The sequence below is a fragment of the Campylobacter troglodytis genome (assembly GCF_006864425.1).
Lineage (GTDB): Bacteria > Campylobacterota > Campylobacteria > Campylobacterales > Campylobacteraceae > Campylobacter_D > Campylobacter_D troglodytis.
The window spans coordinates 1-50,431 of sequence record NZ_QHLI01000015.1 but is presented as its reverse complement, the minus strand read 5'-3'; the positions used below and the strand labels follow the sequence as shown (position 1 = coordinate 50,431).

The 50,431-nt window shown below is 35.8% G+C and carries 36 protein-coding genes and 1 pseudogene; 22 read left to right on the top strand and 15 right to left on the bottom strand.

Annotated features, from left to right (window positions below; translation table 11 throughout):
• Positions 1–713: 713 nt before the first annotated feature.
• From DMC01_RS04710 to DMC01_RS04700, 3 genes are all read right to left on the bottom strand, one after another.
• Complete coding sequence (locus DMC01_RS04710; RefSeq protein WP_142693142.1) at positions 714–986, bottom strand: hypothetical protein; 273 nt, start codon at positions 984–986, stop codon at positions 714–716.
• A gap of 274 nt (positions 987–1,260) precedes the next feature.
• The gene (locus tag DMC01_RS04705; protein WP_142693141.1) at positions 1,261–2,970 is read right to left on the bottom strand and encodes a flagellin; all 1,710 of its coding nucleotides are present in this window, start codon (positions 2,968–2,970) and stop codon (positions 1,261–1,263) included.
• A gap of 632 nt (positions 2,971–3,602) precedes the next feature.
• Positions 3,603–5,387 carry a flagellin gene (locus DMC01_RS04700; protein WP_142693140.1) on the bottom strand — a complete coding sequence of 595 codons (1,785 nt, stop codon included), beginning with the start codon at positions 5,385–5,387 and terminating at the stop codon, positions 3,603–3,605.
• Positions 5,388–7,341: 1,954 nt separating this feature from the next.
• Here DMC01_RS04700 and DMC01_RS15835 point away from each other — a divergent pair.
• Positions 7,342–9,408, top strand: coding sequence for a methyl-accepting chemotaxis protein (locus DMC01_RS15835; protein WP_142693139.1), 2,067 nt, complete (start codon positions 7,342–7,344; stop codon positions 9,406–9,408).
• A gap of 692 nt (positions 9,409–10,100) precedes the next feature.
• On the opposite strand, the gene DMC01_RS15830 is transcribed toward DMC01_RS15835, so the two are convergent.
• Both DMC01_RS15830 and DMC01_RS04690 read right to left on the bottom strand, forming a co-directional pair.
• Entirely contained in the window at positions 10,101–10,235 is a 135-nt protein-coding gene (locus tag DMC01_RS15830; protein WP_282432252.1) for a hypothetical protein, read from the bottom strand.
• A 103-nt stretch (positions 10,236–10,338) separates the two neighbouring features.
• Positions 10,339–11,145 carry a metal ABC transporter permease gene (locus DMC01_RS04690; RefSeq protein ID WP_142693138.1) on the bottom strand — a complete coding sequence of 269 codons (807 nt, stop codon included), beginning with the start codon at positions 11,143–11,145 and terminating at the stop codon, positions 10,339–10,341.
• A 766-nt stretch (positions 11,146–11,911) separates the two neighbouring features.
• Here DMC01_RS04690 and DMC01_RS13245 point away from each other — a divergent pair.
• A complete protein-coding gene (locus DMC01_RS13245; protein WP_185908702.1) occupies positions 11,912–12,076 on the top strand; it encodes a hypothetical protein in 165 nt (54 codons plus the stop codon).
• Positions 12,077–12,504: 428 nt separating this feature from the next.
• A complete protein-coding gene (locus DMC01_RS04685; protein ID WP_142693137.1) occupies positions 12,505–13,041 on the top strand; it encodes an isochorismatase family protein in 537 nt (178 codons plus the stop codon).
• On the opposite strand, the gene DMC01_RS04680 is transcribed toward DMC01_RS04685, so the two are convergent.
• The 5 genes from DMC01_RS04680 to DMC01_RS04660 form a co-directional block, all read right to left on the bottom strand.
• Complete coding sequence (locus DMC01_RS04680) at positions 13,024–13,800, bottom strand: metal ABC transporter ATP-binding protein (RefSeq protein ID WP_427846092.1); 777 nt, start codon at positions 13,798–13,800, stop codon at positions 13,024–13,026. The two genes, DMC01_RS04685 and DMC01_RS04680, sit on opposite strands and share 18 nt — an antisense overlap.
• Positions 13,761–15,170, bottom strand: coding sequence for a nickel/cobalt transporter (locus tag DMC01_RS04675; RefSeq protein ID WP_142693136.1), 1,410 nt, complete (start codon positions 15,168–15,170; stop codon positions 13,761–13,763). The genes DMC01_RS04680 and DMC01_RS04675 overlap by 40 nt, the downstream gene beginning before the upstream one ends.
• Positions 15,167–16,534: a metal ABC transporter solute-binding protein, Zn/Mn family gene (locus DMC01_RS04670; RefSeq protein ID WP_142693135.1), complete on the bottom strand. Its 1,368-nt coding sequence runs from the start codon at positions 16,532–16,534 to the stop codon at positions 15,167–15,169. The genes DMC01_RS04675 and DMC01_RS04670 overlap by 4 nt, the downstream gene beginning before the upstream one ends.
• 696 nt (positions 16,535–17,230) lie before the next feature.
• Positions 17,231–18,091, bottom strand: coding sequence for a metal ABC transporter solute-binding protein, Zn/Mn family (locus DMC01_RS04665; protein WP_142693134.1), 861 nt, complete (start codon positions 18,089–18,091; stop codon positions 17,231–17,233).
• 192 nt (positions 18,092–18,283) lie between these two features.
• Positions 18,284–18,868: a bacteriohemerythrin gene (locus DMC01_RS04660; RefSeq protein ID WP_142693133.1), complete on the bottom strand. Its 585-nt coding sequence runs from the start codon at positions 18,866–18,868 to the stop codon at positions 18,284–18,286.
• Between the two features lie 266 nt (positions 18,869–19,134).
• Between DMC01_RS04660 and dccR the strand changes: the two genes are divergently transcribed.
• From dccR to DMC01_RS04615, 9 genes and pseudogenes are all read left to right on the top strand, one after another.
• Entirely contained in the window at positions 19,135–19,806 is a 672-nt protein-coding gene (dccR, locus tag DMC01_RS04655) for a two-component system response regulator DccR (RefSeq protein ID WP_142693132.1), read from the top strand.
• The gene (locus DMC01_RS04650) at positions 19,793–20,986 is read left to right on the top strand and encodes a sensor histidine kinase (protein ID WP_142693131.1); all 1,194 of its coding nucleotides are present in this window, start codon (positions 19,793–19,795) and stop codon (positions 20,984–20,986) included. Before dccR ends, DMC01_RS04650 begins: the two co-directional genes overlap by 14 nt.
• A 674-nt stretch (positions 20,987–21,660) precedes the next feature.
• A complete protein-coding gene (locus tag DMC01_RS04645) occupies positions 21,661–23,088 on the top strand; it encodes a DUF3373 family protein (RefSeq protein WP_142693130.1) in 1,428 nt (475 codons plus the stop codon).
• A gap of 11 nt (positions 23,089–23,099) precedes the next feature.
• Positions 23,100–23,333 carry a hypothetical protein gene (locus DMC01_RS04640; RefSeq protein WP_142693129.1) on the top strand — a complete coding sequence of 78 codons (234 nt, stop codon included), beginning with the start codon at positions 23,100–23,102 and terminating at the stop codon, positions 23,331–23,333.
• Between the two features lie 1,176 nt (positions 23,334–24,509).
• Positions 24,510–24,995: pseudogene (locus DMC01_RS16470) on the top strand (methyl-accepting chemotaxis protein); the annotation flags it as partial.
• Positions 24,996–24,999: 4 nt separating this feature from the next.
• On the top strand, positions 25,000–25,596 hold the full coding sequence (locus tag DMC01_RS04630) for a DedA family protein (RefSeq protein WP_142693127.1): 597 nt from the start codon (positions 25,000–25,002) through the stop codon (positions 25,594–25,596).
• 369 nt (positions 25,597–25,965) lie between these two features.
• Positions 25,966–27,807, top strand: a complete 1,842-nt coding sequence (gene htpG / locus DMC01_RS04625; protein WP_142693126.1) for a molecular chaperone HtpG — start codon at positions 25,966–25,968, stop codon at positions 27,805–27,807.
• A 2-nt stretch (positions 27,808–27,809) separates the two neighbouring features.
• Positions 27,810–28,148: a rhodanese-like domain-containing protein gene (locus DMC01_RS04620; RefSeq protein ID WP_142693125.1), complete on the top strand. Its 339-nt coding sequence runs from the start codon at positions 27,810–27,812 to the stop codon at positions 28,146–28,148.
• Positions 28,145–28,582 carry a hypothetical protein gene (locus DMC01_RS04615; RefSeq protein ID WP_142693124.1) on the top strand — a complete coding sequence of 146 codons (438 nt, stop codon included), beginning with the start codon at positions 28,145–28,147 and terminating at the stop codon, positions 28,580–28,582. Before DMC01_RS04620 ends, DMC01_RS04615 begins: the two co-directional genes overlap by 4 nt.
• 317 nt (positions 28,583–28,899) lie before the next feature.
• Here the strand turns inward: DMC01_RS04615 and ruvC are convergent, their stop codons facing one another.
• Both ruvC and DMC01_RS04605 read right to left on the bottom strand, forming a co-directional pair.
• The gene (ruvC, locus tag DMC01_RS04610) at positions 28,900–29,382 is read right to left on the bottom strand and encodes a crossover junction endodeoxyribonuclease RuvC (protein ID WP_142693123.1); all 483 of its coding nucleotides are present in this window, start codon (positions 29,380–29,382) and stop codon (positions 28,900–28,902) included.
• Between the two features lie 17 nt (positions 29,383–29,399).
• Positions 29,400–29,768, bottom strand: coding sequence for a diacylglycerol kinase (locus DMC01_RS04605; protein WP_142693122.1), 369 nt, complete (start codon positions 29,766–29,768; stop codon positions 29,400–29,402).
• Between the two features lie 232 nt (positions 29,769–30,000).
• Between DMC01_RS04605 and DMC01_RS04600 the strand changes: the two genes are divergently transcribed.
• Both DMC01_RS04600 and pbpC read left to right on the top strand, forming a co-directional pair.
• Entirely contained in the window at positions 30,001–35,370 is a 5,370-nt protein-coding gene (locus DMC01_RS04600; RefSeq protein WP_142693121.1) for an alpha-2-macroglobulin family protein, read from the top strand.
• 268 nt (positions 35,371–35,638) lie between these two features.
• Positions 35,639–38,377, top strand: coding sequence for a penicillin-binding protein 1C (gene pbpC / locus DMC01_RS04595; protein ID WP_221887129.1), 2,739 nt, complete (start codon positions 35,639–35,641; stop codon positions 38,375–38,377).
• A gap of 28 nt (positions 38,378–38,405) precedes the next feature.
• Here the strand turns inward: pbpC and DMC01_RS15825 are convergent, their stop codons facing one another.
• Together DMC01_RS15825 and cutA are read right to left on the bottom strand one after the other, a co-directional pair.
• Entirely contained in the window at positions 38,406–38,537 is a 132-nt protein-coding gene (locus DMC01_RS15825) for a hypothetical protein (protein ID WP_282432251.1), read from the bottom strand.
• A 405-nt stretch (positions 38,538–38,942) separates the two neighbouring features.
• Positions 38,943–39,257 carry a divalent-cation tolerance protein CutA gene (gene cutA, locus DMC01_RS04590; RefSeq protein ID WP_185908700.1) on the bottom strand — a complete coding sequence of 105 codons (315 nt, stop codon included), beginning with the start codon at positions 39,255–39,257 and terminating at the stop codon, positions 38,943–38,945.
• Between the two features lie 233 nt (positions 39,258–39,490).
• Between cutA and DMC01_RS04585 the strand changes: the two genes are divergently transcribed.
• From DMC01_RS04585 to DMC01_RS04575, 3 genes are all read left to right on the top strand, one after another.
• The gene (locus DMC01_RS04585; protein WP_142693118.1) at positions 39,491–40,843 is read left to right on the top strand and encodes a DUF945 family protein; all 1,353 of its coding nucleotides are present in this window, start codon (positions 39,491–39,493) and stop codon (positions 40,841–40,843) included.
• Positions 40,843–42,027: a replication-associated recombination protein A gene (locus tag DMC01_RS04580; protein WP_142693117.1), complete on the top strand. Its 1,185-nt coding sequence runs from the start codon at positions 40,843–40,845 to the stop codon at positions 42,025–42,027. Before DMC01_RS04585 ends, DMC01_RS04580 begins: the two co-directional genes overlap by 1 nt.
• A gap of 609 nt (positions 42,028–42,636) precedes the next feature.
• Entirely contained in the window at positions 42,637–43,995 is a 1,359-nt protein-coding gene (locus DMC01_RS04575; RefSeq protein WP_142693116.1) for a major outer membrane protein, read from the top strand.
• A 1,207-nt stretch (positions 43,996–45,202) separates the two neighbouring features.
• On the opposite strand, the gene efp is transcribed toward DMC01_RS04575, so the two are convergent.
• Positions 45,203–45,772 carry an elongation factor P gene (gene efp, locus DMC01_RS04570; protein ID WP_142693115.1) on the bottom strand — a complete coding sequence of 190 codons (570 nt, stop codon included), beginning with the start codon at positions 45,770–45,772 and terminating at the stop codon, positions 45,203–45,205.
• 445 nt (positions 45,773–46,217) lie between these two features.
• Between efp and trmD the strand changes: the two genes are divergently transcribed.
• The 5 genes from trmD to DMC01_RS04545 form a co-directional block, all read left to right on the top strand.
• Entirely contained in the window at positions 46,218–46,925 is a 708-nt protein-coding gene (gene trmD / locus DMC01_RS04565) for a tRNA (guanosine(37)-N1)-methyltransferase TrmD (protein ID WP_142693114.1), read from the top strand.
• Entirely contained in the window at positions 46,925–47,281 is a 357-nt protein-coding gene (gene rplS, locus DMC01_RS04560; RefSeq protein WP_142693113.1) for a 50S ribosomal protein L19, read from the top strand. Before trmD ends, rplS begins: the two co-directional genes overlap by 1 nt.
• Positions 47,282–47,301: 20 nt before the next feature.
• Complete coding sequence (locus DMC01_RS04555) at positions 47,302–48,648, top strand: class II 3-deoxy-7-phosphoheptulonate synthase (protein WP_142693112.1); 1,347 nt, start codon at positions 47,302–47,304, stop codon at positions 48,646–48,648.
• A gap of 367 nt (positions 48,649–49,015) precedes the next feature.
• Positions 49,016–49,363 (top strand): ArsC/Spx/MgsR family protein, encoded by a 348-nt coding sequence (locus DMC01_RS04550; protein WP_142693111.1) that lies wholly within the window; start codon positions 49,016–49,018, stop codon positions 49,361–49,363.
• 513 nt (positions 49,364–49,876) lie between these two features.
• Positions 49,877–50,431, top strand: a 555-nt coding sequence (locus DMC01_RS04545) for a DNA-methyltransferase (RefSeq protein ID WP_142693110.1), incomplete at its 3' end; no start/stop codon positions are given.

Below are 50,431 nucleotides of genomic sequence, written 5' to 3'. Positions count from 1 at the left end.
TTTCATTTTTGTAAAAAGTATTTAGCTTAGATAAAATGTAAGCCTTGCAATAGCAAGGCGAAGAATCCATTAAATTCAAGGTATTTCTTAATAACTTCGTTCATTCTTGGTTTCTTTTAGCGTGAATTTTTTACTTCTCTTAGAATGACAAAAGTATGGTTGTTGTATTCAGATGTAGCCAAAATATATCACAGTCCTTTGTCATATTAAGCTTTGCGAAATAGCTCTTTTTGAATTTTTGTTATATTGAGTTTTCTTAGCAAGTAATTTGTCATTCTAAGCGTAGCGACTCAGCAGGACTTTTAGACATAGCATAAGCAAAAAATATCTCTTTTTGAATTACAAGTTACTTCGCTTTTTGCAAAAGCTCAGTATGACAAAAAAGGGTTTGAGCTTTTTCGCTTAGTATGGCAAGGATTTTGTCATTCTAAGCGTAGCAACTCAGCAGAGCTTTTAGACGTAGCCCAAGCAAAAAATATCTCTTTTTGAATTACGAGTTTCTTCGCTTTCTGCAAAAACTCAGTATGACAATGTGAGACTTGAGATACTTATCACACGCTTGGTATGACAAAAAAGGGTTTGAGCTTTTTCGCTCAGTATGGCAAGGATTTTGTCATTCTAAGCGAAGCGACTCAGCAGGGCTTTTAGGCGTAGCCCAAGCAAAAAAATCTCTTTGCTTGTCATTTTGAGCTTTCGTAGAAAGCGAAAAATCTCTACTTATATTTTGAGCGAAGCGACTCAGCAGGGCTTTTAGACGTAGCCCAAGCAAAAAAATCTCTTTGCTTGTCATTTTGAGCTTTCGTAGAAAGCGAAAAATCTCTACTTATATTTTGAGCGTAGCAACTCTGCGAGTTGCAAGTCGTAGCCCAAGCAAAAAATATCTCTTTTTGAATTACGAGTTTCTTCGCTTTTTGCAAAAGCTCAGTATGACAAAAAAGGGCTTGAGATACTTTGCTACGCTCAGAAATAACAAATATTTTATCCAAAATCAATGCTTGTTTAAAATAAAGCCATTAAAAATTCAATTTAAGCTATAAGGGCTAAATTCAAGCCACTCTATAAAGGGAAAAGGGCTAAATTTAAGTCCCACTTATAAAAAGCTACAATTAAATTCAAGCCTCACTTATAAAGAGAACAAGGGCTAAATTCAAGCCTCACTTACAAAGAGAAAAAGGGCTAAATTCAAGCCCCCCTTATAAAAGGGGGAAGCTGTGGGTTTAAAGGGTTTAAAGGAGTTAAAAAAAGTAAAGCTTCAAGCGACTATTGAAGCAGTCTTAAAACATACTGCTGGGCTGTGTTTGCTTGGGCTAGTGCGTAAGAGCCACTTTGAGCTAGTATGTTGTATTTAGAAAAAGTCGCACTCTCAGCTGCAAAGTCAGCATCGCGTATGGTGCTTTCAGCTGCTTTTACATTTACCTGAGTAACTGTTATGTTGTTTATGGTGGCTTGAATTTGCTGCTGGGCTGAGCCTATGTCAGCACGGGTCTGATCTAGATTTAAAATAGCCGTTTCAACCACATCCATAACCGCCATAGCACCTTTAAGAGTAGTTACACCTGAGGTGCGATCAGCTACAAAAAGATTTGCACTCCCCACCTTCAAAGCAGCAAACTGAGATCTACCTGAATTTGTCGAAAAGCCAGATCCTGCTGAGATAGTATAGGCATTTGAGTAGCCAAAGACGAATTTATCTTGTAGGTAGGTGGAGTAATTATTCCCACTTCCTATGGAGTAGCCAGATCCTGCTGAAAAGCCAGATCCTGCTGCTGACATATATGCCGTTAGATTTGCGTGGGTTAGTATATACTTAGACCCACCCGGATAGGCAAAAAATCCCAAAGCATCGGCTTTGTTTCCTTCGATCTTAGACTTAGTATCCCTTAAGGATATGCTTTGCTGGGTTATGAATTTGCCTGTTTGAAAGCCTGTTATGCCTGTGCCTGAGATGGCTATGTCTTGACCTGAGTTTTTAACGAGATTTAATCTTCCAAAATTTGATCTTTGAGCTCCTATTATGCCTGAGCCTGGTCCTATGTCTCCTTCTATGAAGATGCCCCTTCCGTCTCTACTTGTAAGCACCAATTTACCGTTTTCATCCTTTGCAGCTTCAACCCCTGTGGTGTCTTTTACTGAGTTGATCGCTTGGACAAGTTGGCCGTTCATATCGGCATTTTGATACTCTATTTGCCCTATGGTAACCCCATTTATAGTAAAGTCAGGTCCTGTGGTGCTAGCTCTAATCTCATAAACCCCGTAAGTTTGCACTGTATAGGTCGCACGAACCCCTGTTTTATCGCTAACCCTGTTTATCTCCTCTGCTAATGCTCCAATTCCAGTATTTACGCTGTAAGAGATGGGAATTTCAGCAAATTCAAAGTCCTCAATGCCGTTGTAGTTTTTAATCACCATCTTAACAGCAGATGCAGCTGTGATGTTTGATCCTGTTTCAAAGCGTGTTACACCTATTTTTGAGCTTTGAGTTGGTCCTATGCTTGTTTTCACAGTGGTGTTTGAGGATGAGCCTATTTGAAACTCTTGATTTATAAATCCCCCACTTAGAAGCTGCTTGCCGTTAAAGATAGTGGTGTTTGCTATGTTGTCAAGCTCCTCCATAAGACGGGTAATATCAGCTTGAAGCATATTTCTTGTTTTAAGACTTTGGCCGTCTTGGGCTGCGGCTGTGGCTTTTACCTTAATCTGATCAAGTATTTTAACTTGCTCATCCATAGCCTTGTCAGCAACTCCTAGTATGCTAAGTCCGTCATTGCCGTTGTTGATGGCTTGTCCTAAGGTAGTGGCCTGGCTTCTTAACTGATCTGCTATTGCAAGACCAGAAGCGTCATCTTTTGCTGAGTTGATTCTCATACCTGAGGAAAGCCTTTCTAGTGAAGCATCAAGCTCCCTACTTGTAGTTAGGCTGTTGTTGTGAGCCGTTAAGGCACCTATGTTTGTGTTAATCCTTAAACCCATAGTAAATCCTTTCAAAATAATTGCTTAAAGCCATTTAAGCAAAAGCCGTTCCAAGTTTTATGATCTAGCTAAAATAGGCATTTTAAGAGGATTTGTGCTTGAAAGACTGTAAATTCAAAACAAATTTAAAAGTGAATAAGGGCTGTTTTTGATAAAAAATTAAGCTTAGTGAGAGCCAAGAAGCTTTAAGACACAGTTTGCAAAAGTTTTAAATTTAAGATATAAAAAAATATGGCTTTGAATTTAAGATAGATAAAAATGCTTTAAAGATACAAGAAGGCTTTGAATTTAAGAGAGATAAAAATGATTTGAATTTAAATTTAAGAAAGCTTTGAATTTAATAGAGATAAAAATGCTTTAATTTTAGATACAACATACAAGTGATTTTAAGATACAAGAAAACACAAGAAGGCTTTGAATATACAAGCAAACTTTGAATTTAAGATAGATACAATTTAAACTTATATGCAACACACAAGTGCTTTGAATTTTAAGATAGATAAAAAACTTTTAAGATACAAGAAAGCTTTAAATTTAAGATAGATAAAAATGCTTTGAATTTAAATTTAAGAAAGCTTTGAATTTAAGATAGAGAGTCCTTGCCAAGAGGCAAGGACAAAGTGGTAAAAAGACTACTGTAAAAGTCTTAAAACATACTGGGTTGAGGCATTTGACTGTGCTAGTGCATAAGCACCACTTTGGGCAAGTATGCTTGCCTTTGAGTAGTTTGCACTCTCAGCTGCAAAGTCAACATCCCTAATAACACTCTCAGCAGCCTTTAAATTCACCTGGGTTGTGCTGATGTTGTTTATGGTCTTTTCTATTTGCTGTTGCACAGAACCTATATCAGCACGGATCTGATCTAGATTAAGTATGGCTGTTTCAGCCACATCCATAACCGCCATAGCACCTTTGAGGGTGGTAACGCCTGCTGTATTATTTACAAGTTGGATTGTAGTGCTAGCTGCACCAACGCTGTTATACACATAGCTTCCTACCACTACGCTATTAGCAAAGGCTACATAGGCATTGTTTTGAAAGATACCTCCTGCTGTGGCAACGCCAAGGTTTCTTGTGGAGACAAATTGATTGTCAAAAAGTTGTCCAAAGGAATTGTAAAAGCCAGGAGTGGAATTAACTCCGTCATACTTAGCAAAGCCTACCAAGGCCGATACGCCTGCTGCTCCAAAGATCACTGAAAATCCTTGAGTAGAGCCAGCAAAATGCTTTCCAAATCTATCTCCATTCATACCTAAGGCATCAGAAATATAGGCATTAAATAAGCTCTTTGTCTCTCTTAAAGACATGGAGTATTGAGACACTCTCGAAGCACCGCCAAAGCCTACCATACCAGCACCACTTACGCCAAAGCCTCTACCAGCACCACCTGATAAGAGTATGTCTGTTCCGTTATTTTTCACCAAGGAAAGTCGTCCAAAGTTAGAATAATGAGCAGAGGCTATACCAGAACCAGCACCAATGTGCCCTGAGATATAAACGGCCCTTCCTGAGGTAGAGGTTAAGGACAAGCGACCAAAGCTATCTATGCTAGCTTCAACCCCTGTGGTGTCTTTGATCGCATTTATGGCAGATACCAAGGCACCGTTGGAATCATTATCTTGATAATCCACCCTACCTATACTTACCCCATTGATAGCAAAGCTATCGTTTGTATTTCCAGCCTTGATGGCCCATACACCTGTGGTGGTTACATTGTAAGAGGCACGAACCCCTGTTTTATCAGCAGATCTATTAATCTCCTCGGCTAAGGCTCCAAGTCCTGTATTTACGCTGTAAGAGATCTTTACCTCGTTGAATTTAAAATCAGAAATACCATTATAGTTTTTAATGGTAAGCTGGACCACATTAGCAGCTGTGATCTTTGATCCTGTTTCAAAGCGAGAAACTCCTATCTTTGAGCTTTGGGTTGAGCCGATGGTAGCTTTAACGGTTTGATTTGAGGAGCCACCGATTTGAAACTCTTGGTTTGAAAACCCACCACTTAAAAGCTGTTTGCCGTTGAAGGAGGTGGTGTTGGCTATGTTGTCAAGCTCCTCCATAAGACGGTTAATATCAGCTTGAAGCATATTTCTTGTCTTTAAGCTTTGGCCGTCTTGGGCTGCGGCTGTGGCCTTGGTTTTAATCGAATCAAGGATCTTGATTTGCTCATCCATAGCCTTGTCAGCTGTAAGCATAAGGGAGTTGGCTATGTTACCATTGTTAATAGCCTCGCCAAGAGTTGATGCTTGAGTTTTAAGCTGATCTGAGATGGCTAGACCTGAGGGGTCATCCTTTGCTGAGTTGATCCTCATACCTGAGGAAAGCCTTTCTAATGACGCGTTCAAATTTGTGGAGTTCAAATTTGTTGTAACTATACCGTTTAACGCGGCAACGTTTGTGTTAATACGAAATGACATCGTGCATCCTTTCAAATGAAATTCAACGACAATCCTTGCCGTTGTTAAAGACTAAATCGTTAGCTTTTTTAAAAACTTTATAGTCTTTTGTGAATTTTTTTGAAAAAATTAAAATTCAAGGCTGGGCTTAACTGTGAATTTTTTAAAATTAAGTTTCAAGCTTGAATTTAAAAGATATTTTTAAGGGTATTAAGCTTGTCATTTATTTTAAAACGCTTTTGTGGGTGTTAAGCTTGTCATTTTTTTAAAACAGTTTTGTGGGTGTTAAGCCTGTCGTTTTGTGAAAAACGCTTTTGTGGATAAATAATGGATAAATAATGACTAAATAAATCTAAGATTTGAAACTTTCTCATAGTCTTTTGTGAATTTTTTTGAAAAAATTAAAATTCAAGGCTGGGCTTAACTGTGAATTTTTAAAATTAAGTTTTAAGCTTGAATTTTAAAAGATATTTTTAAGGGCATTAAGTTTGTATTTTTTTTAAAAATGCTTTTGTGGAGAAATAAAGGGTTTTTGTGAATTTTAAATTCAAGGAGCTTTGAATTTTAAAAGATATTTTTAAGGGCATTAAGTTTGTATTTTTTTTAAAAATGCTTTTGTGGAGAAATAAAGGGTTTTTGTGAATTTTAAATTCAAGGAGCTTTGAATTTTAAAAGATATTTTTAAGGGCATTAAGTTTGTATTTTTTTTAAAAATGCTTTTGTGGAGAAATAAAGGGTTTTTGTGAATTTTAAATTCAAGGAGCTTTGAATTTTAAAAGATATTTTTAAGGGCATTAAGTTTGTATTTTTTTTAAAAATGCTTTTGTGGATAAATAATGGATAAATAATGACTAAATAAATATAAGAATTTAAACCTCTAATGCTAAAAATCCTACTCGCAACGAGAACTTAAATTTAAATACTTACAAGGCTTAGTGAGGAAAGAATTTAAAATGTTTTTTGAATAATTTAAACTGTGTTGTGAATTTATTTTGTGAATTTTACTTTGTAATGTGAGTCTTGCAAGAAGAAAGTGCAAAAACAAAGCGAAGAAGCTTTTTATATCCTAGCACAAGAGCTAAAGCACTACATTGCAAACACAAGGCAAAACTTCCTTGCTTTTAGATCCTAGCACTTATTTACAGCCAAAGGCCTTGTTTGCGATGAGATTTTAAAACACTTTTTTGATGTGGTTTTTTAATGTAATCTTTTAATGTGGTTTTTTAGTGTAGTTTTTTAAAATTTGGAATTTATTTAAAATTCATAAAGGCTTTAAAAAAAATGTTGATTTGTTATTTGGCGAGTTTATGGGCGAAGAAGGCATTAAATTCAAGGTATTTCTTTATAACTTCGTTCATTCTTGGTTTCAATCAATATGAAAAGCAGTATTGTCATTTTGCGCGAGGTGCTTAGCACGAAGCGAAGAATCTCTTTTTTGAGATTTTTCGCAATGTTTAAAATGATCGAAATGAATTCTCTATGTTAAGACATCATATATCAAGACTTATATATATTAAGACAAACAAAGCTTTTAACAAAGTTTTTTTAGTATATCAAAGCTCATTCAGAACCTTGTCATATTGAGGGAGTGAAACGACCGAAATATCTCTTTTTAAATTTAAAGATACTTCACAACGCTTAGTATCACAAGCAGTATTGTCATATTGAGTTTTCGCAGAAAACGAAATATCTCTTTGAATTTTTGAGATTTTTCGCAACGCCTGATATGACAAACAGTATTGTCATTCTGAGCGAGGTGCGTAGCACGAGGCGAAGAATCTTTTTTTTGAGATTTTTCGCCTCGCTTAAAATGACTTTGATACTTTTTGAGGAAAGAGAGATGAATGAGTAAAAAGTGATGAAAAGACAAGATCAAAAGAGAAACTATTTTATACAAGTGCTTAGAAATTTATAAAGATTTTTTTTTTTTTGACGATTTCTAAGGTATAATTTGATAAAGATTAAAGGAGAAGCTATGTTGAAAAATCTAAGTTTAGGGACAAAGATCGCTCTTATCATAGGCTCGGTCTTTGTGATAGGCTTTGTTATTTTGGTGGTGGTTTTGGTGAATGTCTCACGCGACATTCAAATGACAGAGGCTCATAAATTACTTGATAATTCCTCATCAAGAATGGCAGCTACCGCTCAGGTCTATGTACAAGAGGTGATCACCTCTATGGATATATTATCATCCAACATTGATCATTACATACAACGCAAAGGACAAAACGAACAACTCATAGTAGATGAGCTATCCACCACGCTTTTGGCTAATGAATATGGCATTTATGGCTATGTGTATATGAAAGATGCTAGCTTAATCGCTGAAAACTCAAAGTATAAGCTGCCAAGTGGGGAGTACTTTGTGCATTTTTTACAAAAGGATGGCAGGGGTGTTGAGATGGAGCTTAAAGAGGAGTTTTTGCCAAAAACTGGCTATGAAAAGGTCCTTGCTGCAAAAAGAGCGATTGTAGGGGATCCTGTAAAAAGAGTATTAGATGGCAAGGAAAGCTTTGGCTTTTTCATAGTCTATCCTATCTATGATACAAATAAAAACATAGCCGGCATCACAGGAACCTTTGTGGATATGGTAGGGCTTGGGGAGTTTATCTTATCAGATCAATACTCTGTCTTTGAGGATGACTACCGCATAATGCTATCAAACGATGGGCTTTTAATGGTACATCCTAATAAAACTGTCATAGGCAAAAGCTTTAAAGAAGTAAATACTGATCCCACTGTGGATGTAATACTAAGTAATATCTACAACAAAAAAGATGGAAATTTCGACTATGTAACCCTCACAGGTAAAAAAGCCTTCTTTGGAGTAACGAATTTCAACATAGGCTCTATGGGCTACTTTGCCATAGGCATAGCCGCTCCTTATAACTCCATCATCGCACCTGTGGCAAAGCAAACAACTGTTATCATAACTTGTGCTGTTATCTTTGCCATAGTCATAGTGCTTTTTGTGTTTTTCTACATAAAATTACAAGTGGTTATAAGGATGCAAAATATCTCAAATCACCTCAATAAATTCTTTGATTTCATATCTTATAAGACAAAGACCCCTCCACCTGTGCTAACTCCAAGGGCAAATGATGAGATAGGACACATAGCAGCTGCTACAAATTCTAGCATCAAGATGATAGAAGCAAATGTAGAAAAAGACACAAGACTTGTCCAAGAGGCAATGGACGCTATAAATTTCGCCAAAGACGGACACGCTACAAAGAGGATCACAACAGTAGGCTCAAATCCTCGTCTTAATTCTTTAAAAGAATCAATCAACGAGCTTTTAGAATTACTTTGCACCGCTGTAGGACATGATCTACCTGAGCTAAACCGTGTATTTGATAGCTTCACAAGGCTTGATTTTAGCACCAAAGTAGCCAATGCAAAGGGTAGGGTGGAGCAAGTTACAAATACCTTAGGCGAGGAAATAGTAAAGATGCTTAAAACCTCGGCTGAGTTTGCTGACGCATTAAATACTGAAAGCTCAAAGCTTCAAGAAGCAGTGGCAAATTTAAAAGAAAGCTCAAATTCTCAAGCACACTCCCTTGAAGACACAGCAGCAGCCCTTGAAGAAATCACCTCCTCTATGCAAAATGTCTCCACAAAGACAACAGAAGTTATAGCTCAAAGTGAGGAGATAAAAAATGTAACAGGTATAATTGGCGACATAGCCGATCAAATAAATCTTTTAGCTTTAAATGCAGCCATAGAAGCAGCAAGGGCAGGTGAGCATGGACGTGGCTTTGCTGTGGTAGCAGATGAGGTTAGAAAGCTAGCTGAAAGAACACAAAAATCTTTAAGCGAGATAGAAGCAAATACCAACTTGCTCGTTCAAAGTATAAATGATATGGCAGAAAGCATTAAAGAGCAAACCGAAGGAATAACCAACATAAATGATAGCGTTGCAAAGATAGAATCCATCACTCAAGGCAATGTAGAAATAGCTGATAATTCCTTCGTGGTATCTCAAAGCGTAGCCTCAATAGCTAAGAATATCTATGATGATGTGAAGAAGAAGAAATTTTAAGGTGTTTTGAGTGTTTAAGCTTTAAATTTATCTTTTGTGGCTTGAAGCTTGATTTTAAGCTGGGCTTGAAATTTGGCTACTTGTGAAGTTAGTCTGGCTTGAAGTCTAGCTTAGTTGTTTGGGCTTGGCTTAAAATTTGGCTTACTTGCCCAGCTTTTTTTGAAGGGGGCTTTTTGGGGCTGGGCTTAAGTATAGCTTGAATTTGGCTTGAGTTTTAAGCTGGGCTTGAAATTTGGCTACTTGTGAAGTTAGTCTGGCTTGAAACTAGATGGGATTTTTTGAATTTTTTAAATTTTAAAGGCTTGAAAGCTTGAATTTTTTGAAGTGGGCTTGAAATTTGGCTTACTTACTTAGAGTTGAAATTCGGTAGGCTTTTTTGAAGGGACTTTTTGGAGCAAAGCTTGAATTTGGCTTGAGTTTTAAGCTTGGCTTTTTTTGAGTTAGGCTTGAAACTAGCTTTAAGGATGGTTTTTGGGGCTTTTTTGAGTTTTTATCTTAGCTAGTTTTTGTTGAGTTGGCTTGAATTTAAGGACTTTATGAATTTAAATGGCTTGCTGAGTTTGAGTTTTGGCTTGAATGTTTATATGTTTTTAATCTTTATTTTGGATATGGTGGTTTGAATTTAACTTGCTTAGATTTTAGTTATTTAAATTTAACTTGCTTGAATTTTACTTCTTTGAATTTAAGTGGCTTTAATTCAACTGCTTGAATTTTGGCTTTTTGAATTTAGTTAGCTTGAATTTAAAGGATGAGTTTAAAAGGCAGTGTCTATTTATGAGAAAATGCCTTGAAGTTGTGAGCTTTACTTCGTGTCTTTTTAAATGCAAAAAGTTACCTTTTTGATCTCCTAGCTTTAAGCTTAGATAATTAACACTTTTTTAAATAGATACCTTTTAAAAAGAATTCAAGAGTTTAAACTAGCAAGTTAAATCAGCTCTCAAAGAGCTTTTTTCCAAGCACGGTTAGAAAAAATCCAAGACAAGCTACTATGATGATGCTAGCTGAGCCGCTTAAATTTAAAACATAGCTTAAAAAAAGCCCCGAAATGCAAAAGATAGCACTCAACACACAAGCTATGATCATCATAGCCCAAAGCCTTTTGGTGCAAGCTTCTGCTATGAAGCAAGGCACGGATAAAAGGGCTATGATCAAGATAAGCCCCACAGCTCTGATGCAAACAACTATACAAAAAGCCATCATAATAATCAGCAAATAATAAAAAAAGCCAACAGCCACCCCTCTTAAACTTGCAAATTCTTTATCAAAGCTAATGGCTACAAACTGTTTATAAAAACAAGCAACAAGCAAGATAAAAACGAGATCGGCTATTATTAAAAGCCAAAGATCAGCACTTGAAACAGCTAGGATTGAGCCAAACAAATAAGCCATAATGTCGCTTTGATATCCAGCACTAAGATCAACTAATATAAGCCCAAAAGCCATCCCAAATGCCCAGATCACAGCAATAATGCTATCGCTTCTATGTGGATAATTTTGACTAAGCCAGGCTACTAACAAGGCTACAAGTAGGGTAAAAGAACTAACACTAGCTAGTATGGGAAGTGAAAAATAAAAGGCTATGCCAATGCCCCCAAAAGCAGCGTGCGTGATGCCCCCAGCCATTGAAAAAAGGCGGTTTATCATAATCAATGAGCCCATTATCCCACAAGCAATGCTTACTAAGAAGGCACCTAAGAGGGCATTTTGAAAGAAAGAATAAGATAAAATGTCTAACATCTTTTGCCTTGAATTTAGTTTTTAAATGATTCTTTTTTAAAGATATTAATCTTTGTCAAAACCAAAGTGTTTATTTTAAATAATTTTTAAAGCGCCTTTAAAGCACTTGTCTAAGTTATATTTAGGCTTTATTAGCTTAGATAGCTGTTAAAACAAGTTTGATATTAACTTAGTTTGCTTAAAGCTTGTTTTTATCATATCAAAAGAGGATAAAAAAGCCCTATGCTTTGAATTTTCTTTGTTTTCAAGGCGAAATTATATCAAAGATCTTTAAATGAGGGCATTTTGTCTTTTACAAGCAAGGCTTTTTAGAATTTTATTTAAAGTCTTGTTTAAATTCAAAGGCACTATTTTAAAAATGCCAGATTAAGCTTAAATCAAAGGATTTTTAAGTTAGGTCCTATGAAAAACAAAAATACATTTGCAAATTTCGCCAAAGGCAAGGTAAAATTTGAGATCTTTTCTACTTAACTTCCGCTCCTTACTTTGCAAAAGCCCTCGATTTAAGGGCGAAAAATTGTTGAATTTTGTAAAATAACTCGTGCTTGTGTTAATAGAATTTTGTAAGAACTTTGAATTTTAATTGCAAAAGAGAGTGAAAAATCAGCAAAACGAAGTTTCTTTAGAAAATGAGCACTTGAAATTAATGAGAGCTATTTTTTGTTTCTTTCGTAACTGCGTAGTAGAAGCAGCTTACAGAGGTCGTGGAAAAAGGGGACGTGGAAAAAGGGGACATTGAAAAAAGGAGGCGTGAAAAAAAGGGGACGTGGGGCTGGTAGCAGAAGTTTTTACTTTGTTAAGCCTCTTGTTTCTTTGCAAGGCAAAGGCACAAGATTTTGTAAAATATAATGCAAATGAGTTTGCAAACTCGCAAAATCATATCAACGAGTTTGTGAATATTTTTACTTCGTGTTATTATAACTGTAAATAGAAGTTTGCAAAGTTTTGTTTAGCTAAATTTCGTGGAATTCAAAAAATATCCTTCATTTAAAAGAAATAGAATTTAAACATAATACAAAAATTTTAGAACAAAATTCTCATCAAAATTTATTAAAGTTGATAAGCCAAAATCCGTTTAAGTTGTCTTGAGCCTTAAATTTAATTGAGCCAAATTCAAAGGCTCTGTTTTAAAAATGCTAAGCTTAAAGACCCTTGTATATTTTGGCTTGATTTTTTATCTTAAAAGCACTTGATATTAAATGTGAAGTTTTGAAACAATTTTGACTAAGCTAGTTTTAAAGATATTTAAATTAGGCTTAAAATGCTTTTAAAAAGTGCTTAACTGTGATAAAAGAGTGAATTTTTAAGCTAAAATTGACAAAAATTTGTGTAAAATTCAAGGCAAAAAAGGAGGCTACAATGTTTAAGGTTGATGATAGTTTGTTTGTGTGCATAGACATTCAAGAAAAGCTCTTGCCACTTATTTCTAACAAGGACGAGGTGGTAAAAAATTCTAACATCTTGCTTGGTGGTGCTGAAATTCTAGGTGCTAAAATACTAATAAGTGAGCAATACACAAGGGGCTTGGGAGTAACTCACAGTGAGATCAAAGCACCCACAAATGCAAAGGTGCTTGAAAAAACAAGCTTTGGTATCTTTGGAAACTCAGAGATGAAAAAATTCATCAAAAAAACATCTTGCAAGCACTTGGTGCTTTTTGGCATAGAAACTCATGTTTGTGTGCTTCAAACCGTGCTTCAAGCAGTTAAACTAGGCTATAAATGCATAGTAGCAGGAGATGCTGTGGGATCAAGAAATGAAAAAAACTATCTTTTGGCCTTAGACTTTTTCCGCTCCTTGAAGGTGGCTGTTTTGCCAACAGAAAGCGTTTTGTTTAATCTCTTGCAAGATAAGCAGCACGAGAAATTCAAAGAAATTTCAAGTCTGGTGAAGTAGGCATCCGCAGCTTTGCTTGCCCATCTCAACAGCACAAAAATGCTTGTGGCTTTCGTTTAGATGGGCTATGAGGCTTGATTTTTCCTTGTCATTATCATGCAAGATCAATTCTTTGTTTACATAGGCTATCTTGTCTGCATAGGCTAGGATTAAGTTTATATCATGGCAAACTGTTATGATTCCTGTTCCTTCTTTGTGTAAGCTCGTTAAAAGCTCAAAAACAGCCACAGAATTTTTTGAATCCAAACTCGCAGTTGGCTCATCTAGGATCAAAAGCTTACAGTTAGAAACTAAGGCTCTTGCTATGAAGGCTTTTTGCCTTTGTCCTCCACTTAGCTCGCTGATTTTTTGCTTTGCAAATTCACTCAAACCTACTTTTTCAAGGGTATCAAGGGCAAGCTTTTTTTCTGCTTTAGAGTAAAAGCCAAATTTTTTCCCATCTAAAAGCCCCATTAGGACAAGCTCTAAGGTGCAAATTGGAAAATTTTCATTTGCCATTATGCTTTGTGGGACATAGCCTATCTTTTGTTTTGCTATTGCTAGATGCACATTATTGCTTTTATGTAGTCCTAGGATCAGTCTTAAAAGGGTGGATTTACCGCCTCCATTTGGTCCTATAAGTCCTAAAAAGTCCTTGTTATCATAGTCTAGGTTGATATTTGTAAGCACAGGATCCTTATCATAGGAAAAATTCAAGCCCTCTATGTGTAAAAGCTGCATCAAAATACCCCCGTTTTTGCATTCATAAAGATAAAGCATCCAAGTGCTAACATAAAGCTTAGGGCAAAATATTCTAAGATCCTAGAAAGCCTTTGTGTTTTTACGCTAAGGCGAATTTTATGCGATATTAATGCTGTTACAAAAAGCACAAAGCTCATCCCAAGTGCTATAAAAATGGCACTAAAAAAGGCTGTTAAAAAGCTAAGCTCATATGCTAGTAAGAAAACAAGCACCATAGTAGGACAAGGCACTATCCCAGCAGCTAAGATCACAGCAAACTCAGAAATTTTAGCCTCTTTGAAGTTAGTTGCTGTAAAATTAGCTTGATGTGGCTTTATGGCTATGTTGTTGTTAGTTGTAACCGTGGCTAAATTCACACAAGAAGCACAAGAGCATTCTTGAGAATGGACATTTAGGATCTTTTTGCTTAACAAAAACAAGGCTACAAAGATGATTAAGAGGCTTGAAATTTGAGTTATGATGATATTTGCATCATTTGCAAGGCTTTGAACTACTATTTTAAGCACAAGAAGGGCTGTGCTTACTAGCAAAAAGGCACTTAAAATATGCACTATGCCAACTTTTAGGGCAAAGCTAAAAGCCTTTGTGTAAGAGCCTTTGTGTGCTAGAAAATACGAGCTTGTAAGAAGCTTTGCGTGTCCGGGGGCACTAGCGTGAAAGACTCCGTAAATAAAGCTTAGTGCTATTAATGCTAAAAAGCCTATGAAGCTTTGATCTTTTGCTATGTATTCTTTAATTAGAGCGTTAAATTTGAGATTAAGCTCAAAGGCTTTTTGATAAAGCTCTTCCCAAGGGCTTTGAGCTTGAATTTCTTGCTGAGGCACAAGCTCTTGTATTGCAAGGGTGCTTTCTTTGCCAAAGACTATGGTATTTGCATTTAAATTTCCTACCAAATAGCCTTTATCTTCGAGCAAAAAGGGCTTAGGCTCTAAGAAGAAAAAAGAAAAAAAGCCATCCTCATCTTCTATTTTAAGGGCAAATCTCTCAGTAGCATTGATATTTACTTCAAGTTCATATTGATAAATAAGTCCTTCTTCTTCTAAAAAAAGCTCATAAGCACCAAGCTTAAAATCGCTTTGTTTTAAGCTATCCTCATCTTGAACTAGGATCTTAGTAAGTTGCTTTTTGGGCAAGACATAGCCTAAGAGGGCAGCCTTGATTAAAACTAATTCTTTTTGATCTATTTTGTTGTTTGCATTTGTGTCGTAATTTTGCACCAAGATCTCATTAAATTCCTTTGAAAAGCTCCATTTAAAGCCTATGTTTGTGATCTGCCCCCCACTTTCTTTAAAGCTTAGATCTATGTGAGTTGTTGGAGTATAAGCAGCACAAAGAGCGCAAGCATAAGAGCTTAGACAAAAAAATAAAAGAGTAAGCAAGGCTTTCACTTGGCTATCTTTCTTGCTATTTCTCTTAGGGTATTAGCATAATCCCCACTTAGATAATCTAGCTGCATAATCTTAAACTCAGTAGCAAGGAGCTTGGCTATATTTTGATCAAAGTCTGTCCCAACAAAGATGGTTTGAGCCTTTTCTTTTCTTGCAAATTCACTAAGATTCTTTATATCCCTTGCCCTTAATCTCTTAGCTTCAATCTCAACAGGAACTTGAATGAGTTTATAACGAGCGGCAAAATAAGCAAGATGAGTGCTTATGAATTTCTTGCTTTTTGCCTTTTTTAGTATGTTTGTAAGCTCTTTGTGAAGGGTGTCTAGCTCGTTTTGAAGTGTGGCTAAGTTTGTCTCATAAAGATCCTTGTTTTGAGGATATTTTGCTATTAAGGCTTTTGCAACAGTGTTTGCTTGGGCTTTAAGCAAGATGGGATCAAGCCAAATATGGGGATCATTTCCAAGCTCGCTATGTGCTATTAGATCCTCAATGATCTCAGCCTTTTTGATAGAGCTTAGATAAAAGGTAGGCCAATTTATCATCTCTTCATTAAGTTTCTCAAAGCCTTCATTTCCAAAAAAGAGGTGAAAGTGAGAGGTCTTTGTAGGTGCTATGTTATGATCGCTAAACTGGATGAATTTAAAAGCCTTTGAGTTTTTATCTGTGTTTTCAAACTGGTAGCGAACCCCATTTTTGCCACTTTTATATGTAAAATACTCAAAGCCCTTATACGCATAGTTTGCGCTGAATTTCTCCTTGCCTATTATAAAGCTCATAGTGCCATCTTTAATGATGATCTTATCAATGTCGCTTTTATAGCCAAGCTCATAATAATCCTTAAGCTCTTTGGCGCTTTTGTCGGTATTTAAAGCCTTATAATAAAAGACCTCATCCAAGGAGCCATTTTTTAAAAGAGGATATACGCTTTTAAACTCGCCCTCATAATCGCTTAAAGCCCTATCTTTTACTTGATCTTTTTTAAAGACAGCAGGTGGGTTGTGAGAGTGTCCTTCGTGGCTGTGAGCTTCATAAAGATCGCTGGCTGTGGTATAAAGAGGCTTTATGCCCTCTCTTGTATCTACAAGCTCTAAATTCTTTAAAAGCTTTTTAAACTTATAAAGCATAGGCTTTTCAAACTCAAGCCCAAGCATAAAATAAAGATCACTTTTTGCAAGCTGCTTCATAGTAGCTGGCTTAAAATCAATACTGTGTGCATCTAGATCTTCACTTATGAGGACCTTGATCTCAACAGTATCATTTGCTATTTTTTCCACAAGGTATTTTTGAGGCTCTATGCTAACAAAGACTAGGGGCTTAGAAAAGGCTAGCACAAACAAAAAGCTAAGAGTAAGTAGGAATTTCATCTTGGATCCTTTGGTGAGTTTTTAATAAACTGTGCTTTTATAAACAAAACTTTGTTGCAATTTAAGATCTTGTTGAATTTAAGCCTTTCTTTTGAATTTAAGGCTTAATTAATTTAAGCCTTTCTTTTGAATTTAAACTTTGCTTTTAAAACAAAAAGTGGCTTAAATTTAGCTTAAAGCTTAAACAAATTCTTGGCAAAATTTATAAATGCTAAATTTAAATTCAGCCATACAGCAGTTTAAATTCAAAGCCTCTTAAATTTAGACTTTAAACAAAACATTTTAAAGATCTTTGAATTTAAACCTTTAAGAAACAACTTTAAAGATGCCTAAATTTACAGGCTGATTGAATTTAGATTTCATAGTTTTATAAAGGCTACTTTTATATCTAAAATTCATACAAAATCTTATCAAAGGGCTATTTAAAAAAGTATCGCTTTGTTTTTTTGAGCCCTTTACAAAAAGTCGAAGAAAGTCAAAGAATTCAGATCCTTGCGTGAATTTTTATACTCTGCTTTCAAGCTATAGCATTTACTTGCTAAAATGCTTCTATTTGTCGCTTCAAAGCGACAACTGTGATACTTTCTCTAAACTCATTATACTTTAAAAATAGCCTATCAAAACAGTTTATTAAAAACTCAAATAAACCAAGCCTTGCAAGTTTAACTTTGCAAGGCCAAGTATTTTGCTAAATTTCTAGCTTAGAATTTTAGCGATCTTAAGTAATTCCTCGCCAAAATTCTCATTTAAATTATCTATTTCAAGCACCTTTGCCTTTAACTCATCGGCAAGGGTCTTTGCTGCTCCTTGAGAAAAGCCCTTTTGAACTAGAACGATCTTAATCTTTTCCTTCTTTGCTGTGCTTATTAGCTTTTCTAAGTCCTTTGCCTTTGGCTCCTTACCCTCTATCTCAACTGTAAGCTGGGTAAGCTTATATCTAGCAGCAAAATAAGCAAGGCTTGGATGATATATGATGAATTTCTTGTTTTTTGCCTTTTTAAGTGTGTTTGTAAGCTCTTTGTGAAGGGTATCTAGCTCTGCTTGAAGCGTGGCTAAATTTGCCTCATAAAGATCCTTGTTTTTAGCGTATTTTGCTATTAAGGCCTTGGCTATTATCTCAGCTTGTGCTTTAGCTAAAACAGGATCAAACCAAATGTGAGGATCCTTGCTTTCTTCATCATCATGATCATCATGTCCGTGATGTCCGTGTCCATGTCCGTGATCGTCGTGTGAGTGCATATCTTCTAGGGTTCTTAAACCCTTGCCTGTATCTACAACAGTTACTTTTTTGAAGATCTTTTTAAATTTATCCTCAAAAACCTTTTCTATTTCAAGCCCAACTGTGAAGTAAAGATCGCTTTTTTCAAGCTGCTTCATAGTGGCTGGCTTAAAGTCAATGCTGTGTTCATCTGTGCCTGAGGGTATGATGACATTGATCTCAACTGTATCACCTGCGATCTTTTGCACTAGATACTTAGTGGGAGGTATGCTAACAGAAACAAGCGGCTTGGCAAAGGCCGCAACAAGCAAAAGCGAGAGCGTAAGAAATAACTTCATTTTGGATCCTTCTTGGTGGAATTTTAAATCGTTGAAATTATAACCTAAGAAAAATCACAAAATGTGTAAATTGAAAATGTAAGAAAAATTACTTAAAAAAACTGTGTAAATTTGTTACATTAATGAGGGCGTTGCGGGGGTGTCCCCCACTTTAAGCGTTTTTTAAAGACCGCAGAGCTTTGAAAACACAATTTAACTTAGTTTATAAAACTGTATATTTGTTTTGCAGTTTTTGCATTGTAAGCTGCCACCTTCTTGAAGCTTGTTGTGAATTTTAAGGGGCAGATCGTGGATCTTTCCTATGCATTTGCAAGTATAATAATAACTCACAAGCTCCTCATCCTTGCCTCCAAAATCCTCAAAGTCAAAGATCTCATCCCCTTGCAGCCCTTCATTTCTAAACTTAGCAACCTTCATATCCTCATACAAAATATGCTCTAAAAGCCAGCTTTTGGCTACTATGTAAAGCCTTTCTTTGAGATCATTTGTTGTTTTGATACTTTTTATAAGCCTAATCATACTTGCAATGATCTCACCGTGTGCTTTTTTATGATGATCAAGATCTGGATAGCCTATTTCCTCCATATACCTTTCCTCATCATCAAAATGAATTTTCATATAATTAAAAAAGCCTGTTAAAAGCTCTTTTACCTTTGCACGGCTTGTGGGTCTATCAAAAATGGCTTCCATCTCAGCTGCAAGCCTAAAAAGCTCTTTGTGTTGAGCGTCTACCTTTGCATTATGAACGCTGTAACTATCATCCCATTTTGGTAACATATCTTAGCCCTAATTTTATAAAGTGAATTTTAAAAAAGATATTATAATATAAATTCTTGTGAATTTTTTAATAATAAAATAACAAAAATTTAGCCCTTTTTTAATAAAATCTTATTGGTTCATAAAACTTGTTTGGTTTTTTAACTTAAAACTGTAAACTTATGTGATAAAATAAATTTTTCTTTAAAAGGCATTTTTAAAAAAGAATTAAATTCAAAGACCCTTTAAAAGCAGTTTAAAAAAGATAAAAATTCAAAGGATAAAAAATGGCTAGTAAAATTCTTTTGGTTGAAGATGATATAAATTTAAGCGAGATCATAGAAGAGCATCTTCTTTCTCAAGGCTATGAGCTAAGTTTAGCAAGTGATGCCAAAACAGCACTTGATCTAGCTTATGAAAAAAATTTTAATCTTTGGATTTTAGATGTCAAGCTTCCACTTGGAGACGGCTTTTCCTTGCTTAAAGAGCTTCGTCAAAGTGGTAAAAACACCCCTGCTATCTTTTTAACCTCCCTAAATACCACAGATGATCTCAAAGAGGGCTTTGAGGTGGGCTGTGATGATTACATAAAAAAGCCCTTTGAGCTAAGTGAGCTTTCTTTGAGGATTGAAAATCTCTTAAAAAGATCCTTTACTCACAAAAATGAGGACTTTGAGGATCTTGGAAATGGCTTTAAATTTGCCTTAAATTCTCAAATTTTATACAAAGATAAGAACGCCATCACCCTTCCTCAAAAGGAGATCAAGCTTCTTGTTTTATTCTTACAAAATAAAAATAAATTCATAAGCACTCAAAGGATCTTTGATGAGCTTTGGGACTATGATGAGGAGCCTAGTGAGCTTAGTTTAAGGGTATATGTAAAGAATTTAAGAAAGATTCTAGGAAAAGACACCATACTTAATCAAAGGAGCAGAGGATACTGCTATGTCAGAGGCTAGTTGGGTTAGTAGGTGGATCTTAGTTCTTTATTTAAGCACCACAGGGCTTTTTTTAGCCTTACTGTTTTGGATCTATTATGATAAGCTTTATGATGAGCTTTTGTTTGAAAAAACGGCTAGGCTTAAAGATGAGCACAGAACAATAGTTCTAAGCATATTAAACTCTCAATATACACCCATAAATCAAGCTTGTGATAATATAAGCTCGGTTTCAAGCATAAAATTTGCCATCATAGATGAAAAAAACTCAACCCTTTGTTCTAGCTTGGATTTTTTGCCTTCAAAGCTAGATACAAGCAGAGAAATTTATAAGGGAGTAGCCTTTTATACAAGGATTATGAAAAGCTCAGCCTTTTTTCTTGGAAAAGATGAGGATGAGGAGCTAGGAAGTGGGGGGGCTTTAAGAACGATCATTCAAGGAGAGGATCTAAGTAAGGAGCTTTTTTTCATTCGTTTAAGGGTGCTACTTTACGCACTTTTTAGCTTTTTTGCCATAGCCTTGATAGCCTATTTGCTTGTTAAAATAGCTTTAAAACCCCTTGCTAATAAGATCTCAATGCTAAATTCTTTCATCAAAGACTTCACCCACGAGATAAATACCCCCCTAAGTGTTATTTTGCTTAGCATAGAACAGCTTGAAGATCAAGAAGGCATTGATAAAACGAAATTTACAAGAATGAAACTTGCCTCAAAGACCCTATCTCAAACCTACTCAGATCTAATCTTTTTCACCTTTCCTAACACAGTTTCAAAAGAAGAAGAAAAGATCATACTCAAAGAGCTTGTAGCTGAGAGATTGGAGTATTTTAGGCTTTTTTTTGAGCAAAAAAAGCTAAGTGTAGTTGTGAATTTAAAAGGCGAGACAAGCTTAATGGCAAATAAAAGTAAGATAAATAAAATGCTTGATAATCTCATCAGCAATGCCATAAAATACAACAAAAAAGAAGGAAAGATCACAGTTAGCCTTGATGAGAACACCCTAAGTATCAAAGACAGTGGCTACGGCATAGAGGAAAAAAATCTAAACAAGATCTTTGATCGCTATGCTCGCTTTAATAAGGATCAAGGAGGCTTTGGTATAGGTTTAAGTTTAGTTAAAAGCATTTGTGAGGAATACAAGATAAAACTTAGTTGTAGATCAAAACCAGGCGAGGGCAGCGAGTTTATTTTAAGATGGTGAATTTTTTGACTTTTTTAAAAGCTGAAAATAGCAAATTTTTTGGGATTTTTTAAAAAATCGAAGTAGCAAATTTTTTAAGCTTTTTTAAGGCTTTTTACTGTGAAATCCTTTTTTGCTAACTTTTTTCAAGGACTTTGAATTTTAAATCCTTTTTTGCTAATTTTTTTCATAGGCTTTGAATTTTAAAGAAAACAATTTATTTGTTGTTACTTAGTGAAGATCTTTTTTGCAAAAAAGCTCTTTTACAAAAAAGTATTGAGTTATTATTTTAAGCTTGGGGCGAAGAGGCTATAAATTCAAGGCATTTTTCCATAAATGCGTGAATTCTTGGCATAGGCTTAGAATGATAAATATGGTATTTTGTATAAAATCAATACTTTAATCAACACTTTTTGAAAAAGAGCCTAAAAAAATTTGAAACTGCCCAACAAAGCAAAGTATCTTAAAATGACAAAATAAAATTCAACACAAAGCACCTCAAAACGACAAAGCAAAAAAATTCACACAAAGGGCGTGAATTTTAGCCTCTTAATTTGCTTTTTTCTAAAAATTACAAAATAAATACTTTTTTAGAAAAGGAGCAGATTTTTATCTTAATTTTAGTTTTATTTTTTTTTTTTTTGTTATAATTTTAATTTAAAAAATGACGATTTAGCCTAAGGAAAGGATGAAAAATGAAGACTAAATTTACAGTAGCAACTTGCCTACTAGCAAGCTTTTTAGCAGCAGCACCTTTAAGCATTGAGCAAAGAGTGGCTGAGCTAGAAGATAGGATGGATGAGAATGAATTTCAAGCAGGGCTTGACAAGCTTAAATTCTCGCTTGAATTTACAGTTGGAGTAGGAGAACAAAGGATCTCCTTAAAGGGTCCAAGAAATCAAGCCTTAAATAACGGACTTGGCTCTTATGCAAATCATAACAAAGCCTATTGGCAACACAATAAATGGGCTAATGAGCTTAACCTAAATATACAAGCTAATATCAACGACTACACCAAATTCTACGGAAGACTGTCTATGGCTAAGAACTGGGGTATGATGGATCCCACCTATGATACTCACGCCCTAGACATAGAAGCAGGAAGAAGCACAAGAGTAAGCGGACAGCAGCTTTATGTAACAAGGGCTTATGTGGATTTGTTTGCTAGTGAGGAGCTTGTTTTAACCCTAGGACGTCAACCTGGAACCGAAGGACCTGGCTTTAATATTAGAAACAATGCCCTAAGGCAAAGTACCTATCCAGCATTAACTGTGAATTTATTAGGCGATGCTGCCATTTTAACCTACAAGCCAAGCTTTTTGTCAAATTTGCATTTTGCTTTAAGGGGAGGTTATGGCAAGGTTTATCAGTTTGATGAGGCTTCTGGGATTTTAAGGGATTGGAGCGCTCCAAAGGGAGATAAGGCTGATTCAAATCTATACATAGCCATAGCCGAAAGTAAATTGCCACTAGATTCCATAGGGCTTTCAAACAACCTCTTTATGCTTTCTTATGTACGTTTGCAGGATCTAGCAGTTTATTTTGACCGTGTGGCTGTGGCTACTAGGGGAAATAGTGTCTTAGCCATAAACGGAGTTAGTAATTTAGGCACCACAGATACCACCACAGCTCATTTTGAAGCCTATAATATCTTTGATCTACCCTTGAACTACTTTGGTGCTATAAGCTATATGAAAGGATCTGATGCTAAGGATGTACCTATTTATCTACAAACACAAACAGGTTTAACAAATACAGGCACTACTCAAAAGATCTTTAATGAAAAAAATGCTTGGGCTGGACACATAGGCTTAAGATATGATTTTTCTCAGTTTTTCAAGCTAGGTGCTGAGTATTTCTATGGCTCTCGTTATTGGTATACTATGTCTAGATCTAGCATAAATGATCCCTTGAATTTAAGAGCTACAAGAGGACATGCCTATGATGTGTATGTGATTAGCCAAATAGATAGAAATCAATTTTTTAGGCTAAGCTACACCCGCATACAAAATAAATGGACAAACAGAGGCTTACCAATAGGCGGTGCATCAAGCAAAAATGCCCTAAATGGCTATGAAAGCATAAGTGATAGCTTGATGCTTACTTATAATGTTAAATTTTAAAGGAGTTTTTTATGAAAAGATTAACTCTTATAGCTTTTATTTTTCCAGCTTTTATCCTAGCTGCTGACTGTGGTGCTTTGAGTGCAAAGTATCAAGCACCAAATCCAGCCTCAAAAACAATGGCTCAAATCGAAAGATGGGTAAATAATAGAGTAAGCGATCAAGCAGATGCCTCAACCCTAAAAGAGTGTTTAATAGCAGGGGCTGCTGATAATCCAAATCAAGCTTCTTATGCAGGTAAGTAAAGTTAAGGTAGATTTATGTTTGAAAGATTAGCCAATCTTAGCATTTCATCCAAGCTTAATCTAAGCTTTGGAGCTATCAGTGCCTTTGTTTTAATCATTTGTGTTGTGTTTTTTATCTTTTATGCGATCTTTTTAAGCTTTGTTTCTCATATTGAAGAGGATACTTATAAGATCAATGCTGGCTTTGCTAATGCAGTAGAATCACTAGCTGGTGCAAAAGATACTATGAAAAAAAATGAAAACCTAGTAGAACAGCTTGAATTTATGGGAACTGTGGATGCAAATTTAATCAAGCTCTTATTAAATCCAGATGATGCCAATCTTAAAAGAATCATCACCCAAATGATACAAAGCTGGAACAATAGCTTTATAAAAGAAGATGAGATATTAAAGCAGTTTCACGATGACATAGAAAGCGTTTTATCAAGCAATGATGTAAGAAAGATGGGCTTTGAGCTTCAAGGCATATTTAAGCAAATTTTTGATTCTTTGATACAAAGGACCTATGAAAGAACAGATTATATTTCAAGCTCCTTAGATACTATGGACCAAGAGCTTTACACTATGATACTTGATCTTGCTGAGGCTATAAACTCAAAAGATGATGCAAACCTAGCAGCTAAGATCGTTTTAACCGTGCTTGTATGCACCCTAGCCGTAAGCTTTATAATCTTTTTAATCGCTATGAAAATTCTAAGAAAATTCAAAAAAGATGCCAATGTCATAGTACATTATCTTAAAGACACCAAGGGAGGCTTTTTGGAGATTAAAAGAGGGGAGCAAGATGAGCTTTATATTGTTTCTAAATTCATAAATGCCTTTGTTTTAAAGATGAATAAGATCATAGAAATAGCCGAGCAAACCACCCAAGAGATTCTAAAACTAAGTAGCTATTCTTCCCAGCTTCAAAGCCACATAGCAGGCATTAGCGATAAGACCTCAAAGAGCGTTGAGACAGGTAAAAACATAGTCTCAGGGCTTGATGATAATATCAACATGGCAAATGAATGCCAAGATAAGATCAAAGAAAGCAAGGGACACATAGACACAACAGGAAATGCTATGAGCGTTCTTTTAAACCAGCTTAAATCAAGCATTGAAAGTCAAACCTCACTTAATAATCAAATCTCCAATCTTCAAAACAATGTCGCTCAAATAAACAATGTCCTTTCCTTAATAAGCGAGGTAGCAGAACAAACAAATCTTTTGGCTTTAAACGCAGCCATAGAAGCAGCAAGGGCTGGAGATTATGGACGAGGCTTTGCTGTGGTGGCTGATGAGGTTAGAAAGCTTGCTGAAAGCACGGATAATAGCATCACAGAGATAAGCAATAACATAAAAAGCGTAATAAGCGATCTTACAAACATAAGCAAGTCCTTAGAGGAAAACTCAAGCATACTTGTGAATTTAGAAGATGATGGCTCTGATTCACAAGAAGCCTTGCAAACAACCCAAATTCACATAAATGAGGTTGTTGTAAATATTAATGAGCAAAACTCAAGAACCATCACCCTTTCAAAGCAAACAAAGGGCATAATCGATTCTATGGTCTTTATAGACGGACTTTTAAAAGAATCTATGCAAATAGTTACAGATGTAATGAATCGCTCTGTTGAGCTTGAAAAGAGTGATAAGCTACTAAATCAAATCATCAAGGGCTAGGTGTTTGCAAGAGTTTATAAGCTTTGTGCTTGATCTTGCTAAGGACTTAGGCTATGTTGGCATAGTGCTTTTAATGACTGTTGAAAGCTGCTTTATACCCTTTCCTAGCGAGGTGGTGATGATACCTGCTGGATATTTGGCAAGCAAGGGCGAGATGAATGCCTTTGTGGCTGTGTTTTGTGGGGTGCTTGGTTCTGTTTTGGGTGCTTTGATAAATTATTATATTTGCTATTTTTGGGGACGGTCCTTCGTGCTTAAATGGGGCAAATTCTTTGGCATAAGCGAGGCTAAGTTTATTAAATTTGAAGCCTTTTTTAACAGACACGGTGAATTTTCAACCTTTACTTGCAGACTTTTACCAGGCATTCGTCAATATATCTCAATGCCAGCGGGTTTGGTTAGGATGAATTTATTTAAATTCATCCTTTTTACTGCCTTGGGAAGCCTTATTTGGGTTAGTATATTAGTAGCACTTGGGTATTTTGTTGGAGAAAACGAGGAACTTTTAAGGCTTTACTTGCAAGAAATAATCATAGCCCTTGCGGTCTTTGTCCTACTTTTACTTCTTTTTTACATCAAATTTAAAAAAAAAGCAACTTAGCAAAATTAATTTTGCCTTGTCAAATATTTGTGAATTTTAAAAGCTTAGTCTTTTCAAATTTTTCAAAAAGCTCTTCTTTCTTGCAAAAATGCTTTTTAAGGATCTTAAATTAACAAGCCTTGAATTTTTTAATGAAGCCTTTGATTAAGAGTATAAATTAATTGGCTTATAAAAGCCCTCTCATTCACAAAGCATTAAAAATTTAGCCCTAAAATTAGTCCAAAAAATTCAGACAAGCTTTTTAAAAACCGTGGGTTTTTAAAATTTTTGTGAATTTTTTACAAAAACAAATTCACGCAAGGTGCTAAAATTCAAAGGCTTAAAAAAGCTTGAATTTTAAAAGCGAAAAATTCAACAAAAGGATTACAAATGCAGTTTAAAACCGAGGTTAATCAACTCTTAGAGCTTATGATTCACTCTCTTTATTCAAACAAGGAGATTTTTTTAAGAGAGCTTATCTCAAATGCGTCCGATGCACTTGATAAACTAAGTTTTTTAACAGTTAGTGATGATGCTTACAAGGAGCTTAAATTCACGCCTCGCATAGATCTTAAATTCGATGAAAAGGCTAAAACACTCATCATAGAGGATAACGGCATAGGCATGGACAAGGAGGACTTGCAAAATAATCTTGGAACCATAGCAAAAAGCGGCACAAAGAGCTTTTTAGAGAATTTAAGCGGGGATGCGAAAAAGGACAGCCAGCTCATAGGGCAGTTTGGAGTTGGCTTTTACTCAGCCTTTATGGTAGCGAGTAAGGTGGAGGTTTTAAGCCGCAAGGTGCTTGATAACAAGGCTTATTTGTGGAGCTCAGATGCAAAAGGCTATGAGCTAAGCGAGGCTGACAAAGACACGCAAGGCACAAAGATCACTCTTTATCTTAAGGATGAGGAGTTTTTAAATAGCTACCGTCTTGAAAATATCATTTCTAAATACTCAAATCACATTCAATTTCCCATCTTTTTAGAAAAAGAAGAGCTTGTTTTTTTAAGCGAGGAGGATAAAAAAGAGGGCAAAGAGCCTAAAAAAGAGCTTAAAATTGAGCAAATAAACGCAGCCACCGCACTTTGGAGGCAAAATAAGTCTAAAATAAAACAAGATGATTATGAGAAATTCTACGAGCAAAATTTTCACGATTCTCAAAAGCCCCTGCTTCACATTCACACTAAAAGCGAGGGCAAATTTGAGTATAACACCTTATTTTTTATCCCAAGTAGCCAGCCCTTTGATCTATTTAGAGTGGATTATCAAAGCGGCTTAAAGCTTTATGTAAAGAGGGTTTTCATCACAGATGATGATAAGGAATTATTGCCAAGCTATCTTCGCTTTGTGCGTGGTATAATAGATGTAGAGGATCTGCCCCTAAATGTAAGCCGTGAAATTTTACAAGAAAACATCATCTTAAAAGCCGTCAAAGAAGCTAGTGTAAAGAAAATTTTAAGCGAGCTTAAAAAGCTACAAGAAAAGGACAAGGACAAATACAAAGAATTTTTCAAGCTCTTTGGCAAGGTCTTAAAAGAAGGGCTTTACGGTTGGGGGGCTGAGAGGGAAAGTTTGTTGAATTTAATGCTATTTAAAAGCTCAAAAAATGAGGATTTAAACTCTTTAGCTGATTATAAGGCTCGTGTAAAAAATGAGCAAAAAGAGATCTTTTATCTAACAGGTAATAACGAAGCCCTGTTAAGAAATTCGCCCCTACTTGAAAGCTACAAGGCAAAGGATATTGAGGTTTTGCTCTTTGATGATGAGATAGATACACTCATAGCTCCAAGTTTGCCTGAATTTGAGGGGCTAAAATTCACAGCTATCAATCAAGTAGAAAGCAAGGAGGAGTTAAGCGAGGAGGAGCAAAAGTCCTTTGCGCCACTTCTAGCTAAATTCAAGGAGCTTTTAAAGGACGAGGTGGATGATGTTAGAGCTACTTTGAGGCTTGATAAGAGTGTAGGTTGCATAGTTTATGATAAAAATAAGCCAGATTTTGCTATGCAGCAGCTCTTAAAGCAAATGGGGCAAGAACAAAAGGTTAAGCCTATCTTAGAGCTAAATCCAAGGCACGAAATTTTTGCTAAATTAAAAGAAAATGAGACCTTCGCACCAGATCTAGCTCAAATAGTTCTTGGTATGGCAAAGTTAAGCGAGGGGGTTGGCATTGAGGAGCCAAGTGCCTTTAATAATGCCTTAAATAAGATCATATTAAAGGCTTTGAGTTGATAATGAGCGAACCCATAAACGAGGCTATCTTGCAGGACTATCAAATCTTTGATGTTCGCACAAAGGAGGAGTGGCAACAAAGCGGTGTGATTAAGGATGCTATCTTGCTTACTCTGACCCTTGATAATGGCTCAATTGATCCTGATTTTGTGGCTAAATTTGAAAAGCTAGCAGATAAAAGCAAGGAAATAGCCTTTGTTTGTGCTGCAGGACACCGCTCATCTGTGGCTACTCATTTGATTAAATCAAAGCTAGGGCTTGATACTACGAATTTAAAGGGCGGTATGCACTCTTTAATAGCCCAGGGCTATAAAACAGTGCCTTATAGGGACTTAAAATGATCTTTTATCTTTTAATAGCAGCTTTAAGCTTTTTGATGCTTTATTTTGCTGTTAAAAAATTCACGCTAAACATAGACGAAAAATCGCTTTTAGAGCCTGTGAAGGTTAGCGTTTATCCTGAATTTTGCGATCTAATCAACGAAAAAATCGTGGCATTTAAAAAACAAGCACAAAGCTTTGAAAATGTTTTATTGGATAATGAGACAAAAAATGAATGCCTTGAAAAACTAGGCGATCTATCTAGAAAACTCATCTTCATACAAACTATGAATTTAAGCAAAAAAAATGATCAAATTTGGCAAAATGAGCTTTTTGGCTTTTTAAAAGAGCTTGAAGCTGTGGTAATTTCTCATTTTAAGGACGGCGAAAAAAAAGCTGATGAGCTAAGAGAAGATCTTTTAGCTGAGTTTAAGAAGTTACAAGAAAAGGCTTGAATTTAATTTTTGTTTTTTGCTGTGTTGAGGGCTTAGAGTTAGCTTTGCTGCTTTTAGGCTTTTGCTTTCTTTGTGCGGAATACGGAATATAGCTTACGGAATGCTGGAAAGGGATTTTGAATTTAGGTTAAAAAATACATATTATGAAATACCGACAAGGTGTTTTAAATTCAGATTACAAAAGACATATTGTGGGATACCGACAAGGGATTTTGAATTTTGTGTGAATTTAACTTGCCAAAAAATTCTCAATATATCTTTCGTATTCTATCTTTTGTAATCCATAATCTGCAATCCACCTCCCATTTAAAAAGATCTTAGCTTTGCTTTTTAAGTCTGAGATGAAAGCTATGACTTAGAGCCACAGCTATGGCATCTGTTACATCAAGGGGTTTTATTTCTTTTTGAATTCCAAGCAATCTTCTTACCATAAAGGCCACTTGTTCCTTTGTAGCCTTGCCATTTCCTGTTACTGTTTTTTTGATTTGAAGGGGGGTGTATTCGGCAAATTCTCCGTGAATTTGTAGGATCTTTAAGCTTAATGCCCCTCTAAATTGGGCAAGCTTTAAAACAGATTTTGGATTATAGGCATAAAAAATATCCTCAATCGCCACCTCATCAAAGCTATGAGCCTTAAAGATCAGATCAAGCCCCTCGCAAAGCTCAGTGATTTGAAACTGCAAGCTGCTAGGCTTGATCTTGATAAGCCCAGCCTCGATCAAAGAAGCCCTGCCTCCCCTTGTTTCCACAACCGCATATCCACAAAATCTACTGCCAGGATCTATGCCTAAGATCTTCATATCCTTGCCCTCATAGCTTAGCCCAAATTCTTTTTATAAAGATCAAAAAGCACAAAACCCCAGCTAAATAAGGCTAAAACCACAGTTAAAAATACCCCAGCACTAGCACAGTCCTTGGCTATCTTTGCCTTTGGATGAAAATCTTTTGTAACTAGATCCACACAGGCCTCAATAGCTGAATTTATACACTCTGCTATAAGTATGAGAAATAAAACTCCCACCAAGATAAGATGATTTTCTAGGCTTAGTGGCAAAAAAAAGCTTAAAATAAGAGCTGGAACTATGAAGATAAGCTCTAAGAGAAAGGATCTTTCATTTTTAAGCATAGCTAAGAGTCCTTGCATAGCATAGTGCCAATTAGAAAGAAGATTATATTTTGGTTTCATTAAAACTCTTTTGTGATTTAGTTCTTGTAATATCTTAGCTTAAATATTTTTGTAATTTTAACAAAGTTTTATAAAGATTGTTTTATCTTGTTTATCAAGTTGATAAACTGTTAAATTTTTTCACTAAAAAGCATTACAAAAAACAAGGCTTGATACTTAAAAAAATGGATCTTGTTTGAAAAGCTTGTGTATTTTATACTATAATTTCACCAAGCATTACAAAGGATCAAAGATGTTTAATTTTTTGAATTTTTATCTAAATTTAAGGCTTTTAAGGGCAAAACAGTTTATAGTTTTGCTTTTTGTTTGCTTATTATTTACAGCTTGTGAGAAGAAAAACGAGTATGTGAGGGCTCAAACTAGTGGGATCTTAGAGCATCAACAAGAACTTTTTGTTGAATTTGATGAGGCATTTTCTAAACAACATACTCTAAATGAGCTTTTGAAAAATGGCAAAATCACCACAAAGCTAAATGGCAAAGAATTACAAATTCCAGCAAGTCTTAGAGCAAACACCTTAAAGCTTAATCTAAACTTAAAAGCAAACAGCACATATAAGCTTAGCATTGACACCTTTGATACAGTTGTTAAGCTAGATTTTAAAACAGCCCCCCTTAAACTTTTTATAAAGAAGGCAAATTTTTATGATTATAAGGGCAAAGCCTTCTTTGCTTCTAGCTTTGAGTCAAGCTTTGATCTTGGTGAGGAGTATGAAAAAAACATCGTGCTTAAAAAGGATGGCAAGGAGCTTAAATTTATCATAACCAAAAGCGATAGCGAAAATTTCTATGTGCTAGAAAGCGAGGAGTTTGAGCTTAGCGAGGAAAATCAAAATATGATCCTAGTCTTTAAAAAGGCTTTAGGGCTTGAAAAGGATTTATCTTTTGAGTATTTTAGTAACGCCAAAGACGAGCTAGTCCTTCAAGCTGCTACAAGCAAGGGCAGGGAAATTGAGCTAAGTTTTAACACAGAACTTGATAATAAACAAAACATAAAAGATTTCATCCGCATAAGCCCAAAGGTAGAGTTTAATGCCCTCATCAGTGGCAACGCAATCAAGCTAGTAGGGGGCTTTGTCATAGGGCAAAGCTATGAGATAAGCGTAATGCAGGGCTTAAAGGCAAGGGATAAAACTGTTAGCACTCAAGAATTTAGTGCAACCGTTAGCTTTTCTGACTTAGAGCCAAGCCTTGCCTTTTCAAGCGATGGGGTGTTTTTGCCAAGTGGGGCGCAAAGAAAAATCGCCTTTAAAAGCCTAAATGTCAAAAAGGTGAAATTAGAACTTTACAAAATTTACGCAAATAATCTCGCAGAATATTTGCGTTACCGCAATTTCCAAGCCAAGAAAAAATTAAGCTCAGAACAAAGCGAAATCATAGGCTGGGAGGGCGAAGCCCTAGAATACACAGGGGATTTGATCTTAGAGCGTGAATTTGATATAGCTAGCAACAAAAATCAATGGACGCAAAATGAAATACAACTTGACGCACTCAAGGATTTAAGCGGGGTTTTCATAGTCTCTTTGAAATTTGATGAAAAGGGGACGGAGTATGATTTTAGCGAGATTGAAGATTATGAAAGGTATGAGTTTTTTAGAAAAAGGGCTGAGATTAGCAAGCATTTGATCTTCTCAAATTTGGCTTTAAGTGCTGAGAGTATAAATAAGCAAATCTTTGTAAATGTCCGTGATTTTACCACTATGCAAGCATTAAGTGGGGTTAAAATAGAGGCGATTAGCAAGAAAAATCAAGTTGTTGCAGAGGCTACAAGCGATAGCAATGGCGAGGTAATTTTAGAGGCAAGCGATGATAAGGTGCTATTTTTGCTAGCTCATAAAGACGGGCAAGCGAGCATTTTAAGGCTCTCAAACCCCCTTTCTACTGATGGCTTTGATGTTAGTGGGCTTATGAATGCAGGCAAAATCAAGGCTTTCATATACACAGAAAGGGGTGTGTATCGTCCAGGAGACACTATTCATTTAAATGTGGTAGCCAAAAACGAAAAAACTGCTTTAAATCACCCTATAAATTTGACGGTTAAAGATCCGCGTGGTAAGATTTTAAGCGGCTTTGATAAGGCAAAATTAGAGCCTATCAGCGATGGTATGTTTTATGCAAAGATTGAGCTAGATAAAGCGGCTGAAACGGGCGTTTATGAGGCATTTTTAGACATTGCAGGGGAGAGTTTTTATGAGAAGATTCTAGTGCAAACTGTCGCTCCAAACCGCATAGAAGTAGAGCTTAAAACGGCTGAGTTTATAAATATAAATGAAACAAGCCTTGTTGATTTTAGCATTGTTGCAAGATACCTTTTTGGTGCACCTGCAAGTGGCTTAAAGGCACAAACAAAGCTTTATGTAAGCAAAAAAAGCTTTGCAAACGCCCTTTATCCAAACTATATTTTTGAAAATCCAAGCCTTTACATAAGAAGTGATGATGATGAGGATGAGGGGGTTTTAGATGAGCAAGGAATGCTTGCTTCAAGCTTTGAGCTAGCTAGTGCTATCTTAAAGGCTCAGGGCTTGAATTTTAACGCAAAACTAAGCACAGAGGTCTTTGAAAAGGGCGGTAGAAGTGTAAAAAATGTCGCAAATGTTGAATTGCGAAAATATGATTATTTTGTGGGCATCAAAAGGCTTGAAAATAATTACCTAAATTCAAACGATAAAATCAGCTTTGAAATCATAGTAAGCGACTTGCAAAACAAGCTCTTAAAGGGCAAAAAGCTAGAATACAAGATCTATCAAAGCCGTGCTTCTTGGTGGTGGGATTATGATTCTTACAGCGATTTTGTGCGCTCTATAAAGAAGGATAAAAACTCACAAATAATTGCAAGTGGAGAGCTAACAAGTGCTGATAAACCAGTGCTTTTAGACTTTGAAAGCAAGGATAAATTCGGGGATATGTTCATAGAAATAATAGATCAAGCAAGTGGGGTAAGCACAGGACAAAACTTTTATATAAGCTCCTGGGGTGAGCCTCATAGTGCTGACATTCAAAGTGCCTTGAAGATCAAAAGCGACAAGCCCAGCTACAAAATAGGCGACAAGGCGAAAATCGAATTTGAAAGCACGAAAAACGCCAAGGCACTCGTTACTTTAAGCAACAACGAGGGCATTATCAAACGCTTTGTGCTTGATACAAGGGATAAAAGCACTGAATTTGAAGTGGCTATCGAAAAGAACTTCGCACCAAATATCTACGCGAGCGTGAGCTTACTGCAAGAGTATGAGAGCTGGCAAAATGATAGGGCTTTAAGGCTCTTTGGTGTCGTGCCTATAAAGGTTGAAGACAGCGAAAGCAAGCTGAATTTAAGCATAAAAGCACCTGAGAAAATCCTACCACAAAGCGAGTTTGAAGTGGAAATTCAAAGTAGCGACAAAAAGCCTTATACCTACACCTTGGCTATTGTCGATGAGGGTTTGTTGAGCCTAACAAATTTCAAAACGCCGGATATTTGGGGGTATTTTTACGCAAAAACAGGCTTTAAATTAAAGGTCTTTGATACCTATGATAAAATCATAGCCAAAACCTTTGGCGAGGTAGCAAAGGTGCTAACAACGGGCGGAGATAGGATGCTAATGATGAGTGCTGCAAACCGCGCTAAAAAGAGCAAAGAGGATGAGCAAGCGGATAGATTTAAGCCTGTTGTTCTTTATCAAGCCCCTGTGAAAACGGATAAAAACGGCTTTGCAAAAGTGAAATTCACAATGCCATCCTATATGGGCTCTGTGCGTGTGATGGCTGTGGGTGCAAATGAGAGAGCTTTTGGTGCTAGCGATAAAAGCATTTTGGTCTCAGCTCCCGTGCTTATGCTTGAAACCCTGCCAAGAAGTTTGAGAATAGGCGATGAGTTTAAACTACTTGTGCAGGTTTTTAAAATAGATAAAAATGTCAAAAATGCAAGTCTTAGCATAAAAAGCAAAAACAAACTTTTAAGCCTTGAAAAAAACACTTTAAGCGTGGATTTTAGCAAGGGGGATACTCAAAATGTTTATTTTGATGTTAGAGTAAATAACGAAAACATAGGCATTGAGGAGCTTGAATTTGAGTTAAAGGCTGGAAAATACAGCTATAAAAGTCAAAGCGAGATAGACATAAAGGCAAAAAATGCTTATAGCTTCGCTAGTGAGGACTTTGTGATAAAAGCCGGTGAGAGCAAGGAAGTAGGCATTGATGAGAGCTTTTTAAGGGGTAGCACAGCGGCTATTTTAAAGCTTAGCCCAACGCCCATTTTAAATTTAGATAAACGCTTGAATTTCTTGCTTCGCTATCCTTATGGTTGTATAGAACAAACCACAAGTGCGGTTTTGCCTCAGCTCTTCCTTGATAAATTCAGCTACAAGGCAGATAAGCAAAAGATTATCAACAACATAAACGCTGCCATTGCAAGATTTAGTGGCTTTCAAACAGCAAATGGGGGCTTTGCCTACTGGCAAGGTGGCAATGAGGCTGATATTTGGGGAAGTAATTATGCTGGGCTTTTCTTACTAGTAGCCAAGGACGCTGGATATTTTGTGCCACAAAGCCTTTATAATAGATGGCTAAATTACGAGAAAAACTTCGTCAAGCAAAATGCTTTAAATAGAAACGAAATGGTGATTTATCAAGCAAATTCGCTCTTTTTGCTAGCCCTAGCAAAAGAACCAAACATCTCAGCTATGAATGTGCTTTATGAGAAGTTTAAATCAAGCCTTGATAATACCAGCCTTTGGCAGCTTGCCGCTGCTTACAAGCTAGCTGGTATGGATGAAATCGCTTTAAAAATTGCAAGAAACACCAGCACAGAGCCAAATTTAAACAAGCATTATTACTCATATAGCTACGGCTCAGCCCTTCGCGATAAGGCTATCATAGCAAATGCCTATAAAATAGTGTATGGCAAAAACCACAGCGAGCTTTTAAAAGAGCTAGGAACGCATTTAAAAAGTGATGCTTATTTATCCACTCAAAGTGCTGGCTATGCCCTTTATGCCTTGGCTTTGGGGCTTGATTTAAATGAGAATACGCAAGGTGCGGCTATGAATGCTTCTGTGAATTTAAACGGCAAAGAAGTGAAATTTGCGCAAAACTCAGTTCAAAGCCTTGAATTTACAAGCGGTAAGGCTGTGATAAAAACTCAAAAAGATTTATTTGCTAGCTTTGCAGTTGAGGGTATTAAAAAAGAAATCCCCAAGCCTTTTAGCAATAATCTTACAATAACTCGCAGCTTTTTTGACGAAAGGGGCAACGAAATAAGCGAGGACGCACTTAAAAGCTCACAAGCTTTTTATATGAAGCTTAACGTGGCTCAAAATGGAAGTTTTGGAGAAATTCAAAATCTCGCCTTAACTCAAATCTTACCAAGTGGCTGGGAGGTGGCAAATACCCTTTTAAACGATGAAGCCCCAAGTTTTGCAAGAAGCTCACAATATGATTTTATCGACATAAGAGATGATAAAATTATGTGGTTTTTTGCCCTATATAACAAAAAGGATTTTTACATAAGGCTAAATGCCATAACTCCGGGCAAATACACGCTTACAGGTGCTTTTGTGGAGGCTATGTATGATGATAGTTTTCAGGCTTTAAGTGAGGGAAAAGCTGTTGCGGTGGAGCAGTAATTGCACTGCTTATAAAAAAACTGTGGATTTTAAAGATTTTGTGCGTTTAAAATTCACGGTTTGGGAGAAAATTTATAGCCTTTTAAAGGGCTTGAATTTTAAAAAAAGCGTGAATTTTTTTAAAACATTCACACTCTTTTGTAGAAAAAATTACTCAAAACTTAAAGTGAAAATTTGTAGCCTTTTAAAAAGCTTAAATTACAAAAAAAGCGTGAATTTTTCAAAGAAATTCACGCAAATTCAAGCAAAAATTCACGGTTTAAAGGGCGTGAATTTTTTAAAAAACTTTAAATTTTCATTTAAACTAACCCTAAAAAATTCACTAAAACTCACTTTCTTTTTAATCTTTCTTTGCCTTTTTTTAAGCACTCTTTTTGTGTATCTTTCTTTTAATGTAAATGAGCTTCAAAGAGGCTTTGAGAGCCGTTACAGCAAGGTTTTATTTGATAGAAATAAGGTAGTTTTAAGTGCCTTTATAAACGAAAAAGAACAATGGCATTTAAGCGAAAATACGGTTCTAAAAAAGCTAGAAATAGCCGTCATTGAGTATGAGGATAAAAAATTTAATTCACATTTTGGGGTTGATTTTTTGGCACTAGCTCGAGCTTTTTTTAAAAACTTTACCGCTAGCAAAAAAAGCGGGGCAAGCACCATTTCTATGCAGGTGATTAAACTTTATGAGCAAAACGAACGCACATATTTAAACAAAGTTAGCGAAATCATCAAGGCAATAAAACTTGACGCTACGCTTTCAAAAGATGAGATTTTAAGGCTTTATCTAAATAATGCACCTTATGGGGGAAATTTAGTGGGCTTTTCATCTGCGATTTTGTTTTATTTTGACAAGGACCCTTTGAATTTGTCTTGGAGCGAGGCTGCACTTTTAGCAGTTTTGCCAAATGCGCCGGGCTTAATGAATCTAGAAAAAAACAAACACAAATTAAAAGAAAAAAGAGATAGGCTTTTGCATAGGCTTTTTGAAAGGGGGCATTTTGATGAAACTAGCCTAAAATTAGCCCTAGCCGAGCCACTGCCTAGCTTTAAGCCACGGCGAAATTTAGCCCCACACTTAGCCCTTCGCCTTTTAAACGACAAGCAAAAGCAGATCATTTCAAGCATAGATAAGGATATTCAGGTGAAATTTGAGCAAAAGGCTAGGGATTTTAGTCTTAGCTTGAAAAGACAGGGCATTAAAAATTTAGCTGTGATGCTTGTAAGTAGCAAAAGTGGGGAGGTGCTTGCTTATCTTGGCTCACAGGATTTTTACGATGAGGAGAATTTAGGACAGGTAAATGGGGTGGTGGCAAAGCGAAGCGTGGGTTCAACCTTAAAGCCCTTTTTGTTTGCCTTGGCTATGGATGAGGGGCTTATTTCTTTAAATTCTTTAATGCTTGATGTGCCAACCTTTTTTTCGACCTTTAGTCCTCAAAATGCAAATAAAAAATATTACGGATTAATTCGTGCCAAAGAAGCCTTGCAAAGATCCTTAAATGTGCCCTTTGTGAGCTTGCTGCAAAATTACGGCTACGAGCGATTTTTTTACGAGATAAAGGACTTTGTGGGCTTTGAGGATGAGGATTACGCAAGATATGGCTTATCTTTCATACTTGGCACGAAGGAAATGAGCCTTGAAGAGCTTACAAGGCTTTATCTAAGCCTTGCAAATTATGGGGAAATGAAGGATTTGACATATTTTGTCTCTGAGGGTGAAAATTTGAATTTCAATGATTTAAGTTTGAGATCAAAGGAAGATCTAGCCTTGAATTTAAATACAAAGCAAACAGTGAAGTTCAATGAAGGCTTGAAGTTAGGTGAAAATTCAAGTTTAAAAGAGTTTGAAACATTAAAGGATTTAAGTGAAAGCTTGAATTTAAATGAGGGTCTAAGCTTGAAGGCAAATTCAAGCGAGTTAAATTCACAAGGGGGTTTGAATTTAAATGAAACTGTGAATTTAAGCACAAAGACAATTTTAAATGAAAGCTTGAATTTAAATTCAAAGGACACAGTGATCTTCAATGATAGCTTACATTCAAGCGAAAATTCAAAGGAAAATTCAAGCTTGATCTTAAATGAAGATTTAAATCCAAAGGAGATTTTAAATTCAAGTGAGCATTTAAATTCAAATAAAAATTCAAATAAGGCTTTGAATTTTTCTTTAAATTCAAGCAAAAATTTAAAAGAAAATTCAAAGCAAAGACAGTTTTTTTCAAGAGGCAGTGCCTATCTTACCCTTGAAGCCTTAAAAGAGCTTAAACGCGTTGGCGTTGAGGAATATAATCAAAAGGATAAAATTGTTTCTTGGAAGACAGGCACAAGCTACGGCCGCAAGGACGCTTGGGCTTTGGGGGTTACGCCGCTTTACACGCTTGGCGTTTGGGTTGGAAATTTCACAGGCGAAGCAAATGCGAATTTATATGGGGTAAGCATTGCAGGAGAGCTTTTTTTTGAGCTTTTGGGTTTGCTTGATGAGCTAAATTTAGACTTTTTGCCAAGTGAGGATCTAATTAGCCTTAAAATAGACGCACCCACAGGATACCGCTATGATTTAAATGTAAGTAGCACTCACACGCTTTATCCACGGGATGCAAAGGCTTTGCGTGTGTCGCCTTTTTTGAAAAAAAGCTATGAATTTAATGGACGTGAGCTTAACTCGCTTGATAAGGACTTTGTAAGAGCTTTGCCAAAAATAAAGCTTAATTTGCCCCCTCACGCACTTGCCTTTTTTGAGGAAGCAAAACTTAGCCTTGATAAAAACAAGGCGCTTAAAATTTTATATCCAAGCTCAAATTTACATTTAGTTGCCACGAAAGATTTAGACAAAAAAAATGCCCTAATCGTGCGTGTGGCAAATTTAAAAAACGAAAGGCTTTTTTGGTATCTTAACAATGCCTTGATTTACGAGGGCTTTGACAAGAGCCTTGCTTTGAATTTAAAGTCTGACAAATACGAGCTTTTTATCATCTCTCAAAGCGGAGATAGCGATAGGGTGAGTTTTGTGGTGGAGTAGGGGGGAGCTTTGCCAATTTGAAAAAAAGCTATGAATTTAAAGGACGCAAAATCAACTCATTTGACAAGGACCTTGCAAAAGCGTCTCCTAAAATAAAACTTAATCTACCACCACAAGCCCTTGTCTTTTTTAAGTAAGCAAAGCTTAGTATTAGCTTCATTTTGCTTTTTAAACTTGCCCTTATCAAGCCTTGCTAGCTATCTCATAGCTGTTACTTTTGCTTTTGATATGCCCTATTTAACCTTCTTTAAAACTCTAAATTTGAGAAGTTTATGCAAAAAAGCAAGGCTTATGAAAATGGATTTTTTTTAAAAGTATGGCATTTTTAAAAAAGCGTTGTGTAGCTTACTAGCGAAGAGTTTGTAAATTCAAGGCATTTTTTTATAACTTTGTGAATTCTTAGCACACTCTTAGAATGACAAGTGCATCAAACAACAAAAACACTTTGTCAATCCAATATGGCATTTGTCTAAGTTCAATGCCTTTTAAAAAAGCCTAAAAGATCCGCTTTTTGTCATCAATCAAGGCTAATTTTAAAAGCCTAGCCTTGCTAGGCAAAAGCAGCTTAATCCTTTGAATGCGTAACTGCTTTTACCCATTTGCCGTATTTGTCATTATGCTCTATGTCAAAAACAGTAAATTCAGCCAGATCATAGCTATGATGTCCTAGTATGAGTTGTTGAATTTCTTGCAAATGTTGCTTTGTGGTTTTAAAGCTTAATCGATACTCCTTTTCATCATAAAACTCATCCCTCCACATATAAATGCTTTCTATCTTGCTAATTTGCGCACAAGCAATTAGCTTTTTTTCTAGCAAAAGATCAATCAAAGACCTAGCTTCCTTCTTACTTGCAACTGTGGTTTGAATTAAGATAAACATAATTTGTCCTTTGTTTGAGATGAGAAAGTATAGCATTTATTTTGACAAAGTTAAGTGAAATTATCAAAAAATTCACAAAAAGCCTTGTATGAATTTAATGAGTGTTTGAATTTTATTTAGCATTAAGCTTTATCATTAAGCCAAGCTTTTTGCAAAAGACAAAAAGCCTAATCAACAGTTTAAAAATACCAAAAAACTATGCTATAATTTCAAATCTTTAAAAAGGACAAACTATGAAAAAACTACTAGTGCTAGGCTCTATCTTCTTGCTTTTAATTGCCTTTTATTTTGGGCAAATTGCTTATATGGGAGTACTTAATGAGAAATTATTTAAGCTTCAAACAAGCCAAAACGAGTTTTTGACCTTTACTGAAACTAGCTTTGAAAAGGGCTTTTTCACCTCAAATGCTAGGTTTAAGGCAAAGATCAAAGCTGATCAGTATCCTTTAAATCAACTCTCACTCAGTGAGGCACAGGAGCTACTTAGTGTTGAAGCCACAGTGCTTTTTAAAAACAATATCTTTGCTAAAAATAATGCCATAATGCACTTTCAAAGCCCTATTTTTGATCTCATAGAAGAGCTAACAAATGGGGATATAAAGGCTAGGGATCTTATTATTATAAAGGCTGATTTGTCCTTGCTTGGAAATGTTACTGTTAGGGCTGAGGTGGCTGATCTTTCGTATGAAGAAGATTATGGTAGTTTCAAGCTTACAGGCTTAAAGAGTAAGGGTGAGTTTGATCTGCAAGGGCTTATGAAGAAAAGTTCTTTTGAGCTAAGTGGGTTTAATTATACAGAAAGTAGCAGTTTCATACCCTTTAATTTTGATCTTAAAGAACTTTTTTATCAAGAAGATTATGGAAAGGGAGTAAGGCTTAAGGATTATTTGGTAGGCATTGTTGAATCAAAGGGAGCGCTTAGTGTTAAAAGCATTGAGCTTATGGATCTACAATTAGATGGCATTAAAACTAGCTTTGAAAGCTTTTTAAGCAAGGATGATGATAAGCTTTTAAATGCAAATGCCAGCATAGACATAAACTCCATAAACTCCTCTCTTGCTAATATAAATTTAAATAAATTCAAAAGCGAGTTTGAGCTAAGAAATGTATCTTCACAGTTTTTACAAGACTTTTACGAGCAAGATATAAATAAGCTAGACACAAAGGATTTAGCACAAAACTTTTTTCAAAGTGGGGCCAGTTTGTCCTTGAATACCTTAGAATTTAGCTCAAAGGATGATAAGTTTAACTCAAAAGGAGAGTTAAGAGGCACAAATGAGGGCTACAAGCTAAGCTATGAAGCACAAAGTAGTGCTGTAATCAGCGAGATCCTGCCTCCCCTTGTGCTTTTTGGGCTTAACCGCTTTTTTGTAGAAAAGGAAGGAAGATACAGCCTAAGCTTGAATTTAGAAACAGATTTTAAGGACTATAAATTAAATGTAAATGGAGAGGAATTAAGCTTTGGGTTTGATGAGGTAGAAGATGAGGCACTTGTTGATGAGCTTTTTGATGATGAGGTGCTTCTTGATGATGAGGCGATCTTAGAAGATGAGGATTATCAGCCTCCTTTAATAGAACTTCCTTAATGCAAAATTTAGCCTTAAAATTTCGCCCCAAAAGCCTAAAAGAGCTACTAGGACAAGCTGAGTTAGTGGGGCTTTTTGAAAAATTCATACAAAGACAAAAGCTACCACACAGTATATTTTTTGGACCTGCAGGTTGTGGGAAGACTAGCTTTGCAAGGGCTGTTGCTAGGGACTTTGGATTGGATTTTTATGAATTTGATGGGGGTAATTTTAAGCTTGAAGAGCTAAGAAAGATCATAAATAAATACGAAGAAAGCCTCTATAAGCCTTTGATCTTCATAGATGAAATTCACCGCCTTTCAAAAACCCAGCAAGAAATGCTACTCTTACCCCTTGAAAATTTCAAATGTATCTTAATAGGAGCAAGTACGGAAAATCCTTTCTTCGTGCTAAGCTCAGGCATAAGAAGTAGGGTGATGCTCTTTGAATTTAAGGCTTTAAGCGAGGATGAGTTAAGTCCTTTGTTAGAAAGGGTACAAGGCGAGTTAAGGCTTGAATTTAAAGATGAGGCAAAGGCTTATGTGCTAAAAATTTCAGCAGGAGATGCAAGAGCGGCTTTGAATTTAATAGAATATGCCCTGCTTATAGATGAAAATGCCATCAAGCTTGAAACCCTTAAAAAGCTAAAAGCAAAGGCTTTAAATGATGGGGTTAGCTCAAAGGATACACATTACCGCTTGGCTAGTTCTTTCATTAAGAGTATGAGAGGAAGCGACATAGACGCAGCACTTTACTATCTAGCAAGGCTCATTGAGGGAGGCGAGAGTGCGGATTTTATAGCAAGAAGGCTTGTGATCTTTGCAAGTGAGGATATAGGAAATGCCGACACAAATGCCTTGCACCTTGCTACAAGCACCTTAATCGCTGTTAAAAACATAGGCTATCCAGAAGCCCGCATACCCTTGGCACAATGCACAGTTTATCTTGCAAGTGCTGTTAAATCAAACTCCTCTTATGAAGCCATAAACAAGGCTTTAACTTTCGTGCAAAATAACCCCCCCCTGCCTATCTTAGCACATCTTGACAATAATAGCTCTGAGGCAAAAAACTATCTTTATCCTCATAGCTTTGGAGGCTATGTCAAACAGCAATACCTAGCTAAGCCCTTGAAATTCTATGAAAGCAAGGGCTATGGGGCTGAGAAAAAACTTCACCAGTGGCTAGAAAATTTTAAAAAGGCTTAGTTTTTTCATATCCATAAATTTCGTAAGGCTTAGTTTTTTATATCCATAACTTCGTTTTGAATTTTTCATTTTTTCATTTTTTCATTTTTTCACAGCTTTTGCTTTTTTACACTTGATTTTAGGTAATTTTGTCTTATTTTTTGCCATTGTAACTTAGACTTTGTCTTTAAAAGCTCATTTGTGTCTCATTCTTTCATATGTAAATAGTAAAATATGAAACTTGTGAATTTTAACCACAAGCTTATACCCTTGAATTTTTACATAAGCCTTTTATAACAAAATATTTTCTCATCTAAGTTTTACTAAGCATTTCAAAGCCCAGTTTCTCGTGCTAATAAAATTTCTTTGCCAAAGTCAAGCTCCTACAAACAAAGTTTTTTGCCAAAGCTCAATTTCTTTTGCAAATTTAAGTGTCTCATACAAAACCTAGCTTTTTTAAAAAACCTTTGCCTTCAAGGCAAAAATATAAATTAAGCTAAATTTAAACAACAAAAATCCTTTAAACTTAGAGATTTGAAACAAGCCTTTAAATAAATTTAAGCTTTTTTTGATAAAAAGCCTTCTAATTATGCTAATATAAAGCTTATATTTAATTTAAAGGAGGACAGTATGAGAACTGTTAAGCTTAGTTTGATAGCAGCCCTTGCTGCTGGTTCGTTTTCAACCCTGAGTGCGAAGTCCTTAGAAGAGGCTATTAAAAATGTAGATCTAAGCGGCTTTGCTTGGTACCGTTATGATACGGGCCGTTTTACAAAAAAGACCCTAGACGGTGGAGGCTATGATCTAAATGCAGCAGGAGTGCCATATCCAGGAACTCATAGATATAGGGTAGAACTTGGAGTGAAGGCTGATATAGGAGATGGCTTTAGTATCTTCGGACAACTTCTTCATTCTAGCAACAACCACAGCTTTGCTGAAGGAAATTGGCCACAAGGAGCTGTTACAAATAGAACCTTTAATCTAAAACAAGCCTATTTGGAGTATGCAAATGCTGATTATGGCTTGAATTTAAAGCTTGGTCGTCAAAATCTTAACACAGTTTGGACCGATGATCTAGCTGGTATGGCTGCTAAGGCTTCTTATTCTGTGGATGGTTTAACTGTGGCACTTTTTGCAGTAGATAGCTTTGAGGATGATGGGGCAAATAATGCAGCAGGAGATGATGAGGCGAATTTTACTTATTTGATAGGAAATAGGCTTGCTGCAAACAATACTACAACCCTAAGTCAAGACACTGCTAGAAGCTGGAATGCAAGGCTGTATAAATATAATATGTACGGAGGTGCTGTGCTTGGTGATTTTGAGGGTTTCAAGGCTGAGCTTTGGGGTGCTTATTGGCAAAAAACTGCCAATCTTTGGGCATTAAAGCTTGATTATAACTTGCAATTTTCAGAGGATGCTAGCTGGAGACTTCATGCAAACTACTACGGCAACACAGTTAATAAGGAGCTTAAAGAGCTTGTAAATTTAGACAACGGTCAACTTGTCAATCTAAAAGGCGAGATTAAAGCCCACGGCTTTGATGCTAGTTTGGGCGGCATTATGTTTGGTAAAAAGCAAAAATACACACTCAACACCATTGAAGAGCCTACAGGAAATGATGGGGATCTCTTTATAGGCACAGAGATCTTTTATCAAAGAGGTTCTTGGGCTGTTTTATCACAGGGGCAAAATAGATATGGGTATTTTGATCTTGGCTATACCCTGCCCTCTGATATAAGAATAGGACTTAGAGGGGTTTATGGAGGAACCAAGATAGGCTCTGGCTCAGCTACCTTTGATGCAAGAAACGGTGGGGGTAAAAAGATGGAAGGCGTGGCTAGAATTAGCTGGAAGTATAATGATAGCCTAAGCTTTTTAACCTACTACTCATATCTTAACACAAAGGCAAAAAACGGACTTGGGGCTTCAAAAGATGCAACAAGCACAAAAAATGCCATTCGCTTTCAGGCTAGATATGATTTCTAGCTCATAAACTAAGAGGTTAGCTTACTAACCTCTTCTTGCTTTTAAATTCAAGGATCAATTAAACTTTTATGGATTTTGTCAAATTAAAATTTAGAGGGTTGATACTCTTAGCCTAAAATTACCTTTGATTTTTCCAGATCAATTTTCATCAAATTTAAGATTCAATTAAACTTAATAGGATTTTTTCTTAGCGATTTTAATAAATTTTGATGAGAATTTTGCCCTAAATTTTTTGTATTGTATGCAAATTCCTTTCTTTTAAATGAATAATAAATTTTTGGCGATTGATACTCTTAGCCTAAAATTACCTAGGATTTTCTCTAATTCATTTTAATTTTGGCTTAATTAAACTTAAGCGGATTTTATCTTATCATTTTTAGTAAGATTTTATACAAAGCTTGATCTTGAATTTTCGTATTAGAACTAAATTCAGCCTCTTTTAAGTGCGTGAAAATTTCCTTGATCTGAAACTGAGCTAAGCTAGCCCTTGCAAGGCCTCTTCTATCACGAAGCTATAAGAGCATTAAGCAAAAAATTCTTTATGTGCTTAATCTGCTTTCTTTTGCAAATTTTGAATTTGAAGTGTTTTACGCTATCTTTTGCCATTATGTTTTCTTTAAGCAGATTTTGTCAAACATAAAAGTTTTTGTATAAATCTTTAAAAGACATGATAAAAGCTAGGTAAAAATAGCTCAAAATTTATTAACTTCGATCTGAGAACTTAGCAAAGAAGCCTTGTTTTTTATAGATCTTAATTTAAAAACCCTTTGATGTAAGTTTAATTGAATTAAGTTTCTTTTTTGAGAGTTTAAATTCAAAAGAGGGCATAAATTTAAGGTTTATTTTTCAAAAAAGGCATTATTTTTTGATTTTTTTTGTGGCAAAGAAACTCAAAAAATTCAAGCAAAGGCGTGAATTTTACTAATGTTAAGGTTCTATTTTAAAAAACTAAAATAGCCAATGTTAATTTGTGGGATTTTTCAAAGTCGTGATGTTTTGTCAATTTGAATTTTTTGTGAAGAATAAGCTAAAAAGAATTCAAGCAAAGGCGTGAATTCTTACAACCTTGCTTGTGAGATTTTTGCTAAAATGCTTAAATTCTTTGCTTAAAATTACAGTTATAATATTTCATCTAAAATGAACACCTTTTGAGCCTAAAAAGAGCTAAAAATTCAAGCTTAAAGCCTCATTCTTTAAAATAAATGCCTTATTTTCCAGCCTTTTCTATGTACTCTCCACGCACAGTATCTACTCTTATAACCTCTCCTTCTAGGACGTGAAAGGGTATTTGCACCACAGCTCCTGTTTCAAGGGTGGCTGGCTTTTTATTTGATCCTTGAGTGTCTCCTCTGAAATTTGGAGGGGTTTGTATGATTTTAAGCTCCACCACCTGAGGCACCTCAACTCCTATGGCTTTGCCATTGTGAAACATCACATCAACCATCATCCCATCAAGCATCCATTTTTTCGCCTCCCCTACATCATCTACGCTAATTGCTACTTGCTCATAAGTAGTAGTGTCCATAAACTGACAGTTTTCCCCATCATCATAGAGGTATTGCATTTTTTTATCTTCAAGATTTGGTGCCTCGCATTTATCCCCTGCGTGCATAGTTTTTTCAAGCACCCTGCCGTCTAAAAATGATTTTATTTTAATCCTAACAAAGGCAGGCCCCTTGCCCGGCTTTACATGCTGATACTCCACTATCTTAAAAGGAATTCCATCTATTTCAATCTTTAAGCCCTTTTTTAAATCTCCCATAGCATAAGTAGCCATCTTTGTCCTTTTTTGCAAAATAAAAAGACATTTTAGCTAAATTTTTTTAAAATTCACAGTTTATATCCTAAAAAATTAAGCCTTTTTAAACAGTGTAAATTTTTTAAGCCTTGAATTTAAAGACTTTTTGTCAAAAAATATTCTTTTGTTATTCTTTGTCTTTTGTAGATAAGAGGCTTAAAATTCACTATTTTGCGTGAATTTTTATAAGTTTTACTTGTGGCATTTTTGCGAAAATGCTAGATTTTTGGCTTCTTAGTAGAATGACCAATTTTGTCTAAAATCAATACTTTTGTAGAAAAATTCAATGTAGATTTTTATCTTTGCTTGATTAAAAGCCAAGTTTATAGCTTAAATTTGATTTTTAAATCTGCTTGTGATTTAAATCAACTTTGCTATAATCAAGCCAAAAAGCACTTTTTTAACCGCCTTTAAAGGAAGCAAAATGAAATTTAGCTTTGTTAGTATCTTTCCAAACCTAATCAAGCCTTATTTTGAGGACTCCATACTTGCAAAAGCACTTGAAAACAAGCTCTTTGAAATAGCCTTTTTTAATCCAAGAGCTTTTAGTTTGAACAAACACAAAAAGGTAGATGATTACCAAATAAGCGGAGGTGCAGGGCTTTTAATGCAAATTCAGCCTCTATTTGATACGCTTTTACACATAAAAAAACAAGATAATGCCGTTAAATTCATTTTTTTAAGCCCTGTTGCTAAGCCCTTTAAGCAAAAGGATGCCAAGAGATTAGCAAAAGAAGAGCATTTGTGCTTTGTTTGTGGTCGTTATGAGGGCATAGATGAGAGGGTGATTGAGAATTTTGCCGATGAGCTTTTTTGTGTGGGTGATTTTGTGCTAACGGGCGCAGAACTGCCAGCCCTAATGCTTTGTGATAGCATAGCTCGTAATATCAAAGGGGTTCTTGGCAATGAAGAAAGCTTAAAGGAGGAAAGCTTTGAAAATGATCTCTTAGAAGCACCCTCTTTTAGTAAGCCCTTTGAATTTGAAAAAGAGGGAGAGAAATTAAGCTCTATTTCAGCTTTTTTAAAGGGAAATCACGCTAAAATTAGCGATTTAAAACACAAATTATCTTTGTGTAAGACGAAGTTTTTTCGTCCATTTTTGGCTCAAAAAGCCAACTTAAAGGATAAATGATGAGAAATAAATTCATAGAGCAGTTTGAAGCAAAGCAACTTGAAGTAAAGAAGGTTCCTAGTTTTCGTGCTGGAGATACTCTAAGACTTGCCATTCGCATAAAAGAGGGAGAAAAAAGCCGCATACAAAATTTTGAAGGCGTTTGCATAGTAAGAAGAGGAGTAGGGGTTGGCGAGACCTTTACTGTTCGCAAGATAGGTGCTAATGGGGTTGGAGTTGAGAGAATTTTCCCTATTTATAGTGAGAGCTTAGAAGAAATAACCGTTCTTAGAAAGGGAAGGGTTCGCCGTGCAAGGCTTTATTATCTAAGAAACCGAAGAGGAAAGGCTGCTCGTATCAAAGAGCTAAAAAATTAAAGATTTTTTAAGGCTATATTATGACTTGGAGCAAAGAAAGTTGGAGATCCTTTCCCATAAAGCAGCAGCCTACTTATCCTAATGACAAAGAACTTCAAAGCACCCTACAAAGACTAGAAAAATTACCCCCTCTTATCTTCGCAGGAGAGGTTAGGAATTTAAAAGAAAAACTCGCACTTGTAGCAAACAAAGAGGCCTTTTTGCTACAAGGTGGAGACTGTGCTGAGAGCTTTGAGAATTTTGGTGCTGTAAATATTAGAGATATGTTTAAGCTCATCTTGCAAATGGCAATTGTGCTGACCTTTGCAGGAGGTTGCCCTGTGGTAAAGGTGGCACGTTTAGCAGGGCAGTTTGCAAAGCCTAGAAGTAGCGATTATGAGGATTTAGACGGACTTAGTCTTCCTAGCTACAGAGGCGACATTATAAATGGCTTTGAATTTAATGAAGAAGCAAGGGTACCTCAGCCAAAAAGAATGCTTGAGGCTTATTATCAAAGTGCTGCTACCTTGAATTTACTGCGAGGCTTTGCAAGAGGGGGGTTAGCGGATTTACATCAGGTGCATAATTGGAATTTGCGTTTTTTGAAAAAGGCTGAGCTTGGAAGTCGTTATGAGGCTTTAAGTGAGCAAATTTCTCAAGCACTTGCCTTTATGGAAGCTTGTGGCATCAGCTCAAAGAATGTGCCAAATTTAAGAGAAACTAGCATTTACACCTCACACGAAGCCTTGTTGCTACCTTATGAGGAGGCTTTAACCCGTGTAGATAGCACCAGTGGGGACATTTATGATTGCTCTGCTCATATGCTTTGGATAGGAGAAAGAACTCGTGGGCTTGATGAGGCTCATGTGCATTTTTTAAGTGGGGTTAAAAATCCCATAGGAGTAAAGGTAGGACCCACAGCAAAGCCAGATGAGATCAAAGCCCTTGCAGCCGCTCTTAATCCAAACAACGAAGCAGGAAGGCTAAATTTCATCATCAGAATGGGTGCTGATAAGATAGAAAGCAATTTACCTCCCATTTTAAAAGGGCTAAAAAGCGAGGGCTTAAATCTCATTTACAGCATAGATCCTATGCATGGAAACACAGTGAAGGCTGGTAATCTTAAAACCCGTGAATTTGATAAGATTGTAGCTGAGCTTAAAGCCTTCTTTGAGATAGCCTATGCTGAGGGCGTTTATGCGGGTGGGGTGCATTTGGAGATGACAGGACAAGATGTTACAGAATGCGTTGGCAGAAATGTTACCCCAGAAAATCTTCAAACCCGCTATGAAACCCAGTGCGATCCAAGGCTAAATGCCGAACAAGCCCTAGAAATAGCCTTTTTAATAGCCGATTTTGTAAAAAAGGCTAGGACGCAAAAAAACTAAGGCTTTGTGTCTTAATTGGACTGAATTTCTAAACTCAATGTAAGTAAGCTGAATTTAAAGACTTAAATTCAAAGCCTTTGTGAAAGGGTTAAGTAGCTTAGTTACTCTTTAAAACAAACCCAAAGCCTAGTGCTTTTAAAACTAGGCTTTTTATAAAGAACTTTTTATCTTGCCACAGTTTGCTATTTTTCAAAAGACTAGTTTGTATGATAAATCAAGGCTTTTTAAACAAAACCACAAATTTTGCCTCTTACAAACTCATAATTTCTCACTCAAAGCATACAAGCTTTCAAGGCAAACTTACAGTTTTACAAAATCTAAACAGCACTTTTGCTAAAATTATTAAGATTAAATTCAAAGGATAAAAATGAAACTTTATGGAATCAAAAATTGCAACTCAGTAAAAAAGGGCTGTGAATTTTTACAAAACTTAGGCTTGAAATATGACTTTTGCGACATTAAAAAGCTTGATGAGGCTACTTTGAAATTGTGGCTAGAACAAAAAGCCTTAAACGAGCTTATAAACTCCTCAGGCATTTCAGCTAAAAAATTAGGATTAAATAAAGAAAAAATAGCTAATCTTATGCAAGATTCAAAAGGTGTAACCGAGCTTGAAAGGCTAATCTTACAAAGCCCAAGCCTCATCAAAAGACCTGTCATAGAAAGTAAGGGGAAGGTTTATGTTGGCTTAGAGTATGAAAAAATAAAGGCTTAAATACAAACTCATTTTAAATTCAAAGAGGCTTTAAAATCTTTTGCCTTGCAAATTTAAAGCCTTAAAATTTTAAGCACCTTACTTGAAAGGATCTTAAAAAAGGCTAAAAGGCAAAAGCTAGCCTAGCTAGATTTTAATTTCTTAAACTCAACCCATTTCAAGAAATATAAAAGATGGTTTAAGGCATTTTGAAAATCCTATTGAGGTGGATTTAGCCCTTTTTGTTTTAAAATTCAAGGCTTTAAATTCAAGGCTTTTTACAAAAGAGACAAAAAATAAGAACTTTGAATTTTTTAAGGCTCAATGCTTAAAAACATTTCAATTTAAGCCTAAGATTAGGGCCTTAAATTCAAGCTCAAAACCATTTAGACTTTTTATAAAATGCTTTTTTAAAAGCCTTTTAAACTCTCTTTAAAAAGCGTTTAAAGGGCTTTTAAATTAAAAAATTGCATTAGTTTATAATGCCGTAATATAATCTTGTATGCAGTTTGAAAATTTATAAGGACTTTTGAAATGAAAGATTTAGTTTTAGACGAGATTTTGCAAGGCGACTGTGTGCAAATTCTTAAAACCTTGCCTGATAAAAGCGTGGATTTAATCTTTGCCGACCCGCCATATTTTATGCAAACAGAGGGTGAGTTACTTCGCACGAGTGGCGAGAAATTCAGCGGTGTGGAGGATGAGTGGGATAAATTTGAGTCCTTAAAGCATTATGATGAATTTTGCAAGGCTTGGCTTTGTGAGTGTCGCCGTGTGCTTAAAGAAAATGGTAGCATTTGGGTTATAGGCTCGTTTCAAAACATTTTTAGGCTTGGTTATATAATGCAAGATTTAGGCTTTTGGATACTTAATGATGTCATTTGGGCTAAGCCAAACCCTGTGCCAAATTTTAAAGGCACAAGGCTTTGTAACGCTCACGAGACTTTGATTTGGTGTAGTAAGAGTAAGAATTCAAAATACACCTTTAACTACAAAACAATGAAGCATTTAAACAATGACAAGCAAGAGCGAAGTGTTTGGAATATAGGCATTTGCATAGGAAATGAAAGGCTTAAAGGGCTTGATGGC

Coding starts and splice junctions, on each gene's coding strand:
- DMC01_RS04705 (WP_142693141.1), bottom strand. CDS start 2,970: ATGGGTTTAAGGATTAACACAAACATAGGTGCCTTAACGGCTCACAAC.
- DMC01_RS04700 (WP_142693140.1), bottom strand. CDS start 5,387: ATGTCATTTCGTATTAACACAAACGTTGCCGCGTTAAACGGTATAGTT.
- DMC01_RS15835 (WP_142693139.1), top strand. CDS start 7,342: ATGTTGAAAAATCTAAGTTTAGGGACAAAGATCGCTCTTATCATAGGC.
- DMC01_RS04690 (WP_142693138.1), bottom strand. CDS start 11,145: ATGTTAGACATTTTATCTTATTCTTTCTTTCAAAATGCCCTCTTAGGT.
- DMC01_RS04685 (WP_142693137.1), top strand. CDS start 12,505: ATGTTTAAGGTTGATGATAGTTTGTTTGTGTGCATAGACATTCAAGAA.
- DMC01_RS04680 (WP_427846092.1), bottom strand. CDS start 13,800: ATGCTTTATCTTTATGAATGCAAAAACGGGGGTATTTTGATGCAGCTT.
- DMC01_RS04670 (WP_142693135.1), bottom strand. CDS start 16,534: ATGAAATTCCTACTTACTCTTAGCTTTTTGTTTGTGCTAGCCTTTTCT.
- DMC01_RS04665 (WP_142693134.1), bottom strand. CDS start 18,091: ATGAAGTTATTTCTTACGCTCTCGCTTTTGCTTGTTGCGGCCTTTGCC.
- DMC01_RS04660 (WP_142693133.1), bottom strand. CDS start 18,868: ATGTTACCAAAATGGGATGATAGTTACAGCGTTCATAATGCAAAGGTA.
- dccR (WP_142693132.1), top strand. CDS start 19,135: ATGGCTAGTAAAATTCTTTTGGTTGAAGATGATATAAATTTAAGCGAG.
- DMC01_RS04650 (WP_142693131.1), top strand. CDS start 19,793: ATGTCAGAGGCTAGTTGGGTTAGTAGGTGGATCTTAGTTCTTTATTTA.
- DMC01_RS04645 (WP_142693130.1), top strand. CDS start 21,661: ATGAAGACTAAATTTACAGTAGCAACTTGCCTACTAGCAAGCTTTTTA.
- DMC01_RS04640 (WP_142693129.1), top strand. CDS start 23,100: ATGAAAAGATTAACTCTTATAGCTTTTATTTTTCCAGCTTTTATCCTA.
- htpG (WP_142693126.1), top strand. CDS start 25,966: ATGCAGTTTAAAACCGAGGTTAATCAACTCTTAGAGCTTATGATTCAC.
- DMC01_RS04620 (WP_142693125.1), top strand. CDS start 27,810: ATGAGCGAACCCATAAACGAGGCTATCTTGCAGGACTATCAAATCTTT.
- DMC01_RS04615 (WP_142693124.1), top strand. CDS start 28,145: ATGATCTTTTATCTTTTAATAGCAGCTTTAAGCTTTTTGATGCTTTAT.
- ruvC (WP_142693123.1), bottom strand. CDS start 29,382: ATGAAGATCTTAGGCATAGATCCTGGCAGTAGATTTTGTGGATATGCG.
- DMC01_RS04605 (WP_142693122.1), bottom strand. CDS start 29,768: ATGAAACCAAAATATAATCTTCTTTCTAATTGGCACTATGCTATGCAA.
- DMC01_RS04600 (WP_142693121.1), top strand. CDS start 30,001: ATGTTTAATTTTTTGAATTTTTATCTAAATTTAAGGCTTTTAAGGGCA.
- DMC01_RS15825 (WP_282432251.1), bottom strand. CDS start 38,537: ATGAAGCTAATACTAAGCTTTGCTTACTTAAAAAAGACAAGGGCTTGT.
- cutA (WP_185908700.1), bottom strand. CDS start 39,257: ATGTTTATCTTAATTCAAACCACAGTTGCAAGTAAGAAGGAAGCTAGG.
- DMC01_RS04585 (WP_142693118.1), top strand. CDS start 39,491: ATGAAAAAACTACTAGTGCTAGGCTCTATCTTCTTGCTTTTAATTGCC.
- DMC01_RS04580 (WP_142693117.1), top strand. CDS start 40,843: ATGCAAAATTTAGCCTTAAAATTTCGCCCCAAAAGCCTAAAAGAGCTA.
- DMC01_RS04575 (WP_142693116.1), top strand. CDS start 42,637: ATGAGAACTGTTAAGCTTAGTTTGATAGCAGCCCTTGCTGCTGGTTCG.
- efp (WP_142693115.1), bottom strand. CDS start 45,772: ATGGCTACTTATGCTATGGGAGATTTAAAAAAGGGCTTAAAGATTGAA.
- trmD (WP_142693114.1), top strand. CDS start 46,218: ATGAAATTTAGCTTTGTTAGTATCTTTCCAAACCTAATCAAGCCTTAT.
- rplS (WP_142693113.1), top strand. CDS start 46,925: ATGAGAAATAAATTCATAGAGCAGTTTGAAGCAAAGCAACTTGAAGTA.
- DMC01_RS04555 (WP_142693112.1), top strand. CDS start 47,302: ATGACTTGGAGCAAAGAAAGTTGGAGATCCTTTCCCATAAAGCAGCAG.
- DMC01_RS04550 (WP_142693111.1), top strand. CDS start 49,016: ATGAAACTTTATGGAATCAAAAATTGCAACTCAGTAAAAAAGGGCTGT.